The 55,086-nt window shown below is 43.4% G+C and carries 48 protein-coding genes, 2 tRNA genes and 1 riboswitch (1 of these 51 cut by a window edge); of the genes, 41 read left to right on the plus strand and 9 right to left on the minus strand.

Going from position 1 to position 55,086, the window contains the following annotated elements; all coding sequences use genetic code 11:
• From hydF to ACESPO_RS05865, 4 genes are all read right to left on the minus strand, one after another.
• Positions 1-928 carry the 5' portion of a [FeFe] hydrogenase H-cluster maturation GTPase HydF gene (gene hydF, locus ACESPO_RS05850; protein ID WP_009263051.1) on the minus strand. 290 nt of this gene lie to the left of the window's left edge, so only the first 928 of its 1,218 coding nucleotides appear in the window; the start codon lies at positions 926-928; its stop codon lies off the left edge, out of view.
• A gap of 86 nt (positions 929-1,014) precedes the next feature.
• Positions 1,015-2,436 (minus strand): [FeFe] hydrogenase H-cluster radical SAM maturase HydG, encoded by a 1,422-nt coding sequence (gene hydG / locus ACESPO_RS05855; RefSeq protein ID WP_009263050.1) that lies wholly within the window; start codon positions 2,434-2,436, stop codon positions 1,015-1,017.
• 50 nt (positions 2,437-2,486) lie between these two features.
• Complete coding sequence (gene hydE / locus ACESPO_RS05860; RefSeq protein ID WP_016439732.1) at positions 2,487-3,572, minus strand: [FeFe] hydrogenase H-cluster radical SAM maturase HydE; 1,086 nt, start codon at positions 3,570-3,572, stop codon at positions 2,487-2,489.
• Positions 3,573-3,589: 17 nt separating this feature from the next.
• Positions 3,590-3,859, minus strand: coding sequence for a TM1266 family iron-only hydrogenase system putative regulator (locus tag ACESPO_RS05865; RefSeq protein ID WP_008976632.1), 270 nt, complete (start codon positions 3,857-3,859; stop codon positions 3,590-3,592).
• Between the two features lie 397 nt (positions 3,860-4,256).
• On the opposite strand from ACESPO_RS05865, the gene ACESPO_RS05870 reads away from it, so the two are divergent.
• From ACESPO_RS05870 to nagA, 7 genes are all read left to right on the plus strand, one after another.
• Complete coding sequence (locus tag ACESPO_RS05870) at positions 4,257-4,775, plus strand: peptidylprolyl isomerase (RefSeq protein ID WP_008976631.1); 519 nt, start codon at positions 4,257-4,259, stop codon at positions 4,773-4,775.
• A gap of 135 nt (positions 4,776-4,910) precedes the next feature.
• A complete protein-coding gene (locus ACESPO_RS05875) occupies positions 4,911-5,762 on the plus strand; it encodes an energy-coupling factor transporter ATPase (RefSeq protein WP_016441615.1) in 852 nt (283 codons plus the stop codon).
• On the plus strand, positions 5,747-6,637 hold the full coding sequence (locus tag ACESPO_RS05880; RefSeq protein ID WP_009263047.1) for an energy-coupling factor transporter ATPase: 891 nt from the start codon (positions 5,747-5,749) through the stop codon (positions 6,635-6,637). Before ACESPO_RS05875 ends, ACESPO_RS05880 begins: the two co-directional genes overlap by 16 nt.
• Entirely contained in the window at positions 6,634-7,458 is an 825-nt protein-coding gene (locus tag ACESPO_RS05885) for an energy-coupling factor transporter transmembrane component T family protein (RefSeq protein WP_009263046.1), read from the plus strand. The genes ACESPO_RS05880 and ACESPO_RS05885 overlap by 4 nt, the downstream gene beginning before the upstream one ends.
• A gap of 10 nt (positions 7,459-7,468) precedes the next feature.
• Positions 7,469-8,218 (plus strand): tRNA pseudouridine(38-40) synthase TruA, encoded by a 750-nt coding sequence (gene truA, locus ACESPO_RS05890; RefSeq protein ID WP_009263045.1) that lies wholly within the window; start codon positions 7,469-7,471, stop codon positions 8,216-8,218.
• Between the two features lie 262 nt (positions 8,219-8,480).
• Positions 8,481-10,673 (plus strand): DNA topoisomerase III, encoded by a 2,193-nt coding sequence (locus tag ACESPO_RS05895; protein ID WP_336304660.1) that lies wholly within the window; start codon positions 8,481-8,483, stop codon positions 10,671-10,673.
• A 193-nt stretch (positions 10,674-10,866) separates the two neighbouring features.
• Positions 10,867-11,991: an N-acetylglucosamine-6-phosphate deacetylase gene (gene nagA / locus ACESPO_RS05900; RefSeq protein ID WP_270196363.1), complete on the plus strand. Its 1,125-nt coding sequence runs from the start codon at positions 10,867-10,869 to the stop codon at positions 11,989-11,991.
• Between the two features lie 123 nt (positions 11,992-12,114).
• Here the strand turns inward: nagA and ACESPO_RS05905 are convergent, their stop codons facing one another.
• The gene (locus tag ACESPO_RS05905) at positions 12,115-12,768 is read right to left on the minus strand and encodes a TetR/AcrR family transcriptional regulator (RefSeq protein WP_016441606.1); all 654 of its coding nucleotides are present in this window, start codon (positions 12,766-12,768) and stop codon (positions 12,115-12,117) included.
• A gap of 238 nt (positions 12,769-13,006) precedes the next feature.
• On the opposite strand from ACESPO_RS05905, the gene ACESPO_RS05910 reads away from it, so the two are divergent.
• The 7 genes from ACESPO_RS05910 (at position 13,007) to ACESPO_RS05940 (ending at position 21,642) form a co-directional block, all read left to right on the plus strand.
• The gene (locus ACESPO_RS05910; protein WP_009263041.1) at positions 13,007-14,332 is read left to right on the plus strand and encodes a glycine/sarcosine/betaine reductase component B subunit; all 1,326 of its coding nucleotides are present in this window, start codon (positions 13,007-13,009) and stop codon (positions 14,330-14,332) included.
• 14 nt (positions 14,333-14,346) lie between these two features.
• The gene (gene grdH / locus ACESPO_RS05915) at positions 14,347-15,651 is read left to right on the plus strand and encodes a betaine reductase selenoprotein B (RefSeq protein WP_117578029.1); all 1,305 of its coding nucleotides are present in this window, start codon (positions 14,347-14,349) and stop codon (positions 15,649-15,651) included.
• 14 nt (positions 15,652-15,665) lie between these two features.
• On the plus strand, positions 15,666-17,159 hold the full coding sequence (locus tag ACESPO_RS05920; protein ID WP_336304661.1) for a BCCT family transporter: 1,494 nt from the start codon (positions 15,666-15,668) through the stop codon (positions 17,157-17,159).
• 284 nt (positions 17,160-17,443) lie between these two features.
• The gene (locus ACESPO_RS05925; RefSeq protein WP_336304662.1) at positions 17,444-17,818 is read left to right on the plus strand and encodes a hypothetical protein; all 375 of its coding nucleotides are present in this window, start codon (positions 17,444-17,446) and stop codon (positions 17,816-17,818) included.
• Positions 17,818-18,228, plus strand: coding sequence for a YbaN family protein (locus ACESPO_RS05930; RefSeq protein ID WP_336304663.1), 411 nt, complete (start codon positions 17,818-17,820; stop codon positions 18,226-18,228). Before ACESPO_RS05925 ends, ACESPO_RS05930 begins: the two co-directional genes overlap by 1 nt.
• A complete protein-coding gene (locus ACESPO_RS05935) occupies positions 18,203-19,969 on the plus strand; it encodes an ABC transporter ATP-binding protein/permease (protein ID WP_117578025.1) in 1,767 nt (588 codons plus the stop codon). Before ACESPO_RS05930 ends, ACESPO_RS05935 begins: the two co-directional genes overlap by 26 nt.
• Positions 19,969-21,642 carry an amino acid ABC transporter ATP-binding/permease protein gene (locus tag ACESPO_RS05940; RefSeq protein WP_499788600.1) on the plus strand — a complete coding sequence of 558 codons (1,674 nt, stop codon included), beginning with the start codon at positions 19,969-19,971 and terminating at the stop codon, positions 21,640-21,642. Before ACESPO_RS05935 ends, ACESPO_RS05940 begins: the two co-directional genes overlap by 1 nt.
• A gap of 182 nt (positions 21,643-21,824) precedes the next feature.
• Here the strand turns inward: ACESPO_RS05940 and ACESPO_RS05945 are convergent, their stop codons facing one another.
• Both ACESPO_RS05945 and ACESPO_RS05950 read right to left on the minus strand, forming a co-directional pair.
• Positions 21,825-22,475, minus strand: a complete 651-nt coding sequence (locus ACESPO_RS05945; RefSeq protein ID WP_499788601.1) for a phosphatase PAP2 family protein — start codon at positions 22,473-22,475, stop codon at positions 21,825-21,827.
• 161 nt (positions 22,476-22,636) lie between these two features.
• Complete coding sequence (locus tag ACESPO_RS05950; RefSeq protein ID WP_499788602.1) at positions 22,637-23,584, minus strand: diacylglycerol/lipid kinase family protein; 948 nt, start codon at positions 23,582-23,584, stop codon at positions 22,637-22,639.
• A 159-nt stretch (positions 23,585-23,743) separates the two neighbouring features.
• On the opposite strand from ACESPO_RS05950, the gene ACESPO_RS05955 reads away from it, so the two are divergent.
• Positions 23,744-24,661 carry an ArsR/SmtB family transcription factor gene (locus ACESPO_RS05955; protein WP_008976600.1) on the plus strand — a complete coding sequence of 306 codons (918 nt, stop codon included), beginning with the start codon at positions 23,744-23,746 and terminating at the stop codon, positions 24,659-24,661.
• Positions 24,662-24,843: 182 nt separating this feature from the next.
• On the opposite strand, the gene ACESPO_RS05960 is transcribed toward ACESPO_RS05955, so the two are convergent.
• Both ACESPO_RS05960 and ACESPO_RS05965 read right to left on the minus strand, forming a co-directional pair.
• Positions 24,844-26,598: a [FeFe] hydrogenase, group A gene (locus ACESPO_RS05960; protein ID WP_009263032.1), complete on the minus strand. Its 1,755-nt coding sequence runs from the start codon at positions 26,596-26,598 to the stop codon at positions 24,844-24,846.
• Positions 26,592-28,424, minus strand: a complete 1,833-nt coding sequence (locus tag ACESPO_RS05965; protein WP_008976598.1) for an NAD(P)-binding protein — start codon at positions 28,422-28,424, stop codon at positions 26,592-26,594. The genes ACESPO_RS05960 and ACESPO_RS05965 overlap by 7 nt, the downstream gene beginning before the upstream one ends.
• Before the next feature lie 271 nt (positions 28,425-28,695).
• Between ACESPO_RS05965 and ACESPO_RS05970 the strand changes: the two genes are divergently transcribed.
• The 26 genes from ACESPO_RS05970 (at position 28,696) to ACESPO_RS06095 (ending at position 54,670) form a co-directional block, all read left to right on the plus strand.
• Positions 28,696-29,865, plus strand: coding sequence for a galactokinase (locus tag ACESPO_RS05970; protein ID WP_009263031.1), 1,170 nt, complete (start codon positions 28,696-28,698; stop codon positions 29,863-29,865).
• A gap of 50 nt (positions 29,866-29,915) precedes the next feature.
• Positions 29,916-31,403 (plus strand): UDP-glucose--hexose-1-phosphate uridylyltransferase, encoded by a 1,488-nt coding sequence (gene galT, locus ACESPO_RS05975; protein WP_016439751.1) that lies wholly within the window; start codon positions 29,916-29,918, stop codon positions 31,401-31,403.
• 119 nt (positions 31,404-31,522) lie between these two features.
• Positions 31,523-33,130, plus strand: coding sequence for a response regulator (locus ACESPO_RS05980; protein WP_016439752.1), 1,608 nt, complete (start codon positions 31,523-31,525; stop codon positions 33,128-33,130).
• Positions 33,130-34,914, plus strand: a complete 1,785-nt coding sequence (locus ACESPO_RS05985) for a sensor histidine kinase (protein WP_016439753.1) — start codon at positions 33,130-33,132, stop codon at positions 34,912-34,914. The genes ACESPO_RS05980 and ACESPO_RS05985 overlap by 1 nt, the downstream gene beginning before the upstream one ends.
• Positions 34,911-35,822, plus strand: a complete 912-nt coding sequence (locus ACESPO_RS05990; protein WP_009263027.1) for a substrate-binding domain-containing protein — start codon at positions 34,911-34,913, stop codon at positions 35,820-35,822. Before ACESPO_RS05985 ends, ACESPO_RS05990 begins: the two co-directional genes overlap by 4 nt.
• Before the next feature lie 20 nt (positions 35,823-35,842).
• Positions 35,843-36,886 carry a galactose ABC transporter substrate-binding protein gene (locus ACESPO_RS05995; RefSeq protein WP_499788603.1) on the plus strand — a complete coding sequence of 348 codons (1,044 nt, stop codon included), beginning with the start codon at positions 35,843-35,845 and terminating at the stop codon, positions 36,884-36,886.
• 177 nt (positions 36,887-37,063) lie between these two features.
• Positions 37,064-38,083 (plus strand): galactose ABC transporter substrate-binding protein, encoded by a 1,020-nt coding sequence (locus ACESPO_RS06000; RefSeq protein WP_009263025.1) that lies wholly within the window; start codon positions 37,064-37,066, stop codon positions 38,081-38,083.
• 181 nt (positions 38,084-38,264) lie between these two features.
• Positions 38,265-39,770, plus strand: a complete 1,506-nt coding sequence (locus ACESPO_RS06005; protein WP_009263024.1) for a sugar ABC transporter ATP-binding protein — start codon at positions 38,265-38,267, stop codon at positions 39,768-39,770.
• Between the two features lie 16 nt (positions 39,771-39,786).
• The gene (mglC, locus tag ACESPO_RS06010) at positions 39,787-40,803 is read left to right on the plus strand and encodes a galactose/methyl galactoside ABC transporter permease MglC (protein ID WP_016441586.1); all 1,017 of its coding nucleotides are present in this window, start codon (positions 39,787-39,789) and stop codon (positions 40,801-40,803) included.
• Positions 40,804-40,879: 76 nt separating this feature from the next.
• Positions 40,880-41,137 carry a hypothetical protein gene (locus ACESPO_RS06015; RefSeq protein ID WP_009263022.1) on the plus strand — a complete coding sequence of 86 codons (258 nt, stop codon included), beginning with the start codon at positions 40,880-40,882 and terminating at the stop codon, positions 41,135-41,137.
• A 181-nt stretch (positions 41,138-41,318) separates the two neighbouring features.
• Complete coding sequence (locus tag ACESPO_RS06020; protein WP_120106186.1) at positions 41,319-43,472, plus strand: Tex family protein; 2,154 nt, start codon at positions 41,319-41,321, stop codon at positions 43,470-43,472.
• 27 nt (positions 43,473-43,499) lie between these two features.
• Positions 43,500-44,996 (plus strand): glycerol kinase GlpK, encoded by a 1,497-nt coding sequence (gene glpK / locus ACESPO_RS06025; RefSeq protein WP_009263020.1) that lies wholly within the window; start codon positions 43,500-43,502, stop codon positions 44,994-44,996.
• Positions 44,997-45,048: 52 nt separating this feature from the next.
• Complete coding sequence (locus tag ACESPO_RS06030; protein WP_120092525.1) at positions 45,049-46,380, plus strand: DUF1958 domain-containing protein; 1,332 nt, start codon at positions 45,049-45,051, stop codon at positions 46,378-46,380.
• On the plus strand, positions 46,381-47,421 hold the full coding sequence (locus ACESPO_RS06035) for an acyltransferase family protein (protein WP_117577989.1): 1,041 nt from the start codon (positions 46,381-46,383) through the stop codon (positions 47,419-47,421).
• A gap of 23 nt (positions 47,422-47,444) precedes the next feature.
• Positions 47,445-47,568: riboswitch (FMN riboswitch) on the plus strand.
• 205 nt (positions 47,569-47,773) lie between these two features.
• Positions 47,774-48,382, plus strand: a complete 609-nt coding sequence (locus ACESPO_RS06040; protein WP_008976584.1) for an ECF transporter S component — start codon at positions 47,774-47,776, stop codon at positions 48,380-48,382.
• Between the two features lie 78 nt (positions 48,383-48,460).
• Positions 48,461-48,967, plus strand: a complete 507-nt coding sequence (locus ACESPO_RS06045) for a YcxB family protein (protein ID WP_009263017.1) — start codon at positions 48,461-48,463, stop codon at positions 48,965-48,967.
• Positions 48,968-48,988: 21 nt separating this feature from the next.
• A complete protein-coding gene (tsaE, locus tag ACESPO_RS06050; protein ID WP_499788607.1) occupies positions 48,989-49,420 on the plus strand; it encodes a tRNA (adenosine(37)-N6)-threonylcarbamoyltransferase complex ATPase subunit type 1 TsaE in 432 nt (143 codons plus the stop codon).
• Between the two features lie 96 nt (positions 49,421-49,516).
• The gene (gene tsaB / locus ACESPO_RS06055) at positions 49,517-50,233 is read left to right on the plus strand and encodes a tRNA (adenosine(37)-N6)-threonylcarbamoyltransferase complex dimerization subunit type 1 TsaB (protein WP_174704849.1); all 717 of its coding nucleotides are present in this window, start codon (positions 49,517-49,519) and stop codon (positions 50,231-50,233) included.
• A complete protein-coding gene (rimI, locus tag ACESPO_RS06060; protein WP_009263014.1) occupies positions 50,230-50,676 on the plus strand; it encodes a ribosomal protein S18-alanine N-acetyltransferase in 447 nt (148 codons plus the stop codon). The genes tsaB and rimI overlap by 4 nt, the downstream gene beginning before the upstream one ends.
• 125 nt (positions 50,677-50,801) lie before the next feature.
• Complete coding sequence (locus ACESPO_RS06065) at positions 50,802-51,017, plus strand: hypothetical protein (RefSeq protein ID WP_336304665.1); 216 nt, start codon at positions 50,802-50,804, stop codon at positions 51,015-51,017.
• Positions 51,018-51,032: 15 nt separating this feature from the next.
• Positions 51,033-51,947 (plus strand): ribonuclease Z, encoded by a 915-nt coding sequence (locus tag ACESPO_RS06070; protein ID WP_008976577.1) that lies wholly within the window; start codon positions 51,033-51,035, stop codon positions 51,945-51,947.
• Positions 51,948-51,951: 4 nt separating this feature from the next.
• Entirely contained in the window at positions 51,952-52,977 is a 1,026-nt protein-coding gene (gene tsaD, locus ACESPO_RS06075; protein WP_008976576.1) for a tRNA (adenosine(37)-N6)-threonylcarbamoyltransferase complex transferase subunit TsaD, read from the plus strand.
• Positions 52,978-53,029: 52 nt separating this feature from the next.
• Positions 53,030-53,749, plus strand: coding sequence for a 2-C-methyl-D-erythritol 4-phosphate cytidylyltransferase (ispD, locus tag ACESPO_RS06080; RefSeq protein WP_336304666.1), 720 nt, complete (start codon positions 53,030-53,032; stop codon positions 53,747-53,749).
• A gap of 204 nt (positions 53,750-53,953) precedes the next feature.
• Complete coding sequence (locus ACESPO_RS06085) at positions 53,954-54,097, plus strand: hypothetical protein (protein ID WP_165851565.1); 144 nt, start codon at positions 53,954-53,956, stop codon at positions 54,095-54,097.
• A 336-nt stretch (positions 54,098-54,433) separates the two neighbouring features.
• Positions 54,434-54,519: transfer RNA gene (locus ACESPO_RS06090), tRNA-Ser, on the plus strand.
• 62 nt (positions 54,520-54,581) lie between these two features.
• Positions 54,582-54,670, plus strand: a tRNA-Ser gene (locus ACESPO_RS06095).
• Positions 54,671-55,086 lie beyond the last annotated feature (416 nt).

Here is a 55,086-nt window from a genome sequence, read left to right on the forward strand (position 1 = left end):
GCGTGCATCCCTCGGAAATCAGTATTTTGTCTCCGTCAGAAATAGAATCCAAAGTGTGGGCGCCGTTTACGACAGTGGAAAGATTCCCTTTATGCCTTGCAAACAGGATTGAAAAGGAAGTAAGAGGGATATCTTTTGGCGTCTGTCGGTCTACCTGAGCAAAAGCCTGACTGTCGGTGATGACCATTCGTGGTTTGACAGACAGTTCGTCTAATGTCTGGCGAAGCTCCGTATCCTGTACGCAGAGCACACGCCCATGATGATCCAAAATATCCCGGATGGTCTGCTGCTGTGGAAGGATCAGACGTCCCTTTGGTGCAGAGGCATCGATCGGAATCACGAGGATCACAAGATCCATGGGGGAGAGCAGATCGCTGACGATCGGAAGTTTTGTTTCTTCGCTTGGCTGGATTGCGCCGAGCAGGTCTTTGAGTGCAGAAATCTGAAATCCGGAGGCAGCACTGATAGAAATAGCTGATCCGTTTTTCGAGGTGTCTGTAGTCGTATCTGGCATCTGGGATTCGCTAGCCGGGCAAAGATCACATTTATTGAATGCGATGACATAGGGAATCTGTTTTTTCTGGATCTGTTCCAGAAGAGCGAGATCTTCCTCCGTCATCCCGATGGTGCCATCCACAACAAGGATGGCAATATCGGTCTTATTTAACATTTGGTAGGTCTTCTGAACGCGCAGCTCTCCGAGTGGTCCGTGGTCATCAAGTCCCGGAGTGTCGATGAGTACGACAGGACCAAGCGGGAGAAGCTCCATGGATTTTAATACCGGATCCGTTGTTGTCCCTTTGATGTCGGAGACGATTGCGAGATTCTGACCGGTCAGTGCGTTGATCAGGCTGGATTTTCCGGCATTTCGTTTCCCGAAGATTCCGATATGTAGGCGTTCAGAGGAAGGGGTTGCATTTAAACTCATGTCAGTTATAGTCCTTTCCATGATAAGTAGAGTATCGTGTTACAAAGAAAAAGTATCAGGGACCAAAGCGGTACGTTTGAGAGATGCTAGAAACGGAAATCTCTCCGATTTTCTTCTTCAATCGCGCGTAGATGGTCAATAACGATTGCGCGTACGTTCTCATTTGGAATCTGCTCCAGTTCTTTTAAAATCAGTTTTTCTCCGACTTCTTTTGTCGCAGGAGAAGCATAGTCTGTCAGATATTCTTTCAGTGTCATCAGTGCATTTGGCTGGCAGCAGTTCTGGATCTGACCGGATTTGCAAAGAGACATGAAACGGTCGCCGGTGCGGCCTTCCCGGTAGCAGGCAGTACAGAAGCTTGGGATGTATCCCATTTCCATCAGCCACTTGACAATATCATCGAGTGATCTTGTATCACTGAGGTCAAACTGTGCAGAGTTTTCTTCTTCAGGTTCCGGCTCTGCATATCCGCCTACACTTGTCTTGGAGCCGCCACTGATCTGGGAGATTCCAAGGTGCAGAACACGCTCGCGGGATTTCTGACTCTCGCGGGTAGATACGATCATGCCGGTATAAGGCACTGCAATGCGGATGCATGCCACAAGTTTTGCAAAAATATCATCGTTGATCCCGTTGTCAAAATCATTTGTGTCAATATCGTCGGCTGGACATAAGCGCGGCACACTGATCGTATGAGGACCCACACCGTATGCAGCTTCCAGATGTTCTGCATGCATCAGAAGTCCTGCAAATTCATAGCGGTATTTGTCAAGACCGAACAGCACACCGATTCCGACATCATCAATACCTGCTTCCATTGCACGGTCCATCGCGGTAGTATGGTAGTCATAGTCGTGTTTTGGTCCGGTCGGATGCAGCTCCAGATAGCTTTTTTTATGATAGGTTTCCTGGAATAAAATGTAAGTTCCAATTCCTGCTGCCTTCAGTTTCCGATAATTTTCTACCGTTGTTGCCGCAATATTGACATTGACACGGCGGATTTCTCCGTTTTTATGTTTGATGCTGTAGATGGTGTCAATACATTCGAGGATATATTCGATCGGATTGTTCACAGGATCTTCCCCGGCCTCCAGCGCCAGACGTTTGTGACCGAGATCCTGGAGCGCGATCACTTCCTGACGGACTTCTTCCTGCGTCAGTTTCTTTCTTGCGATATGCTTGTTCTTTAAATGGTACGGACAGTAAGTACATCCGTTGACACAGTAGTTGGACAGATAGAGCGGCGCAAACATGACGATACGGTTTCCGTAGAAATCTTTTTTGATCTGTTCTGCAAGTGCATAAATTTCTTCATTTTTCTCTTCGATATCACAGTCAAGAAGAACGGCAGCTTCCCGGTGGGAGAGCCCTTTTCGTTCTTTGGCTTTTGCAATGATCTGGTCGATCAGTTCCACGTTATGTTTGTTTGCCTCTGCATAGGAGAGGGTTTCCAGAATTTCCTCGTGGTTGATAAATTCCTCTGGATTTTTTGATCTGACATCGTACATGGTGATGTTCCTCCTCTTGAATATGATAGTTTTGGCATGAGTTCATGCAATTAGTTTACTGGTGGGATTGTTTCGGTATTCAAAGAATCTCCGCGGGCTACGACAACATGGTAGCCGATTTTCTCCATCCGCTTTTCCATACAGTGCCGGCATTCAGCAGCTTCATCTCCCGTACAGATTTTGTTGTCGTAGAGCGCATAATCTTTTCGCACATCGGTTGGAGAAAGGTTTGGCATAACGACATTTGCTCCGGCAAGAATACCAAGCTCTCTTCCGTTTGGATCGATCGTTCCAAGCGCAGTTGTCGAAGGCAGCAGAAGCTTTGGAATCATCAGTCGCAGAAGTCCGAGCATAAATAAGGTCAGTTCCAGCGTGCCGGCCGGCTGTGCGGCAAATGGGGTATCATGGTGCGGAATAAAAGGTCCGATTCCGACCATATGTGGATTCAGTTGTTGGATAAATAACATATCTTCTGCGAGATGCTCGGCAGTCTGGTAAGGAGAGCCGACCATAAATCCGGTTCCGGTCTGATAGCCGATTTCCTTCAGATCATACAGACAGCGTTGCCGGTGGGCGGCGGTCAGTGCCGGTGGATGCAGTTTGCCATAGTGGGTGGAATTATATGTTTCGTGCCGCAGAAGATAACGATCCGCCCCAGCATCAAAAAATGCCTGATAACTTTCTCGTTCTTTTTCGCCGATGGAGAGTGTGATAGCACAGTCCGGAAAGTCTGTTTTAATCTTCTCGATCAGAGAGATAATTTTTTGATCTGTAAACCAGCCATCTTCTCCGCCTTGAAGGACAAAGGTGCGAAAGCCCAGTTCATATCCGGTACGGCAGCAGTTTTGGATATCTGTTTCACTCAGTCGGTAGCGACACGCATTTAGGTTGCTTTTCCGGATGCCGCAGTAGATGCAGTCATTTTTGCAATAGTTTGTAAATTCGATCAGACCGCGGATATACACATCATGTCCATAATGTTGGTGCCTGACTTCGCGTGCCTGTGAAAATAGATATTCGCTCACATCGCGGGTGCGGTTTTCAATCAGAAACATCCACTCTTCTTTCGAGAGGAGATGGGTGTCACGCAGTTGATCGATCAAGGTGATCAAAGTTTGTTCTGCTATTTTATTCATAGAAAATACTGCCTTTCTTAAAGTTCCGCGGAAGTTGTCTTTGCATAAATTGTCTTGCTGGAAATACCGGGAAGCATTCCGATTTTCCCAGATAAGGCGCTGATCACGTTGTTGGGTGCATCCATAGCAATGCTGATGATGGAGAGGCTTTTCTCACGGTAAGGGATTCCCATTCTTCCGATGATATAGTTGCCATACTGGCTGAGCAGGCTGTTGAGCTGTTCGACAGAATCGCTGTTTTCCACGACAATACCGATCAGAGCGATTCTGGTAGGTGTTTGTTCCATAAAGACCTCCTGTAATTCTTATGTGGTAATCGTATCATATCGGGATAGCTGAGGAAGAGTGATGTGATCTTTTTAGAAAAAAAGACTCTGCGAGAAGGCAAAGTCTGATGAGTGTTTTCCATATGGTATCATGCACAGTTTCAGGAAGGATACCGTATACGGTCAGTCATTTTGTTGTCCTCTTCGCCTTTTCACTCAGGAATTCCTTTATGATCAGTACGTTTTTTTCAGTATAACATGTGGAAGAGCGGACGGCAATAAAAGTTTATTGTTTGACGAACTTGTGTGAAAAGGGGTTTACGCGGGGAAAAGAATTCGTTACAATAAAGAAGAGTCGGAAAAAGACTGGAGAGCCGGGGAGAGGCCGGCAAAAATCAGAGAAAAGAGGAGACAGATTATGGCAAATCCAATCGTAACATTTGAGATGGAAAACGGAGATGTGATCAAGGCAGAATTATATCCGGAGATCGCACCAAATACAGTGAATAATTTTATTTCTTTAGTACAGAAAGGATTTTATGACGGACTGATCTTCCACAGAGTGATCCGTGGATTCATGATCCAGGGAGGATGTCCGGACGGAACAGGAATGGGCGGCCCGGGATATCAGATCAAGGGAGAATTTAAGCAGAATGGATTTACAAATAACTTAAAGCATGAGCCGGGAGTTCTCTCTATGGCAAGAGCAATGCATCCGGATTCTGCAGGATCACAGTTCTTTATTATGCACGAAACTTCTCCGCACTTAGACGGATCTTATGCTGCATTCGGAAAGGTAACAGATGGCATGGATGTCGTAAATAAGATCGCAGAGACAGCGACAGACTACAGTGACCGTCCGTTGGAGACACAGAGAATGAAGAAAGTGACTGTAGATACAATGGGAACAGAGTATCCGGAACCAGAGAAAAGATAACAAGTATCTTTGGAAATGAAGAAAAGAGCTGCACACCAAAACAACCGGTGGGCAGCTTTTTCTCTTGCAATACGACTTGGCTTCCAGTACAATAAAAGGCAGCTGGCAACAATGAGTAGAAAGCGAGGAACAGCCATGCGAATGATTCAGACAGAGAAACTTGTATATGAATATGAAAAAAGAGACGAAGAAGGAAATATAATCGGAAGTCATCGGGCAATCAATGCGGTCGATGTTCATGTGGAGCCGGGAGAGTTTGTTGCGATCCTTGGTCATAATGGTTCAGGAAAATCTACACTGGCAAAACATATGAATGCGATCCTGACACCGACAGAAGGTACGATGTGGGTAAATGGCAGAGATACGAAAGAACCAGATAATCTGTGGGAGGTCAGACAGTCTGCGGGGATGGTATTCCAGAATCCAGACAATCAGATCATCGGAACCGTGGTAGAGGAGGATGTCGGATTTGGTCCGGAGAACCTTGGAGTGCCCACAGAGGAGATCTGGAAACGTGTTGAGAAAAGTCTTGAGGCGGTTGGGATGATCGAGTATCGGCATCATTCCCCGAATAAATTATCTGGAGGGCAGAAACAGCGCGTTGCGATTGCAGGAGTTGTGGCAATGGAGCCAAAATGTATTGTACTGGATGAACCGACTGCGATGCTTGACCCAAATGGGCGTAAAGAAGTGCTGCGTGCCGTGGAAGAACTTAGACGTCGGGAGAAAGTGACAGTGATTCTGATCACACATTATATGGAAGAAGTAGTTGATGCTGACCGGGTAATCGTCATGGATCAGGGAAATGTTGTGATGGAAGGAACACCGAGGGAGATCTTTTCCCGGGTAGAGGAATTAAAGAAATATCGATTGGATGTGCCGCAGGTCACGCTGCTTGCCTATGAATTGCAGCAGAGAGGTCTGCCGCTTTCAAACGGCATTTTAAAGACAGAGGAATTGGTGAAAGAATTATGTCAATTACATTAGAACATATCAATTATACATATAGTGAAGGGACAGCCTATGAAAAAAAGGCGCTAAAAGATATCAATTTGGAGATTCCCCACGGGCAGTTTGTAGGGATCATCGGACATACAGGTTCCGGGAAGTCTACACTGATCCAGCATTTCAATGGATTGATCAAGGCCACGAGCGGGGTGTTGAAGTATAATGGGGAGAATATTTACGGGGAACAGTATGACTTGCGAAAGCTGAGAAGTCAGGTGGGGCTTGTGTTTCAGTATCCAGAACATCAGTTATTTGAGACAGATGTGATCACAGATGTCTGTTTCGGACCGAAAAATCAAGGATTGTCTCCCGAAGAGTGTAAGGAGCGGGCAAGAGAGGCATTAAAACTTGTCGGGTTTCCAGAAGAGTTGTATGAAGTATCTCCATTTGATCTGTCTGGCGGACAGAAACGAAGAGTTGCGATCGCAGGGGTACTTGCAATGCATCCACAGGTACTCGTACTTGATGAGCCAACCGCAGGGCTGGATCCGAAAGGGAGAGATGAGATCTTAGATCAGATTGCCCTTCTCCATGAAAAGAAAGATATGACGGTCATTCTTGTATCTCACAGTATGGAAGATATTGCGAAATATGTGGAGCGCATCATTGTGATGAATCGCGGAGAGAAGATGTATGATGGAACTCCGCGGGAGGTGTTTGCGCATTACAAGGAGCTGGAAGCAGTAGGGCTTGCGGCACCACAGGTTACTTATATTATGAATGCTTTGAGAGAAAATGGGATTTTGGTATCATCCGAGGCGACAACGGTGGAAGAGGCTGCAGACGAGATTCTGCGAGTGGTATCCGGGGAGAAGAAGGAAGCAGGCAGCAGAGATGGGCAGGTGAGAAAATGATTCGAGATATAACAATAGGACAGTATTATCCGGCGGACAGTATTTTGCACCGCCTGGATCCGAGAGTAAAGATATCTTGTACATTATTGTATTTGATTTCTTTGTTTCTATTTAAGAGTGTACTTGGATATGTGATTGCCGGGTGCTTTCTTGCCGGAGTGATCTGGTTATCAAAGGTTCCAGTCAAATTTATTGTAAAAGGATTAAAGCCGGTTGTAATGCTTTTGATGATCACAGTGATTTTTAACTTGTTTTTGACAAATGAAGGGGACGTATTAGTCAAAGTCTGGATTTTTAAAATCACGGAAGGAGGACTTCGCACAGCGGTATTTATGGCAATCCGTCTTGTATTTTTAATCGCAGGTTCTACGATCATGACATTGACAACAACGCCAAATGCGTTGACAGACGGGATTGAGAAGCTATTAAGACCGCTGAATAAGATTCATGTTCCAGTGCATGAGATTGCGATGATGATGTCGATCGCGCTGCGCTTTATTCCGATTCTGCTGGAAGAGACAGATAAGATTATGAAAGCACAGATCGCAAGGGGGGCAGATCTGGAGAGTGGAAATATTATTCAAAAGGCAAAGAATATGATTCCGATCCTTGTACCGCTGTTTGTCTCTGCTTTCCGTCGTGCCAATGACCTTGCAATGGCGATGGAGGCAAGATGTTACCGCGGTGGGGATGGAAGAACAAAGATGAAACCGCTTGTATATCATTCACGGGACTATCTGTCTTACACAGTGATGGCAGTCTATCTTGTCATCGTTGTTGGAATCGGAAGATATGTGCCGTTTCATCTGTGGATATTTTAGAGGGTGAGTTATGCAGAAAAAGAGAATCAAACTGACGATCGCGTATGACGGGACAAATTACTGTGGATGGCAGGTACAGCCAAATGGAATCACAGTGGAGGAAGTGATCAATAAGGCACTTTGTAAACTGACTGGGGAAGATATTGCAGTGATCGGCGCCAGCCGCACAGATTCTGGGGTACATGCCCTTGGAAATGTGGCAGTGTTTGACAGTGCGACAAGCATCCCGCCGGAGCGGATCGCGATGGCATTAAATCAGAGACTCCCAGATGATATTGTGATTGTAAAATCTGAGGAAGTAGCCACGGATTTCCATCCACGGTATTGCGATTGTGAGAAAACATACGAATACCATATTATCAATACGCGGACGCCAATTCCGACCAAGCGACTGACAAACTATTTTGTTTCCTACGATCTTGACGTAGAAAGGATGCAGCAGGCGGCAGATTATCTTGTCGGAGAGCATGACTTTGTCAGTTTCTGTAATGTGCGGACACAAGTGGAAGATACTGTGCGGACGGTGACCGAGCTGGAAGTCTTGAGAGAAGGGGAGGAGATTACGATCCGGATCAGCGGAAACGGATTCCTCTATAATATGGTTCGGATTATCGTGGGAACACTGGTTCGCGTAGGAAGAGGATTTTATACCCCTGAGAAAGTGAAAGAAATTTTGGAGGCAAAAGACAGAAAGGCTGCAGGAGTGACTGCTCCGGCACATGGTCTGATGCTGGTGGAGATCCGTTATCCGAAGAAATAGAATAGTGAAAAGAAGGAAGCTAAAGAAATGTATTTTGAGGTTGTGAAATTTTGAAAAATCAGAAAGAAACACCCTATGAAATCATAACTCTTTAGCTTTTTTTATTGAGAAAAGTCAACTTTGTGTCTCAGATTGCAGTAGGGGGCAGAGAAAGAAGCAAGAATTCCGTTTGATGATTTAAAAGAAATACGTTAGAATAGAGGGGGTTAAGTTAAAAAGTTCAAAAATATGATAGATAAAAATAAAGATAAAGGAGCAAAAAATGAAAGCATTAGTAATCGCGGAGAAACCTTCCGTTGCGAGAGATATTGCGCGTGTATTAAAGTGTACAAAAAATATTTCTGGTGCGATAGAGGGAGAGAAGTATGTAGTGACATGGGCGCTCGGTCATCTTGTGACGCTGGCAGATCCGGAGGAATACAGCAAAGAGTATAAAGAGTGGAAGATGGAAGTTCTTCCAATGATGCCAAAGCCGATGAAACTGATTGTGATCCAGAAGACGGCGAAACAATACCGTGCGGTAAAGGAGCAGCTGTTTCGGAAAGATATCGGGGAGATTGTCATTGCAACAGATGCAGGAAGAGAAGGGGAGCTTGTGGCGAGATGGATTCTTGAGAAAGCGGGATGCAAAAAGCCGATCAAGCGCCTTTGGATTTCTTCTGTGACAGATAAGGCAATCCGGGAGGGATTTGCAAAGCTTTGTGACGGCAGAAAATACAATGATCTTTATGCAGCAGCGGTATCCCGCGCAGAGGCAGATTGGCTTGTCGGGATCAATGCGACACGGGCGCTGACCTGCAAATATAATGCACAGCTTTCTTGTGGGCGTGTGCAGACACCGACATTGGCAATGATTGCAAAACGAGAAGAAGAAATCCGCGCATTTCGCCCGCAGGAATATTATGGTCTTCAGGTGCAGGCGGGAAAGATTCAGTGGACATGGCAGGATCAAAAGTCGGGAGGTTTCCGGTCGTTTTCAAAAGAGCGGATAGAAACTATCAGCAGTTTTGTTTCCAATGAGAAACTGTCTGTGAAAAAGGTGGAGAAAGCAGCGAAAAAGAAATATGCGCCGGGGCTTTATGATTTGACGGAACTGCAGCGAGACGCCAATCAAAAATTTGGATTTTCTGCAAAGGAAACGTTAAATATCATGCAGCGACTCTATGAGAATCACAAAGTGCTGACGTATCCTCGGACGGATTCCAGATACATTGGCACGGATATCGTAGATACGATCAAGGACAGACTGCGCGCAATTAGTGTTGGGCCATATAAGAAGCTGGCAGGAAGTCTTGTGATGAAGCCGCTTCGCACGAACAAGTCGTTTGTAGATGATAAAAAAGTAAGTGACCACCATGCGATCATTCCGACAGAACAGTATGTCCAGCTGGAACATATGACAAGTGAGGAGAGAAAGATTTACGATCTTGTTGTGAGAAGGTTTTTAAGTGTGCTCTATCCTCCGTTTGAGTATGAGCAGACCACACTGCATGCGGTGGTTTTAGGTGAACATGCAGGAAAAAACAGTGAGGAACATTTCGTTGCAAAAGGAAAGATCGTAAAGGAAGCAGGATGGAAAACCGTCTATGACTATGAGGAAGAAGAGGCGGAGGAAGGACTGAAAGAACAGTCTCTTCCAACGATAGAAGCCGGTGACAGATTGCCGGTGGAGCGGGCGGCTGTGACAAGAGGAAAGACAAAACCGCCGGCACATTTTACCGAGGCGACGCTGCTGTCTGCGATGGAAAATCCGGTCAGATATATGGAGAGCAGAGATCAAAAAGCTGCCAGAACACTAGGGGAGACCGGAGGGCTTGGAACGGTTGCCACGCGAGCGGATATTATTGATAAATTATTTTCTTCATTTTTGATGGAGCTAAAAGGAAAAGAAATCCATATTACGTCCAAAGGCAAGCAGCTTCTGGAGCTTGTACCGGAAGACTTAAAGAAGCCTGAGCTGACAGCAGATTGGGAAGGGAAGTTGTCAGCGATTGCAAAGGGGAGCCTAAGGAAAGAAAAATTTCTTGAGGAGATCAGGAACTATACGGAGGAGCTGATAGAGGAGATTAAAAAGGGAGACGGAAAATTCCGCCATGACAATGTGACAAATAAGAAGTGTCCGGAGTGTGGGAAACCGATGCTTGCGGTCAAAGGGAAAAATGCAAGAATGCTTGTATGCCAGGACAGAGCCTGTGGATACAAAGAAGTGATCGCCCGCATTTCCAATGCGAGATGCCCGAATTGTCACAAGAAGATGGAAATTATTAAAAAAGGTGATGAAGAGCAGTTTGTATGCGCGTGTGGACATAAGGAAAAGATGTCTGCATTCAAGGCACGGAGAGCCAAAGAGGGTGCAGGGGTAAGCAAGAAGGATGTCCAGCGGTATCTGAAGCAGCAGAAAGATGAGCCGGTCAATACAGCGTTTGCAGATGCATTTGCGAAGCTGAAATTGTAAGATGGAAGGATGATCGGAAAAGGGAAACGATGCACAAGAGGCTGAGCATTTTTATAGTGTTCCTATGTGAGAAAATGTTGTATAGATGTCTTTGCGTGTAGTATAATAACATACAGTAAAAAAGAAGGAGGCGCAGGGAAACCGACGCGCAAAGGTGTGAGTTGATGGCGCGCCGTACTCTGCAAGAAGGACAATGCAGATTAAAAATGTAAAAGTATTTACAGAAGAAAAACAGTTTCAACAAGGAGAGATTGCAATCGCAGACGGAGTTTTTGCAAAAGAGGCAGACGGAGAAGTGATCGATGGAGAAGGTTGTTATGCGATTCCAGGAATGATCGATGTTCATTTTCATGGCTGTGTAGGGTATGATTTCTGCGATGGGACAGAGGAGGCGATTGCCGAGATTGCTAAATACGAGGCAGCTCAGGGAGTGACTACGATCGTTCCTGCAACAATGACACTTCCGGAGGAGACACTGATGGAGATTTCAAAGATTGCTGGAAATTATAAGGCAACGGAAGGAGCTGACCTTGCAGGAATCAATATGGAGGGGCCGTTTATCAGCCCTGGAAAGAAAGGGGCACAGGCATCCACACATATTGTAAAACCGGATATTGCGATGTTTCGCAGACTGCAGGAGGCTGCAAATGGACTGTATCGTTTGGTAGATATTGCGCCGGAAGTAGATGGGGCAATGGAATTTATTGAGGAATTAAAAGAGGAAGTCAATATTTCTTTTGCACATACACTTGCAGATTATGATATTGCGAAGAAAGGATACGATCTGGGAGCAAATCATGCCACACATCTGTACAATGCAATGCCTCCATTTTCACATCGGGCACCAGGAGTGATCGGGGCGGCACATGACAGTGCACATTGTATGGTAGAATTAATCACAGATGGGGTACATATCCATCCATCGGTTGTGCGTACTACTTTCGATATGTTTGGAGATGACAGAGTTGTTTTGATCAGTGATAGTATGAGAGCGACTGGGATGCCAGATGGAGAGTATACACTTGGAGGACAGGCAGTACAGGTGAGAGGAAATCGAGCTACATTGGTAGAAGGAGGTGCGTTGGCAGGCTCCGTGACAAATCTGGCAGACTGTATGCGCGTGGCAGTGAAAGAGATGCAGATTCCGCTTGAAAGTGCAGTGGCAGCGGCAACGATGAATCCTGCAAAGAGTGTGGGACTTTATGATAAGTATGGTTCAATCACAGAAGGAAAAGTTGGAAATGTTGTGCTGCTTCGGGAAGATTTATCACTCAAGGCAGTAATCCAAAATGGAAGAGTGATTCGTTGGGAAGAATAAGTTTGATAGGAAAAAATTAATTATTTATAAAAGAAAAAAAGAGGAGACAACAGGAAATCCGAGAGGGGAACCTGTTGTCTTTTTCTAATTTTTATTTATTATAATCTTTTTGCACAAAGAAATTTAGAATTTATCGATGACGAAATGTAAGATTTCTGACATACGCTTCTGAAGGTCTTCAGAGCAAAGTTCTGGATGATTACATTTTTTTTCTAAAAGATCTTTTGTGAGACTCACAGTGATGTCTGTGATAATGTCAAGAGTTTTTTCCGTAACCCTTGTACGCGGATCATCAATTAGTGGAATCAGAATCTTTCTGCATCTCTCTGTATAGTTTTTTCCGAAATACATTGCCTCAATATCTGAACTGAATTTATTACGTTCTTCTGGAAATAAATCATAATAAATATTTAAAAAATCAGGAAGATTATCGCTGTGTTTTCCGAAGAAAAAGTTGTGGAAAATACAAGAATACTTTAAGGCAGATTCTGCGAAGCAATCCCAAATAGCATAGAATTTTTCATAAACATCAGAAGTGTAATTTAGAGCTTCTAATTTTTCGCTGTATTTTTGGAAACGAGAAATAGAAGCAAGCATAATCAGCTCATCTAAATCTTGAAAGTAAAAATAAATAGTAGAGTTATGAAAACCGGAGGCAGTGGCGATTTTTCGGATAGACAGATATTTCAAGCCATCCTCATCAAGAAGTTTTTGTGTTACTTTGATAAATTGAATCAAATTCTCGCGCTTAGAGTTATCTTTTGTATAGTCGATCATAGATGTTCAATTCTCCCACTCTTTATTTAGATAAGTTAAAACTTATGTGATTAGTATAGTACGAAAAAGAAAGGAATTCAAGAGAAAAGGTTTATAGAAAAAAATGATAAATGATATTGAAAAAAGCTATTGACAATAAGCGCGCTTAGTGATAGTTTAATAGTATAAATGACGTACTAAGCGCGATTAGTAAAAAATAAATTGTGCAGAATGCACATAAAACAAGGAGGAAAAAATCATGAGACTAGAAATAGGAAATTTCTATGTGAAAGACATTGTTTTTGGAAACGAGCTTTCATATGAAGATGGTATTCTTACAATCGAGAAAGAAGCCGCACTGAATTATATCAGACAGGATGAAAGAATTACAGAAGCAGAACTTTACATTGCAAAGCCAGGAGATCAAATTCGCATGTGTCCGGTAAAAGAAGCAATTGAACCGCGTGTACGTCCAGATGGGAGAAGTGCATTTCCGGGTTACACAGGGGATATGACAAGAGCAGGCGAGGGTGTGACATATGCTTTGAAAAATTGTAGTGTTCTTGTAGTCGGAAGACATTGGGGCGGATTTCAGGATGGAATCATCGATATGAGCGGAGAAGGTCAGAAATATACACTTTTTGGTCAATTGATGAATATTGTACTTGTTGCAGATACGAATGAAGAGTTTGAAAAGCATGAACAGCAGAAGAAAAATGATGCATTGAGAAGAGCGGGGCACAAACTGGCAGAATATATTGCAAACTGTGTCAAAGAATTAGAGCCGGAGGAGACAGAAGTATTTGATCTTGGAGCTATGATCAAACGAGGAGAAGAAGTAGAAAAACTTCCTTCAGTCGTATATGTGATGCAGCCGCAGTCTCAGATGGAAGAATTAGGATATAATGATCTTGCCTATGGATGGGATATGAATCGTATGCTTCCGACGGTGATGCATCCAAATGAGGTGTTGGATGGAGCAATTGTATCAGGAAGTTTCATGCCGGTTTCCTCTAAATGGTCTACATATGATTTCCAAAATTGCCCGAATATCAAGGCATTATATAAAGAGCATGGAAAAACAATCAATTTCCTTGGTGTAATTATGTCAAATTTAAATGTTGCTCTGGAACAGAAAGAAAGAGCGGCGCTCTATGTGGCCCAGATTGCAAATACATTAGGTGCGGATGGAGCAGTCGTGGCGGAAGAAGGATATGGAAATCCAGATGCGGATTTTGTTGGATGCATTGTAGCATTGGAAGATGCCGGGGTTAAGACAGTCGGAATTTCTAATGAATGTACAGGGCGCGATGGACAGTCACAGCCACTTGTAACATTGGATGAAAAGTGTGATGCAATTGTATCTTGTGGTAATGTTTCAGAATTGATTGAACTTCCTCCAATGGAAACCGTACTCGGTGAATTGCAGGCTCTTGGACGTGATGGATTGTCCGGAGGATGGGCAGCAGATGAGAAACTCGGACCATCTGTGCGAGAAGACGGATCTATTATTATGGAAAACAATTCTATGTTCTGTGGAGATCAGGTATGTGGCTGGTCACCAAAGACCATGAAAGAATTTTAAGGAGGGAATTTATAATGAAGAAAGCGATTTTATATATCAATCAATTTTTTGGTCAGATTGGTGGAGAAGATAAGGCGGATGTTGCTCCTGAGATTCATGAGGGAAAAATCGGACCGGCATTAGAATTTGCAAAAGATCTGGATGCAGAAATCACACATACCATTATTTGCGGCGATAACTTTATGGGATCCAAAACAGAGCAAGCTGTCAGCACGATTTTGGATATGTTGTCAGACAAAGAGTTTGATCTGTTTCTTGCAGGACCTGCATTTCAGGCGGGAAGATATGGAGTAGCATGCGGAACAATCTGCAAAGCTGTCAAAGAAAAATACAATGTACCGGTAATCACATCGATTAATGAGGAAAATCCGGGTGCAGAGATGTTCAAAAAAGATATGTACATCTTAAAAGGTGGCAACATTGCTTCCAGAATGCGTGCAGATGTCAAAGCAATGGTAAATCTTGCAAATAAGATTTTAAATGGAGAAGAAGTAGGAAGCGCGGACGAAGAGGGTTATTTCCCGCGTGGAGTACGCAGGCAGGTGTGGAGAAGAGATGGAAAGCCAGCTTCAGAAAGAATGGTAGAGATGCTGGTGAAAAAATTAAATGGGCAACCATTTGAGACGGAACTTCCAATGCCAAAGCTGGACAGAGTACCGATTGCACCGGCAATCAAAGATCTCGGGCATGCTAAAATTGCTCTGTTAAATACAGGCGGTATTGTTCCAGTAGAAAATCCGGATCATATTCAGTCAGCATCGGCAACAAGGTGGGGAAGATACGATATTTCCGGAGATGCAGTATTAAAAGGAGGAGAATACAAAACAATTCATGCAGGCTTTGACCCGGCGGCAGCAGATGCAGATCCGAATGTCATTACTCCGGTAGATGCATTGAAAGAGCTTGAGAAAGAAGGTGTTTTTGGAAGCCTTCATCCTTACTTTTATACGACGGTGGGAACCGGAACAACACAGGCGGAAGCAGAGAGAATGGCAAAAGAGATTATTCCATATCTGAAAGAAGACGGAGTAGACGGTGTCATTATGGTTTCTACATGAGGTACTTGTACACGTTGCGGTGCAACGATGGTAAAAGAAGTAGAAAAAGCAGGATTTCCAATCGTGCAGATGTGTAATTTGATACCGGTAGCAAAAACAGTTGGTTCTAATAGAATTGTTCCGACAATCTCTATTCCATATCCGTTGGGAGATCCAGCAACAACGAAAGAGGAACAGTGGAAGTTAAGATACCATAGAACGAAAGTGGCGGTGGAATCTCTTGCAGCAGATATCACAGAGCAGACAGTATTCAAAGTATAAAGGGGGAACCTTGAATGAAAAAATCAAAAGCAGGAAGTGCAGTATTTGTTGTTTCACTTGTTTTGATTGCAATTATGGCTATATGGTCAGTGGCGTTAAATGAGAGTTTTACAAAAGTTTCTAATGCAGCATTTACGTTTTTGACAACAGATTTTGGATGGCTGTATCTGCTCGCAATGACGATCTTTTTAGTATTTGTTATCTACATGGCTTTTGGAAAGTATGGAAAGATTCGTCTTGGAGGGGATGACTCTAAACCGGAATACAGTAATCTTACGTGGTTTGGACTTCTTTTTGGATGTGGGATGGGCGTAGGTCTTGTATTTTGGGGTGTTGCAGAGCCGTTGACACATTACTTAAATCCGGTGGGCGTAGAAAGCGCCACACCGGAAGCAGCAGACTTCGCAATGAAATCCTTTTTTATGCATTGGGGGATCCTTCCATGGGCAAACTATGCGGTGATTGGACTCGCACTGGCATACTTTATGTTCCGAAAAAATAAAAAAGGTCTTGTAAGTAGCATATTAGAACCGTTGATCGGAGAAAAATTAGCAAATGGTTGGCTCGGCAAATTGGTAGATATCCTGGCAGTATTTGCGACAGTAGCAGGAGTTGTTACTTCTCTGGGACTTGGAACATTACAGATTAATGCAGGTTTCAATCGTTTGTTTGGTCTTCCGACAACTTTAGCGGTTCAGATTGGGATTATTGTAGTAGTATCAATACTGTATATTGGTTCGGCGGTATCTGGTATTGACAAGGGGATTAAGATCATTTCGGATACAAATTTATATGTTGCAGTCGGTCTCCTTGTTGTATGTTTTTTAGTGGGACCTAAAATTGAAATTTTGGATAGTTTTGTAAATGGAATGGGGCAATATATTGGAAGCTTTGTTCCGGATGCGCTTGCTGTCAATGCATATGGGGATAATAGTTGGCTCGGAAGTTGGAGATTATTTTATTGGGCATGGTTTATTGCATGGGCTCCTTTTGTCGGTGTATTTATTGCCCGCATCTCCAAAGGAAGAACGATTCGGGAATTTTTGCTTGGAGTAGTTCTTGTACCTGCGATTGCTTCTTGTATCTGGGGAGCAGTATTTGGAAGTCTGGGGATCAATCTTGGGGAAACAGGCGCTATGGCGATTGAAACCTTGAAAGAAGTTGTGGCAACACCGGAAGTTGGGCTATTTATGGTTCTTGAGGAATATCCGCTTGGATCAATCTTAGCAATTGTTGCAATTATTTCTTTGTGTGCATTCTTTGTTACATCAGCCAATTCTGGTGTATACGTGCTATCTATGTTAACAACAGACGGTGCAATCAATCCTCCAAACAGTAAAAAGGTTTTATGGGGAATTATTCAATCCATAATGGCAATAGGTCTTTTGATGGCAGGTGGATTGAAACCACTGCAAACGATATCGTTAGCTGCCGCATTTCCATTTATATTTATTATGTTTGGCGCATGTGCGGCCTTTATCAAATCGGTGAAAAAAGAAAAGATATAAACAACTCTGATTTTCTTAGCTAGGGATAGGCAATGGAAAAGCGGAAGAAGGTTACTAAATATTTATCTGCAGAAGACGGAGCTGTCGCTTTAACGATGATCAATCGTGAAGCGACAGCTCTTTTTTGATTTTATAACAGTTCTTCGTATTTTAACAAAATGGAAAGTGATAAATGATAATAAATATCAAAATCATATTGAAAACAGGAAAAACATATGGTAATATAAACGATATTGAAAATTATATTCAAAATTGCTTTTAGGTTATAGAAAAAGGAGCTTATTATGTTAAATATATTGCTTTCAGTAACAGCTACAGTATTATTTGTACTGCTCTGTGTTATTTATCCGCTTGGAATTCTTAGATTTTCAGAAAAATCCAAGGAAAAGCAAAGAAAGAGTGTGGATTGTTTTTTGCGGAAAATACATAAAAAAATGGGAGTATGGATAATCGTAGTCTCGCTGCTTCACGGAATTGTAGAAATCAAAGCCGGAAATTTGGATGGAATGTTCAGTGGAAAAATCTGTTTTCTACTTCTGATCTTATTATGGTTGAGTTATGGATTGAAACGGGTTCTTAAGGAAAAATGGATGATCGTGCATCGGATACTTGCAGTGCTCACAGTGATTGCAGTCATCGTTCATATAGGAGGTATGTGATGAAATTTATTTATTTGACAATCGGATTTTTTGCATTTGTGCTTGGTTGTGCAGGAATCGTGCTTCCGGTACTCCCGACGACACCGTTTCTGCTTTTGGCGGCAGTGTGTTTTACCCGGGGAAGCAGACGGGTAGATCAGTGGTTCAGACAGACAAAGGTATATAAGAATCATTTGGAAGGATTTGTGAATAACCGGGAGATGGAAGGAAAGACCAAAGTGGTGATACTGACATTTGCATCAATCTTTCTTCTGATTGCATTTTTTATGATGGAAAATGTATATGGGCGGACCTTCATTTTGTGTCTGATACTATTGAAATATTACTATTTTACATGCAGGATCAAGACGGTAAAGAAAAGAGAAAAGAAAGGGATAATATACCATGATGATCAACAAGCGATTAATTAAAGAGATGGGGGAGACAAAGCAGTACATCGGAATGCAGGTACTGCTTCAATGGGCAGCGCTCCTTTGCAATATTTGTCTCATATTTTACATTTCCAATGTTCTTTGGCAAGTGGTAAAAGGAAATGCCGGAAATATTTCCTTGATTTTGAGCATAGGAGTATTTGCCGGTGTCATTGCAGCACGTCGTCTGTTTTTGAGGCTGGAGGCAGCGTATTCCCATCGTTCCAGTGAGTATGTAAAGAAGAAACTGCGTCACCGGATTTACGAACATCTTTTGAAAGTTGGCGAGAAGTATGAGAAAACATTTTCTACTTCTGAAATTCTTCAGGTGGCAGCTGAGGGCGTAGAACAGCTCGAAATATATTTCGGGAAATATCTTCCGCAGTTATTTTACAGTCTGCTGGCCCCGATCACGCTTTTTATTCTTGTTTCCTTTATGAGTGTAAAAGTTGCACTGATCCTATTTTTATGTGTACCTCTCATCCCGGCTTCCATCATTGCCATACAGAAATTTGCAAAAAAATTACTGGCAAAATATTGGGGCAGTTATGTGCAGTTGGGAGATCATTTTCTTGACAATATTCAGGGACTGACCACATTGAAGGTTTATCAAAGTGATGGCTATAAAAGTGAAGAGATGAACAAAGATGCAGAACATTTCCGGAAAATTACAATGAAGGTTTTGACGATGCAGCTAAACTCAGTGACTTTGATGGATTTGATCGCTTATGGGGGAAGTGCGCTTGGAGTTATTTTTTCCTGTATGGAACTGCGGGCAGGAAACTTAAATATGATGCAGGCGTTGGCAATCATTTTGCTTGCGGCAGAATTTTTCATTCCACTACGGCTGCTCGGTTCATTTTTCCACATTGCGATGAATGGAATGGCGGCAAGCGATAAGATGTTTCGGCTACTGGATATGGAAGCAGAGGAAGTGGATATGGACGATAAGCAGGAGAGAGAGAAGGCTGGAGAAAAAAATGACCGTGTGCCGTATGCAGTTTCGGCAAGGCAGGTTACATTTGCCTATGAGGAAGAACAGCCGATTTTGAAAGAGGTGACAGTGGACATCCCTTCTCGTTCGCTCGTGTCAGTTGTCGGTGCATCTGGTTGTGGAAAGAGTACACTGGCATCACTGTTTATGGGGTATCAGACTGCGCAGAGTGGAAAGGTGCTGATCTGTGGCAAGGATATTCGGATGATCCCGGTAAAGGAGCGCATGAAACAGATGACGCTTGTATCTTTCCAAAATTATCTGTTTAAGGGGAGTGTTAGAGAAAATCTGTTGATGGGAGATCCATCTGCAACAGAGGAAAAACTTCTTGCGGTACTTAAAAAAGTTAATCTGTATGAGTTTTTCCAAACGCAGAACGGACTGGATACAATGCTCGATGAGCAGGCGGCAAATTTGTCTGGTGGACAGAAACAGAGACTTTGTATCGCGAGAGCGCTTCTTCATGACAGTGCACTCTATATTTTTGATGAGGCGACAAGTAATATTGATGTAGAGAGTGAAGAAATTATTTTGAAGTTGATTAGAAATCTTGCGCGGGAGAAGACGGTAATTCAGATCACACACCGCCTTGCCAATGTGGCAGACAGTGACCAGATTTATATGATGGAAAAAGGCTGTGTGATCGAGAAAGGAACGCAGGAAGAACTTCTTGAAAAGCAAGGCGCATATGCAGACATGTATGAACTGCAGAAAGCGTTAGAACAATATCGGGAGGAGGCAATATAATGAAGAGGAGAAGTGGAATCAAAATCGTCATGCAGTTGATCGGACTTGTAAAACCGATGTGGCTGATTATGACAGGGGCGGTCATTCTTGGAGTGATTGGGTATCTCTGTGCAACATTTATTACGATCCTGGGAGGATACGGTCTTCTCGGAGTGCTGGGAGTCCAGACAAAAATGTCCTTACATACCGTTTTTATCGTTGTGGCAGCGCTTGCGGTTCTTCGAGGAGCGCTCCGCTATGGGGAACAGGCGGGTAACCATTACATTGCATTTCGTCTCCTGGCTCTGATTCGGGATAAAGTATTTCAGAAACTTCGTAAACTGGCTCCGGCGAAACTGGAAGGAAAAGACAAGGGAAACCTGATTGCAATACTGACAAGTGATATTGAACTTTTGGAAGTATTTTACGCACATACGATTTCGCCGGTCTGTATTGCTGTGTTGACTTGTGCGGTGATGATTGCCTTTTTTGCCAGCTATCATCCAGCACTTGCGCTAATTGCCTTGGCAGGATATGTGACAGTCGGAGTTATTCTTCCGATGATCACAAGTAAGATGGGAAAAGAGGATGGAAATCGCTATCGCAATCAGTTCGGGGAGATCAACACTTATTTTCTCGACAGTATCCGAGGTCTTCGAGAGGTCATTCAATACGATTGTGGAGAAGAGCGATTGGCAAATATAGATCAGCAAAGTGAAGCGCTGACAAAACTGCAGGGCAGATTAAAGAACTGCGAAGGCAAAGCAAGAGCAAACTGCGATTGTGCGATTCTTGCTTTCTCGTTTCTGATGTTAATGACATCTGTATATCTCTTCCAGAAAGGGATGTTAAATACAGAGGGGGTTGTGATCAGTACGATTTCGATGCTTGGCTCTTTCGGACCAGTGACAGCACTCAACAATCTCGCAAATAACCTGCTTCACACATTTGCGAGTGGCAACCGGGTATTGGAACTGCTAGAAGAAGAGCCGCTGATCCAGGAGGTAGAAGAAAAAGGAGCAGAACCTTCTTTTGATGGCTTCCACATAAAGGAGCTTACGTTCTCTTACAAACAGGGTGAGGAGGAAGAACAGATCCTGTCGGATGTCTCTCTGGAAATTCCAAAGAACGGGATACTTGGAATCGTAGGAAAGAGTGGTTCTGGAAAATCAACTTTGATCAAATTGCTGATGAGATTCTGGGATGCAGAGAAAGGAGAGATAAGCATTTCCGGCAAACCGATCAAAGAGTGGAGTACAAACGGTCTTCGCGCACTGGAGAGCTACGTGATTCAGGATACATATTTATTTGAAGATACCATTGAAAATAATGTAAAGTTGGCACGACTTGGAAGTACTCATGAGCAAGTGGTGGAAGCATGTAAGAAGGCAAATATCCATGAATGGATCGAAAGTCTTCCAAATGGTTATGACACAGTGATCGGAGAAGGAAACCATCAGCTTTCCGGCGGAGAGCGGCAGAGAATTGGAATTGCAAGAGCATTTCTGCATAATAGTGAGGTTATTCTTCTTGATGAACCAACAAGTAACCTAGACAGCTTAAATGAAGCAGAGATTTTAAAAGTGCTTAAAGAACAACAGAAAGATAAGACCATTATTCTCGTATCCCACAGACAGTCTACAATGAAGATTGCAGATTGTGTCATCCGGATGAAAGAAGGACGCGCTTCTTAAAAGAAGGGGGAAATTCATCAAAGAGTCATTGACGCATTTCTTTCTAATAGTGTAGAATGAAGAAAGAAATATAAGAAAAAATATAAAAAATAAAGTGTCGCAGGATGTGGGCTGCGGCACTTTTTGATTTTAATAGTATAAAAATTTAAGAAAAGATTTAAAAAGGTATCTTCTAGTAGAAGTTATACGGTCTGTTCCGCTACTTTTGTTACTTTACTGGGTTCCCTCATATATACGAGAACATACATCACAGCGCCCATCGCACCGGCGAGAAGTACATCGATAACAGAGTGCTGTTTTAAGAACATTGTTGATAAAATGATCAGTACAGTCAATGCGAGAGAGCCGTAGTGGATCAGCGTGTTCTCCCGGAGCTTTTGATTGTGGGAGATGGCGATGTAGGCACCAAGGGAATTGTACACATGAATACTCGGCAGAATATTCGTCGGCGTGTCTGTAGCATAGAGGGTACGAACCATATCTACAAATATATTCTCTCTGGCAAAGGTATCCGGTCTTAATAACTGACCATTTGGATATAGCGTGGATACAATCAAAAAGATAGTCATTCCTGTGAAAAGGAAGAGACAGAGTCTGTAAAATTCGTTCGTATTACGGAAGAAAAAGTATCCGATCGTCACAGTGATAAAAGCGAACCAGAGCATATATGGAACTATAAAGTATTCGATAAAAGGAATCTTATCATCCAACGGGGTGTGGATAACATGAAATTTTGTAGTCACATGCTGCTCTAAGTAAAAAAACCATGGCAGATAGATCAGTCCATAGAGAAATACCCACGCATGCTTATATTTTTTCAAAAATGTTTTCATAGTTTTTACAACTCTCTTTCGTCATTGTCGGATCACTGCCTGACAGAGCCTGTAACAACAGGGGAAAGGCAGTTTAAGTTATAGGAGATTATAACATGAATGAAATGGAACAACAACTAAGTTCATAGTATCTTAATAATTTTCCGGAAAAATTTTATAAATTACTTTTGTATTGTCTGTGGTGCGATTATGAGCAGGCGTTCTTGTTCACAGGTGACGGAGATGGCATTCTGAAGAAAGGCAGACTCACCGTCTGCATGTACCGGCATAGGAGCGCTGGTATGGATCTGGACCTGTTTGCATCGGAATGTGTCGACGCCTTTTAGAGAGGTATGCCAGCCAAATAATCCGATTGCCATCAAAAATAATAGTTTTATCTTAGAGACATCGTGGATCATACAGAGATCTAACTTGCCGTCATTGTTCTGAGCATTCGGACAGAAGCGAAATCCTCCGCCTTCGAAAGGTTGGTTCATCACGGCGGCAAAGTGAAGCTTCTCGAAAGTGACTTCTGTTCCGTTGTCAAACGAAATGCGGCAGCGGCAAGGTTTGTGCAGCGCAAGTTCGCGCAGTGAAATAAATGCGTAGGAAAGCTTACCTAAGTGGATACGGTTCAGTAAGACTTTCAGTCTGGACACCAGAGCCTGGTGACAGATTGCGGCGTCAAAACCAATTCCGGTGCTGACGGCGAACTTCCGTATTTTTTCCGTGTCTTTTTCAGAATATTTGAGAACTCCAATGTCAACGGTTCGGTAACTGTTTGGAGACAGTATCAGTTCCAATGCTTTTTGTGGATCCGATGGGAGAGCCATTCCCTTTGCAAAATCATTTCCGGAACCGGTTGGGATATATCCCAGGATAATATGCTCCGGATGTTCTATGCCATTTAATACTTCGTTGACCGTTCCGTCACCGCCTACAACAATCAGTGTTGTGCGGGAAGAGAGGTCTTTCGTAAGCTGTTGTGCAAGTTTTGTGCCATGTCCTCGGTGAGAAGTGAAATATACGCGATATAAAATGTTCCGTTCTTTCAGGAGTGTTTCTATTTCTGTCCAGATCTGGCTCGCATGTCCGGAGCGGGAAGCTGGATTTACAATAAATATGTACATGAGTCTATACTCTCCTCGTATCTGCTGTTTTTTCTCAAGTATACAACAAAAAAAGAGGAAATACTACTTTTGTTTGCTAAGATAAAGTTGACGAATAGAAGATCGAGGGATAAAATATTTATAACAGAAATATTGGTATAAAACAGAAAAGAGGAAACTATGGAACGGACAGAAAATTTGAACTTTAATCAGACAGACAGGGTGGCGGCAATCGGAAAGGCGCTTTCATCCGAAATTCGGATACAGATTTTAGAGGCACTCGAAGAACAGGAACACAATGTCAATGAGCTGGCAGAACTTCTGGAACTTCCGGCTTCTTCGACGGCAATGCATGTCCGGGTGCTGGAGGAGGCAGGATTGATCGAGACGGAACTTCGAGCGGCAGTGCGTGGTTCTATGAAGATGTGCAGGAAAAGTGTCGACAGCCTTATGATTCAGCTTCGGAAGGAAAAGGATGAAAAGGTGGAGAAGATCAGTATGCCGATCGGAAATTATGTGGATTACCATGTGGAACCGACCTGTGGAATTGTATCGGGAGATGGACATATTGATATGGAAGATGAGCCGGCAGTATTTTATAACCCAAGAAGAGTAGAAGCAAAGCTTCTATGGTTTGGGAATGGGTATCTGGAATATCGCTTTTCCAATGCTTCACTCAAGAAAAATACACTCCGTAAACTGGAAATTTCAGCGGAAGTATGTGCGGAGGATCATGAATATAATATGGACTATCCGTCCGATATCACTGTATGGGTCAATGAGATCGAAGCAGGCACTTACGAATGTCCAAGCGATTTTGGCGGAAGAAAGGGAAGACTGACACCGAACTGGTGGCCAGAGCAGAACACGCAGTATGGAGAACTCAAGACATGGTGTTTGAAAAAAGATGGAACATACCTCGATGGAAAGAAAGTGACGGAACATGGGCTGGCAGAATTTAAGCTGGAAGAGCAGGAATATATTTCAGTCAGGATTGGAGTCAAAGAAGATGCGGTACACAAAGGAGGCATGAACCTGTTTGGCAATGGATTTGGAGATTATCCGCAGGACATTGTCATGAAGATGTGGTTCTCGTAATTGCGGCAGAATAGATTTTACAAAATATGGAAAAAGAAATCCGAGAATAAAAAAACAGATATATCACAGAGAAAAAAATTTCCTGTGGATATATCTGTTTTTTGTTGGTCTTTGCTGAGACTGTTATACGGATTTTATCTAGCTTTTCTTTGCATCAATATCTCAGAAGCAAAGAAAGTTTTCTAGCGAGGTCGTTTTGGCATCTCCCACGCATTATGATCGGTATGAAGCAACAGATGTGCCTTGTGTGAGAGTGGTTTGCCCATAAAGTCTTCGTACAGTTTTAATACATCTTTGTTCTCGTGTGAGAATCGGATATTTGCATTTTTATCGAGGAAGTACAGATTCTTTCCACGTTCAAGGGCGAGCTCCTGACCATCGTGGATCGGTTGTCCGCCACCGCCGACACATCCGCCCGGACAGGCCATGACTTCTACAAAGTCATAGTGGACATCACCGCGCTCGATCATTTCAATCAGTTGTCTGGCATTGCCAAGTCCGCTGACAACAGCTGCTCTTACAACTGTATCACCGATTGGAATCTCTGCACAGACAGCACCGTGATTTAAGTTGTTGCTTCTGACAACAGAGAATGCATCGGCATCCGGGTTCTTTCCGGTTACGAGGAAGTATGCGGAGCGAAGCGCCGCTTCCATAACACCTCCGGTTGCCCCAAAAATGACTCCGGCGCCGGAACCATCCTGCATCAGCGTATCACAAGGGGCATCTACCAGAGTAGATGGTGCGATGTGAGCGGAGCGGATCATGCGAACTAGTTCACGGGTTGTCAAAACGATGTCAACATCATGGCCGGCATATTCTTCATAGAAGAGTTCCATATTGCGTTCGCCTTTCTTTGCAAGACAAGGCATGATCGATACCGTACAAATATTTTCCGGATCTACACCAATTGATTTCGCAAAGTATGTTTTCATGACCGCACCGAACATCTGCTGTGGAGATTTTGCGCTTGATAATTGCGGCACAAGGTGCGGATATTGGGATTTAATGAAACGGATCCATCCTGGGCAGCAGGAGGTGAACATCGGGCGGTCTTTGAGTTCGCCGTTCTGGAGCCGTTCTAAAAATTCTGCTCCTTCTTCCATGATCGTAAGGTCAGCAGAGAATGCTGTGTCAAATACATAGTCAAAACCGATCTTTCGAAGAGCGTCGACGATCTTTCCGACCGTTGCCTCTTCTCGTTTCATGCCGAGTGCTTCCCCCCAGGCTGCACGAACAGCAGGTGCGATCTGTACGACAGTGATTTTTTTCTTGTTGGCAAGTGCAGACCAGACTTTTTCAGTGTCGTCGCGTTCGCGAAGTGCACCTACCGGACAGTGGGTAATGCACTGACCACAGAGCGAACAGTCAGCATCTTCAATCTTACGATTCTTTGATACGTGTACAGTTGTGCGGGATCCGGTGCTTTCTACATCCCAGATATTCAAACTCTGGATCTTGTCACAGACTTGAATACAGCGCATACATTTGATGCATTTAGAAGAATCGCGGATCAATGGGAAATCTTTGTTCCACGGAGTCTGTTCCAATTCTTGTTGAAACGGCACTTCAAGAATGTTCAGGTCATTTGCGATTTTCTGGAGAGTACAGTTTCCGCTCTTTACGCAGGTTGCACAGCGGCAGTCATGCTGAGAGAGGATCAACTCTACTGTTTTTCGCCGGTTCATGCGAACTTTCGGACTGTTAGTGTAGATGACCATGCCCTCTTCTACTTTATTATTGCAGGAGATGATCAGTTTATCTTTGCCCTCCAGTTCGACCACGCATACACGGCAGGCGCCGATCTCGTTGATATCTTTTAAATAACATAATTTTGGAATCGGGATTCCATTATGTTCGGCTGCTTCCAGGATCGTTGTGCCGGCTGGCACAGTGATCGGTTTATTGTCGATTGTAAGATGTACAAGATTTACCATAATGTTTCTCGACCTCCTTTAAATATGCCGAAGCCGAAGTGATCACAGCGAAGGCAGCGAGATGCCTCCTGCTTTGCTTCTTGTTCGGTCATACAGATTTCTACCCCGTCAAAGTCGTGGATACGTTTACAGACTTCACGTTCTGTCATATTTACTCTTCCGCAAGGGGTTCTGTCATCCAGTCTTGGTTCCGGAATTTCTACATCAGCAGAAATGATATGGTGGAATCCAAGATATTCATCAATATTAGCTGCAACAACCTTTGCTGCTGCAATCGCTTTGATGACGGAGGCAGGACCAGTTGCACAGTCTCCACCGGCAAAAACGCCAGGGATGTTTTCGAATCCGGCATTTTTCTCGGACATGATCCGTCCACGCTGTACCGGGACACCAGCCTCTTCAAAGTGCTGGAATTCAATATCCTGACCAATCGCAACGATCAGTGTTGTACAAGGGATAAACTGATCTTCCTCGCCAGTCGGACGTACACTTGCACGACCATCTTTGATCTTACTGATCATCTGTGGTGTGACATAAAGTCCCTGTACATGACCATTTTCATCCGTGACAATGCGGGAAGGAGATTTCAGTGTCTGCACTTCGATTCCTTCTGCAACAGCGCCTTCGATCTCTTCCGGAAGGGCAGTCATATCGGCCACACGTCTCCGGTAGACGATGCTAACTTTTTTTGCGCCGAGACGGACAGCAGTGCGAACTGCATCCATGGATACATTTCCGCCTCCGATGACAGCTACTTCCTGACCGGTTAAGTCAGTAGGATTACCGTTTCCGACATCTCTTAAGAATTTTACAGCGGAGAGAACTCCTTCTGATTGTTCTCCGTCGATTCCAAGCTTCTTGTCTGTACTTGCACCGATTGTGATCAGGACAGCATCATATTGTTCGCGAAGGCTTTGTACAGTAATATCTTCGCCGATTCTAAGTCCGTGTTTCACTTCCACGCCTGTTTCCAGGATTGCCTCAATATCCTTATCAAGCTGCTCTTTCGGAAGACGGTAATTTGGGATTCCATAGCGGAGCATACCGCCAAGTTTTGGAAGCATCTCATAAACAGTCACCTGATGTCCCATCAGCTGAAGGAAGTAAGCACTGCTAAGTCCTCCAGGTCCGCCTCCTACGACAGCAACTTTCTTGCCGGTAGATTTGGCGCATTTCGGAGGTGGAACCTTCCCGGAAAAATCTGCGGCAACGCGCTTCAGTCCGCGGATATTGATGGAGTCGTCTACCATGTTGCGACGGCATCTGGCTTCGCAAGGATGTTCACAGATATATCCGCATGTAGTGGGAAATGGGTTGTCTTTGCGGATCAGTCGTACTGCATCTGCATAGCGGCCTTCTCCTACAAGTGCGATGTATCCAGGGATATCAACCTTTGCCGGACAGAGCGAAACACAAGGTACTGGTTGGTGGAACGTGCAGGTACAGCGTCCCTGACGGATATGTTCTTCGTAGTCTTCCCGGTAGCCGATAAGGCCTTTGTATACCATATGTGCGGCTTCATAGCCGATTGCACAGTCAGCAGAATCCATGATGGAAAGCGCAAGATCTTCCATCAGATCAAGTGTTTTCAGAGTTGCCTTTCCGTCAAGAACATCTGTGATCAGATTTTTAAGCTGTCCAAGTCCGATACGGCAAGGGACACACTTTCCACAAGTCTGTGCATGACAAAGTTCCAGAAATGCTCTGGATATGTCGACCGGACATAAGCCCGGAGGACTGGATTCGATCCTTCTCTCGAGGTCTTTGTAGAGACCTTCCACAACAAGCTGGGCCTTATCCGGAGTCGAAATCTCAAGTCTGCTCATAATATCACCTCTCATAAATATTTGTCGTTTTGAGTTTATAGAATGCTTCTTCCATCGAAAAGAAAATTTATATAAAGCAAAAAAGACTCTCTTACAGCGATTGTAACTTATGCTGAATAAAAAAGCAATAAAAGTTAAAAGATAGTCAAAATTGTTAATAAACAGACAAGAGCAACAAAAAATCCTTTGACACGCCTGCGATCTATGATATAATAAACAGAGAAAGTGTTTTAAAACAAGAATATTAAAATAAAAGAAAGGAAAAAGAAGAATGACGGCAAAATTAGTGGAGAAATTTCAGGAACTTTTTGGCGCGGAAGGAGATATCCGCACTTACTTTGCACCTGGGCGCGTGAATTTGATCGGAGAACATACAGATTACAATGGGGGACACGTGTTTCCATGTGCACTGACACTTGGAACATATGGGATTGCAAGGAAGAGAGAAGATAATAAGCTTCGGTTTTACTCAGTAAATTTTGAACGGCTTGGAGTGATCGAATCATCTCTGGAGGATCTGAAACCATACAAAGCTGCAGAGTGGACGAACTATCCAAAGGGAGTGATGTGGGCATTTGAGGAGAGAGGATACAAATTGCCGAATGGACTGGATATTTTATTATATGGAAATATTCCAAACGGTTCCGGATTGTCTTCTTCTGCTTCCTTAGAAGTGTTGACGGGCGTGATTTTAAAAGATATGTTTGGATTTGATGTCTCTATGACAGATATTGCTCTGATCGGACAGTTTTCAGAGAATAATTTTAATGGATGCAATTGCGGAATCATGGATCAGTTTGCGAGTGCGATGGGAAAGAAGGACAATGCGATTTTCCTTGATACGAATACACTTCAGTATGAATATGCACCGGTTGTTCTGGAAGATGCGAAGATTGTTATCATCAACAGCAAAGTAAAACATAGTCTTGTAGATTCTGCTTACAATGACAGAAGAAACGAGTGCGAGACGGCGTTGAAGGAATTGCAGGAAGTGGTTGCTGTGCAGACATTGGGAGATTTGACAGAGGAAGCATTTGAGAAGCATAAAGATGCAATCAAGAGCGAAATCAGACAGAAGAGAGCAAGACATGCTGTTTATGAAAATCAGAGAACGATCCGTGCGGTGGAAGCTCTGAAAGAAAATCGAATTGAAGAATTTGGAAAACTGATGAACGAGTCACACAGATCACTGAGAGATGACTATGAAGTTTCTTGTAAAGAGATCGATATTCTCGTGGATCTTGCATGGGAAACAGAAGGTGTGATCGGATCTCGTATTACAGGAGGCGGATTCGGCGGATGTACGGTCAGCATTGTGAAAAACGATGCAGTAGATGGATTTATTAAAAACATCGGAGAGCAGTATCTTGCAAAAGTCGGACATGAGGCAGAATTTTATGTAGTAGACATCGGAGACGGTGCAAGAGTGCTGAATGGATAAGCCTGATTGAAAAGCGGACAGGAAATAGGATGAGTTTTAGGAGAGAAAATATGTTATCAGAAAATATTAAAAGATTAGTACAGTATGGGATCGATGCAGGATTGACACCGGAGTGCGAGCGAATCTACACAACAAATCTTCTGCTGGAATTATTTCATGAAGATGACTATGAAGAAGTAGAAGTAAACGGGGAAAAAGAGTTAGAAGAGATCTTAGGGGAACTGTTGGATGAGGCGTGCAGTCGTGGAATCATCGAGAACAGTGTAGTATATAGGGATCTGTTCGATACGAAGATGATGAACTGCCTGATGCCTCGTCCGGCGCAGGTGCAGGAGACTTTCTGGAAGAAATATGAGGAATCTCCGGAAGCTGCCACAGATTATTACTATAAGCTGAGCCAGGACAGCGATTACATCCGTCGTTACCGGGTAAAGAAAGACTGGAAATGGACGGTGGACAGCCCATATGGTGAGATTGATATTACGATCAACTTGTCAAAACCGGAGAAAGATCCAAAGGCGATCGCAGCGGCAAAAAATGCGAAAGCAAGCAGTTATCCAAAATGTCTGCTCTGTGTGGAAAATGAAGGATATGCAGGAAGAGTCAATCATCCGGCAAGGGAAAATCATAGAATCATGCCGATCACAGTCAATGACAGTGCATGGGGATTCCAGTATTCTCCATACGTATACTACAACGAACACTGCATCGTATTTAATGGAAAACATACACCGATGAAGATCGAGAAGGAAACATTTATGAAATTATTTGATTTCGTAAAATTATTCCCACACTATTTCCTTGGATCCAATGCAGATCTTCCAATCGTAGGAGGATCGATTTTAAGCCACGATCATTTTCAGGGAGGACATTACACATTTGCGATGGCGAAAGCTCCAATCGAAAAACATTTTGAAGTAAAAGGATTTGAAGATGTGGAGAGTGGAATCGTAAAATGGCCACTGTCAGTGATCCGTTTAAGAAGCAAGGATGAGAAGCGGCTGATCGAACTGGGAACACATATCCTTAATGCATGGAGAGGCTATACAGACGAAGAAGCGTTCGTATTTGCAGAGACAGACGGAGAACCACATAATACGATCACACCGATCGCAAGAAAGGTCGGGGAGATCTATGAACTGGATCTGACGCTCCGCAACAATATTACTACAGAGGAACATCCGCTTGGGCTGTATCATCCACATGCCGAGTATCATAATATTAAAAAAGAAAATATCGGATTGATCGAAGTAATGGGACTGGCAGTATTGCCGTCCAGATTGAAACAAGAACTGGAGACACTTGCAGAGTACATTGTAGAGGGCAAGGACATTTCTGAAAATGAAATGATCGAGAAACATACAAAATGGGTAGAGAAATTCCTGCCGAAGTATGATACAATTACAAAAGAGAATGTAATGGACATTTTAAAAGAAGAAGTCGGAATTGTCTTTACAAAAGTATTAGAAGATGCAGGTGTTTACAAGTGTACAGAAGAAGGAAGAACAGCGTTTGCAAGATTCCTGAACACATTATAAGAAATAGAAGGCAGGCTGCATGTCAAAGATGCAGTCTGTTTTTTTCTGGAAAAAATCATTGAAAGCACCAGGCAGAGAACCTATGCAAAATGTGAATGGCAGACAGAAGGAGAGGAAATATGCCGTATAAAATTATGCTGGTAGATGATGAGGAAGAAGTCCGCACAAGCATTATCCGTAAGATGGATTGGGAAGCACTGGGATTTCATGTAGTGGGAGATGCAGAGAATGGGGAAGACGCACTTGAGAAGATCCATATTCTTGATCCGGATGTGATTATCACGGATATTCACATGCCATATATGGATGGACTTCAGCTTGCAGAGACAGTGAAAGAAAAATATCCGGGGAAGGAGGTTGTCATCTTTTCTGGATACAATGATTTTGAATATGCGAAGCAGGCGATGAAGTGCGGAGTGACAGAGTACATTTTAAAACCGGTAAACAGTGAGGAATTAGGGGAGATTCTTCAGCGGATCCGCGAGAAAAGAGACAAGTATCTTGAGCAGCAGAGAGACATCCGGATTTTAAGAGAGAATTATCGGAAGAATTTTCCGATTTTAAAAGAAAAGTTTTTAAATGACTGGATGGAAGAAAAAATCGTCAAGGAAGAGTTCTATGAGAAGCTGGAGGAATATGTTCCGGAGATTCGGGATTCTGATAGGTGGATCGTTGCGATGTTTTGTATTGAACGGGAAGAAACCGTAGAGGGAGGTGCAGTGGTAGAGGAAAAAGAATTGCACCAGGTGTCAGTGGAAAAAGTAATCGATGAATATTTGACAGAAAAGTACCCATTTGCACGATTTATCTGTGAGAAGGAGATTGGAGTAGTGATTGCGCTTTCGCAGGAGCAGACGGTTAACGAACTGCTCGGCGTGTTTGACCAGATTCAAAAAGTATGCAGACAAGTGTTTGGGCTTCAGATTTCCATCGGAGTCGGAAGCAGGAAACAGTGGATCAGACAGGTGCCGCAATCGTTTATGGAAGCAAAAGAGGCAAGTGGATACCGGGCAGTTCCGGATATGGGAAGTGTGATCTATATTCGAGATGTGGAGCCAAAGAAGACAGAGACACTGCTTTTTGAGGAGCAGGAGAAAAATGCACTGATCCATGCAGTCAAATTTGAACAGGAAGAGGAGATTGCGTGTGAACTTACGAAGATTATCGGCCGGATTGCAGATGGGAAGATTTACTCCAGGCAATGTAAGAGCTATGTCATCAGTGTATTGAATAGTATTTTGCAGGTTGTATGGAGCAATGAACTGGAAGAACAGAGGATTTTTGGATATGGCACAGACTGCTATGAACAGGTGCTGCATATGAAGACGACAGAGGAAGTAGAGCAGTTTCTTCTGAAACTTTGCTGTGAGATCCATACGCAGCTCGTGCAGAGAAGAGAAAATATGACGATTGATATCATTAAGGAGGCAAAAGAGTACATCCAGGAGAATTATGCCAATCCAGAACTGTCTGTTGAGATGTTGTGCAGCAGTCTGCATCTGAGTCCATCTTATTTTTCTACTGTATTTAAGAAGGAAACCGGACAAAATTATGTTGCTTATCTGACGGATGTACGGTTAAATAAAGCGGTGGAATTGTTGAATCATACAGATGACAAGACGTATATCATTGCTGCGAAAGTCGGATATCCGGAGCCCAATTATTTCAGTTATGTCTTTAAAAAGAAATTTGGTGTATCACCAAGCAAATACAAAGGAAAATCATAATGAATAGAAAATTTTATCAGAAGTGGAACGCATTTTATTCAAAAGTCAGCCTGCGCTATGTGATCTGGGGGGCATTTACACTCACAGCGCTTCTCGGTGCGGTGCTGATGGGGACTTCTTTTTATAACCGATTTTCGCTTCAGCTTCAAGGAATTGTCGAAAAGCAGAATCGGGCGCTGATTGAACAGGTCAATAATACGTTGACATCAGAACTGCGGAATATTATGAGAATTTCAGATTCTCTTTACTTTTCGGTTTTGAAGTCTGAGGAAAATGTTCCGGTGGAAGAGGGCTTTGCGCTTTTGTACGATACGAACAAGTCGTCTATCCAGAACATTGCCCTGTTTTCCAAAGAAGGGGACTTACTTGTTTCCGCACCGGCAGCAAAATTAAAGCCTGGGGTAGATGTGACGAAGGAAGCGTGGTTTCAGAATGCAGTGACACAGACAGAAAATCAGCATTTTTCTAGGCCGCATGTACAGAATTTGTTTGTCAACAGCAAGGGGAATTATGCACATGTACTGACGTTGAGCAGGATGGTGCAGGTGCCTGATGCCTATGAGGTGCAGGATGGTGTACTTTTGATCGATTTGAAATACGAACAGCTGGAGAGTATTTTCAAAAATATTTCCCTTGGGGAAGAAGGGTATATTTATCTGGTAGACGGAGCGGGGAATTTAATTTATCATCCGCAGCAGCAGTTGATCCTAGATGGGATTGAGCAGGAAAATCATGAGAAAGCATCTGCATACAAAGACGGGGTTCATGATGAGGTGTTTGAGGGACAGCATCGGAAGGTGACGATCAAGTCTGTCGGATATACAGGATGGAAAATTGTTGGGGTGGTTTCTGATAAGGCGGCACAGCTTTCCACAGTGAAAAATATTATTTTCCTGATCGCGCTTGTCATGTCTTTTATGTTAATCTTGTCAATTATCAACTCTTATATATCAAAGAAAGTGACAATCCCGATCGAGCATCTGGAAGGCGCTGTGAAGCGGATTGCGGAGGGGGATCTGGAAACAACGATCGAGGAGCGCGGAGCATATGAAATCAGTCATCTGGGACGTTCGATTTGCAAGATGAAAGTGCGGATCAAGAAATTGATGGAAGATATTGTGAGGGAGCAGGAGATTCAGAGAAAGAACGAACTGGATACGCTTCAGTCACAGATCAATCCACATTTTCTTTATAACACACTGGATATTGTCGTGTGGATGGTCGAGAATGAGAAACCACAGGATGCAGTACGCGCACTGACGGCTCTTGCACGTTTTTTTCGAATTGGATTGAGCAAAGGGAAGACGATCATTACAGTCAGAGATGAGATCGAACATGTAAAAAATTACCTGACGATTCAGAAGATGCGTTATAAAAATAAGTTTGAATATTATTTTGAGGTGGAGGAGGAAGTCCTTGAGCTATCTACGCTGAAGTTGATCCTGCAGCCGATTGTAGAAAATGCAGTTGCTTATGGAATGGAGTTTCAAGATGGGGATGGAGAAGTTTTTATCAAAGCATATTTGAAAGAAGAAAAGTTGATTTTTCAAGTTGTGGATAATGGTCCGGGAATTATGCCGGAGCGTCTGGAAGAGATTCGCGCGGGGAAAGTTGTCTCTTCGAAGAAAGGTTCGGGGATCGGTATGCGAAATGTCGGAGAGCGGATCCAGCTTGCATATGGAAAAGAATATGGAATCCAAATTGAGTCGGAGCCGGACGAAGGCACTTGTATTACATTGACGCAGCCTAAAATAGCGTATAGGCAGGAGGGAGAATTGCTGTGAAGAAAGCAGAAAAAATAGGAATTATCGCGGCGCTCTGTGGAATTATCCTTCTATTTTTAATTGCATCCACAGATTTTGTGTTGGAAGAGAACCGAAAAGAGGTGTATACCATCGCATTTGTGACTGACGGAAGTGCAGATGACCGCTTTCAATCCCTACGGAAGGGTATGGAGAAGGCTGCGAAGAAGTGGAATGTAGATCTAGTTGTGGATGCACCATATCTCAGTGGAAATGCTGCAGAGCAGGAGGCTGCGATCGAAGAGGCGGTGGAAAATGGCGCGCAGGCGGTGATCACAGTGCCGGCAGACCAGGTACAGATGGAAAAATTTCTGGATCAGAGCAAGCTTCAGGTTCCGGTGATCACGCTGGAAAAGGAGCTTCATTCGGAAAAAAAATTTGGAGCCTATATTTGTGACAGTGAAAAGTCAGCAAAAAAGCTGGCGAGAGCTGTACTGGAAGAAAAGAAAGACGCAAGCGTTGCTCTTTATGCATCAGATGTCTCGGCAAAAGAGACTGCAAATTGTCTGGATATATTAGAAAAAGAATTGGAAGACGGAGGCTGCACTGTGATCCGCAGACAGTACCGTCAAGGATTTGAGATCGAAGGAGAAGTTGTCGTTGCAGCAGATCCATACACGTTTTCGCAAATCGTCAATTTACAGAAAATTCCCGACAGGCTTTACGGAATTGGCTGTTCGAACAAGATGTTGACTTTGCTTGAAGAAGGAAAAGTGTGTGCGGCAGTGATCTGCAACGAATATGACAAAGGATATCTGAGTGTGGAGGCGGCGATGAAAAGTATCCAGAATGGGACGAGACAGCGGACAGTAAAGATGGAGCAGGTGCTTGTAAGACAGGAAAATCTCTACGACAAAGAATATGAGGCATTGTTGTTTCCAATTTCATAGTGGAAGGTCAGGGATAAGTGATGAGAGAGTACAAAAAGTGGAAAACACAGATGGGGCTTTTGGCGGTGGCAGTGGCAGTGATCTGTGTGGCAGCAGCGGGCATTTCAAGAAGAAAAGAAAAACAGAAAGAAGAGGACACACTCAAAGTCGGGATCTCGATTTATCAAAGTGATGATACGTATGTAAATTTGTTGACAAAAAAAATAGAGCGGCAGTTGAAAGCATGCGAGAAGCAGCAGGGGATCAAGATTCATTGCAAGATTGTATCCGCAGAAAATGATCAGAATGAACAAAATGAGCAGGTGGAACATTTCGCAGCGCTTGCGTATGATGTCATCTGTGTCAATGCAGTGGATCGGACAAATGTGTCGACGATGATCGATCGTGTGGAGGAATCAGAGATTCCTCTGATTTTCTTTAACCGCCAGCCGGTACAGGATGATCTGAGAAAAGGGCAGCATATTTATTATGTAGGATCAGATGCACAGGAGTCCGGGAGATTGCAGGGAGAGCTTGTGGCATCAGTATATCGAAAGGATCCTGCGGTGTTGGATAAGAACGGAGACGGGGTTGTAGGGTATGCCGTTTTAGAGGGGGAGACCGGGCATCAGGATGCCATTATCCGTTCCGAGTGGTCGGTAAAGACAATGACATCTTCTGGAGTTCCTGCAAAAAGGATCACAGGAGGGGTTGCAAACTGGATGAAAGAGCAGGCGGCAGCAATCGTTGGACGGTGGCTGAAGGAAGAAGAGGGGGAGCTGGAACTGATTTTATGTAACAATGATGATATGGCACTTGGCGCGATCGAGACACTTCGCCAGGAGGGCAGGACAGATATCAGTGTGGTAGGCATCGATGGCACGGAGGAAGGGCTTATGGCAGTCAGAGACGGGAAGATGCTTGGAACCGTGAAGGCAGACTCTGACATTTATGCGGAATATATTGCACGCATGGTATGCGGGCTAAAAAAAGAAGGAACGGTGCCAAAGGAAATCTTGGAAGGGCATGACCGGGAAGTATGGATTCCATGGGAAATTAAGATCTGGCCAGAATTGGGAGAATAGAGAGTGTAAATCTGCACAAATATGTCGAACAAAAATTATATAAAATGTTTAAAATGATGATAAAATCAAAGAAAATTCATAGAATACCATAGAAATCTGTATGGAATCCTATGAATTTTTTGCTTATAATATAGTCATCAAGAACAAGAGTCGTGTTTTTAAAGGAGGAAAAAAACTATGAAAAAGAAAATCGTATGTGGAATGTTATGTGCAGCAATGTCACTTTCATTACTTGCAGGCTGCGGCGGAGGCAGTGAGGAAGGTGGAAAAGATGCAAAGAAAGACGGAGACGCAATCAAATTAGGTGTTCTCGTATACAAATATGATGATACATACATTTCTACAGTACGTTCTGCAATCGAAAAATATGCAAAAGAAGCAGATGTTGAGATTAAACTGGATATGCAGGATGGACAGGGAGACCAGTCAAAGCAGAATGACCAGTTAGACGTTCTGATTTCTAAAGGAGTAGATGCACTTCTGATCAATGCAGTTGATACAGGTTCTGCACAGGGACTTGCAGATAAGGCGAAAGCAGCAGACATTCCGGCAGTATTCTTTAACAGAGAGCCTGCAAAAGAAGTTGTAGAATCTTGTGAAGGTATCTTCGTTGGAACAACAGCTTCAGAAGCTGGTGTAATGCAGGGAGATATGCTTGCTGATATGTATGAGGCAGACAAAGAAGCAATCGACAAAAATGGAGATGGAAAAATTCAGTATATCGTATTCAAAGGAGAACCAGGTAACCCAGAAGCTGAGGCACGTACAGAATATGCTGTAAAACAGGCAGAGGAACGTGGACTTGTGATGGACAATATGGGAATCGAGCCACTTGTTGCAAACTGGATGACAGACCAGGCTCAGACACAGATGGAAGCTCAGATGTCTGCAAACGGAGATAAGATTGAAGCTGTATTCTGTAACAACGATGACATGGCACTTGGAGCAATCGCTGGTATCAATGGAAAATCAGATGCTCCGGTATTCGGTGTGGATGCAACAGAAGCTGGTATGGAAGCAATCAAATCAGGAAAAATGGCTGGTACTGTAAAACAGGATGGAGATGCAATGGGTAAGGCACTTGTTGCAATCGGTGCAAATGCAGCTCAGGGTAAAGACTTTATTGAAGGAACAGATTACGAAATGGCAGAAGACGGATTCTCAGTTCGTATTCCATATGCACCTATTACAAAATAGTTTTAAGATTCATTTGTAACATGTAACAAATAACTGAGGTGGTGCAGGAGGCAATGATTCTTGTACCACCTCTCATAGAGTGTATCAAAGGAAAGAGATATGCTCTGGAGTGTATTTGAAAGTTCTTTTCCGCAATTTTCAAACGCACTTCGCAGTATGAGGAAGAGTGGTGAGCGAAAAAATGTCAGAATATATTCTGGAAATGACGAACATTGAAAAGCAGTTCCCAGGTGTCAAAGCACTCGATAAAGCAAATTTAATGCTGAAAAAGGGAAGCGTCCACGCTCTTATGGGAGAGAATGGAGCAGGAAAAAGTACATTAATGAAATGTCTGTTCGGTGTCTATGTAGAGGATGCCGGGGAGATCAAAATTGATGGAAAACCAGTGCGTTTTACAAATCCGAAGCAAGCGCTTGACAATGGGGTGGCAATGGTACATCAGGAGCTGAACCAGGTATTGCGGCGCAGCGTAATGGAGAACCTGTGGCTTGGAAGATTCATTAAAAAGGGCGGCTTTATTGACGATAAGAAATGCTACGAGGAGACAAAGAAAATTTTTGAGGATCTTGATATTGATGTAGATCCCAAAACAATCATCGGTGAGTTGTCTGTCTCACAGAGGCAGATGGTAGAGATTGCGAAAGCAGTATCTTACGATGCCAAGATCCTTGTACTTGATGAGCCTACATCTTCCCTGACTAAGGAAGAAGTTGGACATTTATTTAGGATCATCAACCGTCTGCGCGATCGTGGAGTTGGTATGGTATATATTTCCCATAAGATGGAAGAGATTCTGGAGATTTCGGATGACGTTACGATCATGCGTGATGGAAAATGGATCGCAACAAAGTCTGCAAAAGATATCACAATGGATGAAATCATCAAGTTGATGGTAGGTCGAGATCTGACGGAACGTTTCCCGGAGAAGACTAATAAGCCGGGAGAAGTGTTGATGAAAGTAGAAGGGCTGACTGGAAAATATATGCCAAGCTGTATGGATGCTTCTTTTGAACTGAGAAAAGGAGAAGTGCTTGGCGTCGCAGGGCTTGTAGGTTCCAGAAGAACAGAGTTGCTTGAGACGATTTTCGGAATTGCACACAGAGAAAGCGGAAAGATCGAACTGCATGGAAAGGAAATCTACAATAAGGATTCCCGTCAGGCGATTAAAAATGGATTTGCACTTCTGACAGAAGAACGGCGTGCAACTGGTATCATTCCGCTTCAGAGTATTACGTTTAATGCAGTACTTGCAAACATGAAGTCTTATCTGAAATGTGGTCTTCTCTCTACAAAGAAGATGGAGAAAGATGCCAAATGGGTGATTGACAGTATGCATGTGAAGACACCTTCGTCTAAGACACATATCAAATCTCTCTCAGGAGGAAATCAGCAGAAAGTCATTATTGGACGCTGGCTTCTGACAGAGCCGGAAGTGCTGCTTCTGGATGAACCGACAAGAGGTATCGATGTCGGTGCAAAATTTGAGATTTATCAGCTGATCAATGATCTTGCCGCAAAAGGCAAAGGAGTCATGGTAGTTTCTTCAGAAATGCCGGAGCTGATCGGTATCTGTGACCGTATCCTTGTTATGAGCAATGGTCGTGTGGCAGGTATCTTAGATATGAAGAAGGATTATCACGGACAGGAGCAGGAAGAAATCATGCGACTGGCTGCAAAATACATTTAACACAGGGGGTGTCGACGTGGAAAAGAAAAAATTTAATCTCAACGAATTTTTATTAAACTATGCGTTATACATAATTTTAGGATTGATGATCATCGTAGTAATCATCATTGAACCGGGATTTTTACATCCGTCAAACTTTATTAAGATTTTAACCCAGGCGTCTACAAGAGGTATTCTTGCACTCGGTGTTGCAGGTATGATCGTACTTGCCGGAACCGACCTCTCTGCAGGACGTATCCTTGGATGTTGTGCTGCTGTATCAGCTTCTCTTGTACAGGCAACAACATATGCTTCCAGAATGTATCCGGAGATTACAAAAGATCTTCCGTTAATCTTACCACTGGCAGCAAGTATTCTGATCGGTGTTGCGTTCTGTGCGCTCAACGGATTTGGTGTTGCAAAATTAAACTTGCATGCATTTATCGTCAGCTTAGGTACACAGACAATCGCATTTGGTGCAACATGTATTTATATTGACAGCCAGGAAGGCGGAGCACAGGCATTGTCTTCTTTTAATGAAAAATTCTTGAACTTTGTCAACGGATCTTTCAAGATCGGAAGCTTCGAACTTCCATACCTGATCATTTATTTTGCACTTTCTGCAACAGTTATGTGGGTGATCTGGAATAAGACAACACTTGGAAAAAATATGTTTGCAATCGGTGGAAATAAAGAAGCTGCCGCAGTATCCGGTGTAAATATTACAAAAAACATTATGGGTGTGTATCTTGTAGCCGGTGTGCTTTACGGACTTGCAGCTTTCTTAGAGGCAGGACGTATCCAGTCTGTCAATACAGGTACAGGTTTAAACTATGACCTGGATGCGATTTCAGGTTGTGTAATCGGTGGTGTATCATTCAACGGTGGTGTTGGTACAATCCCGGGAGTTGTTCTTGGTGTAGTTCTCCTCCAGGTAATCAACTACAGCTTTAATTTCCTTGGAATCAACCCATACTTGCAATATATCATCAAAGGTATTATCATTATCCTTGCAGTATCCATCGACGTAAGAAAGTATCTTGCAAAGAAATAAAAGATAGAAGGACAATAGCAATTCCTCATGTAAATCTCGTGATCTGCATGAGGAATTTTTTAGAAAGGGGCAGGCTATGAGCGAAGAACAGATGAGAAGCGCAGAAGAGGAAATAGAAGAAAAGGAAATCACAGAGAGCAAAACAGAGGAAATAGCGGAACAAGATGGGGAGAATATGCAGGAAGAAAAGCCGGAAGAAGAGAAGAAGACCGGATTTTTAAGCAGAGAAACACTTTATTCCAAAATCAATATTTCACTGAAATCTATGGACCGTTTCATTGCGATACTCATTATTCTTCTGATCGTACTGCTCGGTGTGGGGATTTTCAGTTAAAAGTTTTGGGGACGATCTAAGAAAGCTACAACAAGAAATACAGAACAAGCAAAAAAGGAAAGGCAGGGTCTTCATAGGAGGAAAGCCTTTCCTTTTCTGATAGGAATTTGATTTTGCGTTTGAACTGGGAATAAGCTATAATAAAGCGTAACAGTATAAAAAGCAGAGAGGAAAGAACAGTATGGATATGATTCAGAAACTCACAGAAGAGCTGGAAGTAAAGAAATGGCAGGTAGAGGCAGCAGTCAGACTGATCGATGAGGGAAATACGATTCCGTTTATTGCGCGGTACCGGAAAGAGGCAACCGGCTCTCTGAATGATGAGCAGCTTAGAAGTTTACATGAGCGGCTGATATATTTACGCAATCTTGAGGAGAAGAAGGAGCAGGTACTCGCTTCAATCGAGGAGCAGGGGAAATTGACAGAAGAACTGAGAGTGCAGATTATAAATGCCCAGACGCTTGTTGCTGTGGAAGATCTGTACCGACCATATCGGCCAAAAAGGCGGACAAGGGCGACCATTGCAAAGGAGAAAGGACTGGAATCGCTGGCGACACTTCTGATGCTGCAAAAGATACAAAAGCCTTTGGAAGAAGAGGCGCAAAAATATATTTCTGCAGAAAAAGAAGTACATACAGTGGAAGAGGCCATTGCAGGTGCAAAAGACATCCTTGCGGAGACAGTTTCTGACGAGGCAGATTACCGGAGTTTTATTCGGAATCTTACGGTGAAAGAAGGAAAGATGACTTCTTCGGCAAAAGATGATAGTGTGCAGTCTGTCTACGAAATGTACTATTCTTTTGAAGAACCAGTCAGCAGGCTGGCAGGACACCGGATCCTTGCACTGAATCGTGGAGAGAAGGAAAAGATTCTGAACGTGAAGATTGAAGCGCCGGAGGAGAAGATTCTGCGGTATCTTGAGAAGAAAATCATTGTTTCCGAAAATCCATATACGTCAGAATATTTAAAAGAAGTGGCAGAAGACAGCTACAAACGACTGATTGCTCCGGCAATTGAGCGGGAGATCCGGAGCAGCCTGACAGAAAAGGCAGAGGATAGTGCCATCATAGTATTTGGAAAAAATCTGGAACAACTTCTAATGCAGCCGCCGATCGTTGGACAGGTTGTGCTTGGATGGGATCCGGCATTTCGGACCGGATGTAAGTTGGCTGTTGTAGATGAGACTGGAAAGGTACTCGATACGACGGTAATCTATCCGACTGCCCCGACGACACCACAGAAGATCCAGGCGGCGAAGGATACGTTAAAGAAGCTGATCCGCAAGTACCATATTACGCTGATCTCTGTCGGAAATGGTACGGCATCGCGGGAATCGGAGATGATCCTTGTCGAACTGTTAAAGGAGATCCCGGAGAAAGTACAGTATGTGATCGTCAATGAGGCGGGCGCTTCTGTCTATTCTGCAAGCAAGCTGGCGACAGAGGAATTTCCGAATTTTGATGTGGGACAGAGAAGTGCGGCATCCATCGCTAGAAGGCTGCAGGATCCGCTTGCAGAACTTGTGAAGATTGATCCAAAGTCAATCGGTGTCGGACAATATCAGCATGATATGAACCAGAAGAAATTGAGCGAGGCGCTTTCTGGAGTGGTAGAATCCTGTGTCAACCGGGTAGGAGTAGATTTAAATACTGCATCGGCACCGCTTCTCTCTTATATTTCCGGAATCAGCAGTGCGATCGCAAAAAACATTGTGGCGTACAGAGAGGAACATGGGAAATTCCAGTCAAGAAAGGAACTGCTAAAAGTTGCAAAGCTTGGACCGAAAGCATTCGAACAGTGTGCCGGATTTCTCAAGATTACAGATGGGAAAAATCCGCTGGATGCGACAAGCGTTCACCCGGAGTCTTATGAGGCGGCGGAAAAACTTTTAAAACAGCAGGGATTTTCAACGGAAGAGATCCGCAGAGGAGGACTTCAGGGACTTTCTAAAACAATCAGAAATGAAAAGAAGCTGGCAGAAGAGCTTGGAATCGGAGAGATCACCCTTCAGGATATTGTAAAAGAACTGGAGAAACCGGGCAGAGATCCTCGTGAGGAGATGCCAAAACCAATTCTTAGAACGGATGTGCTGGAAATGAAAGATCTGACGGAGGGGATGGTCTTAAAAGGAACCGTACGAAATGTGATTGATTTCGGCGTGTTTGTGGATATCGGAGTACATCAGGATGGACTTGTGCATATTTCGCAGATTACCGATAAGAAATTTATCAAACATCCACTGGAGGCAGTGAGTGTCGGTGACATTGTCGATGTCAAAGTCATGAGTGTCGATGTACAGAAAAAGCGGATCCAGTTAACGATGAAAGGGATTTAGAAGAAAAAGGAACAAGGAGGAAGCGGCATGGCGAAATATGTAATGGCGCTGGATGCTGGGACAACAAGCAATCGCTGTATTCTTTTTAACGAAAAAGGACAGATATGCAGTATGGCACAGAAGGAGTTTACACAGTATTTTCCGAAGCCGGGATGGGTGGAGCATGATGCCAATGAGATCTGGTCCTCCCAATTGGGAGTGGCAGTGGAAGCAATGACAAAGATTGGAGCAACTGCGGAAGATATTGCAGCGATTGGAATTACCAATCAAAGGGAAACTGCGATTGTGTGGGACAAAAAGACTGGGGAACCGATCGGACATGCAATCGTCTGGCAGTGCAGAAGAACATCCAAGTACTGTGATAAGTTGAAAGAAAAGGGACTTACAGAATCATTCCGGGAGAAGACGGGACTGATGATCGATGCTTATTTTTCGGGGACAAAGGTAAAGTGGATGTTGGATCACATCGAAGGGGCCCGAGAGCGGGCAGAGCAAGGAGAATTGCTGTTTGGGACAGTGGAGACATGGCTGATTTGGAAACTTACGAAAGGGCGTGTGCATGTCAGCGATTATTCGAATGCTTCCCGTACTATGCTGTTTAACATCAAAGAGCTGAAATGGGATGATGATATATTAGAAGAGCTTCAGATTCCAAAAAGTATGCTTCCAAAGGTGTGTCCATCCAGTGAAATCTACGGCTATGCAGATGCAAGCTATTTTGGAGGGAAAATCCCAATCAGCGGAGCGGCAGGCGATCAACAGGCAGCGCTTTTTGGGCAGACCTGTTTCCATGCAGGGGAAGCGAAAAATACGTATGGAACCGGGTGTTTCCTTCTGATGAATACAGGGACAGAACCGGTGTATTCTGACCACGGTCTTGTGACGACGATCGCATGGGGACTGGATGGTAAGGTGACGTATGCACTGGAAGGTTCTATCTTTGTGGCAGGCGCTGCGATCCAGTGGCTGCGGGATGAGATGAAGCTGATAGATTCTGCGAAAGATTCGGAATATCTTGCTCAGAGAGTGGAAGACACGAACGGCTGTTACGTCGTGCCGGCATTTACCGGGCTGGGAGCTCCACACTGGGATCAGTATGCCAGAGGTGCGATCGTAGGATTGACAAGGGGTGTGAATCGATATCATATTATCCGGGCGACATTAGAGTCTATTGCGTATCAGGTAAATGACGTTGTGCATGCAATGCAGGCAGATTCGGGAATTTCGCTGAGTACACTCAATGTTGACGGAGGTGCCAGTGCAAATGATTTTCTGATGCAGGTACAGGCGGATATCTGCAATGCCCCGGTCAATCGACCGGAATGCGTAGAGACAACGGCAATGGGAGCGGCATATCTTGCCGGGCTGGCCGTTGGATACTGGAAGGACAAAGAAGACGTCGGAAAGAATTGGGCGATTGATAAGGTGTTCTATCCAAAATTAAAGGAAAATGAACGGGAAGAAAAAATTCATGGCTGGGAGAAGGCTGTAAAACGCTCTTTTGGATGGGAAGAAGAGGAGTAAAACAGTAAAGATACACGCAGATGTGGGACTGAGAAAAGAGAGGGAAGAACAGATGAAAAAAAGGAGTTGGGTAATCGCGCTGTGTATAGCGCTTTTGACAGTGCTGCTTCCTGCAGGGCAGGTGGAAGCGCAGCAGGTGGAGGAAGAAGAAAAGAAAAAATCCGGAAAACGTGCGATCGATGTAGCGAGGGAAAGTGGCTATCAGTTGGACGATCGTTATCAGCCGGCAGGTTCTATCATTACAGAGATCCATACCGGGCAGATTTTGTGGGAGGAGAATAAAGATGTTTCCTGGGCTCCGGCCAGTATGACAAAATTGATGACAATTTTGCTCGCATATGATGCGATGGAGGAAGGAAAATTTGAAAAGGACATGCAGGTAGCGGTGAATGAAAAGTATGTAGATATCGCCGGAAGGTATGCGCTCAGCAACAATGTGATGCAGATGGGAGCAACCTATACGGTGGGAGAATTGATCGATCTGATCATTGTCCCATCTTCGGCGGCAGCCACGTATATGCTTGCAGATTTAGTGGAGCCGGATCCGGATAAATTTGTAGCGCTGATGAATCAGAAAGCAAAAGAGATTGGGATGACGCATACTACTTATTACAATTGTGTTGGTGTCACAAATGACCTGCTGTATCCGTATGCTCCGAAAAATCTACCGGCAGATGCAGATAATGTGACTTCCCCACAAGATTACGCACTGCTGTGCAGTTATTTTGTAAAGACTTACCCGGATATATTGACACATACGAGTTCTCCAGAAATTGTAGTGAAAGAAGGTACCCCGTATGAAGAACATTTTAAGTCGTATCAGATTTCTCTGGAAGGGGCAAAGTATGGTCTGAAAGGGACAGATGGGTTGAAAACTGGTTCCAGCGGAAGAGCAGGGTTTAATTATTCCTCTACTGCAAAACGTCAGGATACGAGGCTTGTGGAAATTGTGATGGGGGTTTCGGACTGGACAGACCAGACCGGAGAAGAACTTCGTCATCTTGTTGGGAATGCAATTATGGAACAGGCATTTGAGAAATACGAGTATCGAAAGGTTCTGCCAAAAGGAACACATCAGATTGGAAAAGAGAAAATTGTAACAAAGAAAGACCTGTGGGACTGTGTGCCAAAAGAAGAAAAAATAAAGTTTAAGATGGAAGATGGCAAAGTATTTGTTGATCTTGAACGGCAGTATCTTCCGGGATACGCAGCGCCTTCCGTTACCTATCAGCAGAAACAGGTAGTTTCGGAAGCGAAAAGCGGACTGGGCGCGATCGGAAAAGGAATACTCGCAGTATTGCTTGCCGGAGGTGCTGCACTTGTAGGAAGAATCGCATATGTGGATGCGGTCAGAAAGAAGAGACGAAGACGGAGAAGAAAATAGATGAATACTAGAAAAGAAAGATTATTCTACTTGGATTTTATTCGAGCAATCGCGGCAGTTTCAATTGTGATCACTCATTTCAATGCTAGATATTCCGCACATATCCCAGAAATTAAGGGGAGAATGATAGGGCTGGAAAAAATAGGAAATATAGGAAGTGGAGAATGGGGAGTCTCATTATTTTTTATAATTTCAGGGGCAGCATTGATGTATGTCTATGAAAAGGAGAATGATTGGAAAAGGTTTTATCAAAAGCGATTTATGTCCATTTATCCGATGTTTTGGATGGCATACAGTGCTGTTTTAGCAGTGTATGTGTTGAAGAACCGCACGATGATTGGAGATGGAATTCCAAAATGGAGATTTCTTTTTACTATATTAGGATTTGATGGGTTACTCAGTGTAAATGGATATGCGACATTTTATTTACTTGGAGAGTGGTTTTTAGGAGCGATTATTTTATTGTATATTATTTTTCCGGTTTTAAAGAAAGCAATAAATACAAATTTATGGGGAGCAGTTGCTTTGGCCGTGGCTGGATATATAATCGGACTTGTTATTTGCAGTAAGATAGCGCTTGTACCGGCAACTATTTTGCTTGTTCGATTGCCGGAATTTGTATTTGGTATGATTTTTGTAAAGTTAAACTGGAGGGCAGACTGGAAAATATCGATATTAGCATTGATACTTATTATTGCCAATATGATTTTCAAGCCGGAAATCCCAGCAAGTATACAGACAACATATATTGGAATTTCCTCTTTTCTTGTATTAGTTTTTGTGTCTGCTTTGGTGAAAAATAAAGGAATTAAAAAAATTTGTGAAGGAATCAGCAAATATTCTTATGCAGTTTTTTTAGTACATCATATCATTATTATTAATGTTATGAATTTTGTAGATCTTACCAAAGTAACTTTGTTGCAAAGTTATCTTTTATTTGTAGTCATCGGTTGTATGATAGCAGTTGTTGCAGGGGGATTGTATAAGATTAATAGAATCCTTGTGAGAAAGGCTTGCACAATTTTTAAAACCGTCGTATAATAGGCGATATGAAAAAGAATAGGAAAATTCTTCGGGGTAGGGTGCAAGTCCCAACCGGCGGTAAAGTCCGCGACCTGCCTGGGAACAGGTGGCTGAACTGGTGAGATTCCAGTACCGACAGTATAGTCTGGATGAGAGAAGAATCATTTGATCGCAAATCAGATCGTGTGATAGCGGATAGATTTTTGCGCGAGAATCAAAGTTCCCCAGGAAGTTATTTCGGGGGAATTTTTACTTTGCAGGAAATGTAGGTGCAATTCTTTCACCTTTTGGGGTATGGAGGAAAGCTGATCAAAGATTTCCGGAAGATTTTCTTTCTTTTAAATTTTAGAAAAAGAAGGAGAGAAGAAAAATGAGTACAAATGTAGCAGAGAAGACAAAGGTGAACACAAGGACGCTTGTTCAGATTGGGATGTTATCGGCACTTGCAATTATTTTGATGCAGTTTGAGATTCCGCTCCCATTCGCACCGGCGTTCTATAAGATTGATTTCAGTGAGGTTCCAGTGTTGATCGGATGTTTTTCGATGGGACCGTTTGCGGGGGTTTTAATCGAATTGATCAAGGTGATCCTAAATGTTGCAATCAAAGGAACGATGACGATGGGAATCGGAGATGCAGCAAATTTCCTGATTGGATGTGCATTCTGCGTTCCAGCGGCGCTGATCTATCAGAAAAAGCGTACGAAGAGTGGAGCGGTGACGGGGATGGTAGTTGGAACTGTGATCATGACTATTCTCGGATGTGTTCTGAATGCTTATATTTTGCTTCCGGTGTATGCAAAAGCATTTGAGATGCCCTTGGATGCTCTGGTATCGATGGGCACAGAGGTAAATGGTGCGATCACTGGTCTGATGACCTTTGTCCTTTTTGCAGTGGCACCGTTTAATTTGCTGAAAGGGATTTTGGTATCTTTGATCGTATTTTTTGTCTATAAGAAAATCCGGCAAGTGTTATTGTAAGGAAAAGGGTGGTATGTTATAATTTTATAACATACCATTTTGCGTATGAGACAGAAAAAGTAATGGAGGGATTAAGCAATGTCAGTGAAAATGGATGTTCAGATGACACCGAGAGCAATGTATGATTTTTTGCTGTATCACACATACAGCCATCTCAGTGGGCTGATCGGAGCGATTTTTGGAGTTGTTGTACTTGGACTTGGAATCCGGGCGATGGCACAGGGAGATTATACCGCAGGTATGATGTTTTTCTTTTTTGCCGCAGTTTTTCTTGTTATGACACCTCTCACACTGAAGTCAAAGGCGAAGGCGCAGGTAAAGACAACGCCGATGTTCCAAAAGCCAATCACATATGAGTTGACCGAAGAAGGAATCACCATTTCCCAGGAAGATCAGCAGACAGAGGTGAAATGGGAAGAATTTCAGAAGGCAGTTTCTACGAACCGGACATTGATTCTTTATATCACGCGGGTACGTGCGCTTGTTTTTCCGAAGGAAGCGCTAGGAGAGCAGTATACAGCAGCTGTGCAGATGATCTCAACACATATGGCGCCGGCGAAAGTGAAGATCCGTCAGGTACGGTAAGAGGGAAAAGGAAGGAAAACTATGGTAATAGAGACAAGAAGTCCGAAGGAGACGTTTGAGTTTGGGAAAAAAATCGGAGAACTGGCAAAAGCAGGAGAGATCTATACACTGATTGGCAATCTGGGCGTGGGGAAGACTGTATTTACGCAGGGATTGGCAAGAGGGCTTCAGATTGAAGAGGCGATTAGCAGCCCGACATTCACAATCGTACAGGTATATGAGGAGGGAAGGCTTCCGTTTTATCATTTTGACGTATATCGGATTGGGGATATTGAGGAAATGGAAGAGATCGGATATGAAGATTACTTCTATGGTCAGGGAGTATCTCTGATTGAGTGGTCAAATCTGATTGAAGAGATCTTGCCACAGAGACGGACAGAGATTACTATTGAGAAAGATCTGGATCAAGGGTTTGATTTCCGACGGATTACGGTAAGAGAACTTGGAGTATAGGAACGAGAGAAAAAAGAAGTTGGAAAAGAGGTTGCGTTAGAAATAGTGACCTTTCTAAAACAGATGATAGACAATGAAAAAGAAAGAAGTGAAACTATGCGGATATTGGCATTAGACAGTTCTGGTTTGGTGGCGTCAGTGGCAGTTGTAGAGGAAGAACAGACAATTGCGGAATATACAGTGAATTATAAGAAGACTCATTCACAGACGCTGCTTCCAATGCTGGATGAAATCGTAAAAATGACAGAGATGAACCTTGGTGAGATTGATGCAATCGCAGTGGCGGGAGGACCTGGGTCCTTTACCGGGCTGCGAATTGGATCGGCGACGGCGAAAGGACTTGGACTCGCGTTAAAAAAGCCGTTGATCCATATTCCTACGGTGGATGGACTTGCTTATAACTTATATGGAAATGAAGGGGTGATCTGCCCAATCATGGATGCAAGGAGAAATCAGGTTTATACCGGAATTTATCGTTTCCGGGAGGAATTTGTAGTAGAAGAGCCGCAGATGGCGATAGAAATATCAGCTCTTGCAGAGAAATTGAATGAACGAGGAGAGCAGGTGACATTTTTAGGGGACGGTGTTCCGGTATACAAAGAACAGTTAGAGCAACTTTTGCATGTTCCGGTAAGATTTGCCCCATCTCATATGAATCGGCAGCGGGCAGCAGCTGTTGGGACACTTGCAGTTCAGTATTGGAAAGAAGGAAAGATAGAACGTGCGGAGGATCATCAGCCGGATTATCTTAGAATGTCACAGGCAGAACGCGAGCGTTTAGAGCGAGAAGAGAAGGAGCAGCAGGGAAAATGATCATTCGAGGAATGAAAGAATCCGACATCATGCCGCTATATGCGCTGGAGGAGCAATGTTTTTGCCCATCCGATCGGTGGAGTATGGCGGACATTAGAAAGGCATATGAGCTGGAGCATTTTTTTGTCCTTGTGGCAGAAGAAGCAGAGGAGATCTGCGGATATTGCATTGTCTATGCGGTGATGGATAGTGCGGATATTGGGAAAATAGCGGTGGCTCCCAAAGCGCGTGGAAAAGGAATTGCAGGAAATTTGTTGGAACATTTATGGAAAGTTTGTGCTGAGAGAGGAATCAAGGATGTGATTCTTGAAGTGCGGGCAAGCAATGATGCTGCGAGGTGCCTGTATACAAAGTATGGATTCGAGACGATTTCCCTGCGGAAGGATTATTATAAAGAACCTATGGAACATGGATTGACTATGCAAAAGAACCTATCTGAATAGGGGTTGGGGCATTGTAAGAACATGGAAAAAAAGGAAACAGTTCCCGCTAGGAATCTGTTTTAAAAATCAATATAATAAAGGCGTGACAACAAGAAAAAAGAAGGATTTTTCATAGGAGGAATTGTATGCGCCAATATAAAAAAGTTGAGACGACGGAATTAGATAAAGTATTTTGCAACAGATGTGGAAAAGAAATTCTCAGAGAGGCAGATTTCCTCCATGTAGAGAAGCGCTGGGGATATTTCTCGGGAAAAGATAACGAAGTACACGAGTTTGATCTCTGCGAAGAGTGTTACGATGCATGGATTTCAGACTTTTCGATTCCGGTAGAGAAGAAATAATAGAAGGAGAATCACATGTTAGATGTTTGTCTTCTCGGAACGGGCGGGATGATGCCACTGCCTTATCGGTGGCTGACTGCTCTGATGACGAGATTTAATGGAAGTAGTCTGCTGATCGACTGTGGAGAAGGGACGCAGATTGCGATCAAAGAGAAAGGCTGGAGCTTTAAGCCGATTGATGTGATTTGTTTTACTCATTATCACGGAGATCACATCAGTGGACTGCCGGGGCTTTTGCTTACAATGGGAAATGCAGACAGAAGAGAACCGTTGACGTTAATAGGACCGAAAGGGCTTGAGCGTGTTGTGAGCGCTCTTCGCGTCATTGCGCCGGAACTTCCATTTCCGATCATATACAAAGAAATTGAAGGACCAGAGCAGACTTTTGAATTAAATGGATATCGTCTGAAAGCGTTTCGTGTCAATCATAATGTGCTTTGTTACGGGTATACACTGGAGATTGACCGTGCTGGAAAATTTGATGTAACAAGAGCGATGGGTCATGCGATTCCAAAGCAATATTGGAAGCATTTGCAAAAAGGTGAGACGATTGAGCATGAAGGAAATGTATTTACCCCGGATATGGTGCTGGGTGCTCCGCGCCGTGGAATCAAACTTACCTATACGACAGATACAAGGCCGACAGACTCGATTCGTGTGAATGCGAAACATTCCGATCTGTTTATTTGTGAAGGAATGTACGGGGAGAAAGAAAAGGCATGCAAGGCGGTAGAATATAAGCATATGACATTTTACGAAGCGGCGCAGCTTGCAAAAGAGGCCGAGGTAAAGGAAATGTGGCTGACACATTACAGTCCGTCTCTGACGCGCCCGGAATTTTTTATAGAGGAAGTGCAAAAAATTTTTCCGCAGGCAAAAGCCGGCAGCGACAGTATGTCTGTGGAACTGGATTTTCCAGAAGAGGAGTAAGAAGATGAAAGAAAAAGAAATCACAATACTGGCAATAGAAAGTTCTTGTGATGAGACAGCGGCAGCAGTCGTGCGGGGAGGAAGAGAGATCCTCTCCAACGTCATTTCATCACAGATTGAATTACATAAATTATATGGAGGGGTTGTTCCGGAGATTGCCTCCAGAAAGCATATTGAGAAGATCAATCAGGTGATTGAGGAAGCGTTGAAAGAAGCAGGGGTAACATTGGATGAAATCGATGCAATCGGAGTCACTTATGGACCGGGGCTTGTAGGAGCGTTGCTTGTCGGGGTTGCAGAGGCTAAGGCGATTGCATATGCAAAAGGACTTCCTTTGGTGGGAGTACATCATATCGAGGGACATATTTCTGCAAATTATATTGAAAATAAAGACTTAGAGCCTCCATTTGTATGTCTTGTAGTATCGGGAGGACATACACATCTGGTTCGTGTGAAAGATTATGGAACTTATGAAATTATCGGAAGAACAAGAGACGATGCCGCGGGCGAAGCATTTGATAAAGTGGCGCGGGCAATTGGGCTTGGATATCCGGGTGGACCGAAGATAGATAAGTTGTCTAAGGAGGGAAATCCGGAAGCGATTGTCTTTCCGAAAGCACATATGAGTGATTCGCCGTATGATTTTAGTTTCAGTGGTGTGAAATCGGCGGTATTGAATTATATCAATGGCTGTCAGATGAAAGGGGAAAGTTATTCTCAGGCGGACATCGCAGCATCTTTCCAGAAAGCGGTGACAGATGTACTTGTAGAAAATGCGATGAAAGCAGTGGATGAGTTTGGATTAAAAAAATTTGCGATTGCTGGTGGGGTAGCATCGAATAGCGCCCTCAGAGCTGCGATGCAGGAAGCGTGTGATAAGAAAGGAGTCAAATTCTATCATCCATCACCAATTTACTGCACGGACAATGCAGCAATGATAGGAGTTGCAGCTTATTATGAGTATCTGGCGGGAACAAGACATGGATGGGATCTAAATGCTGTGCCGAATTTGAAACTGGGAGAACGGTAGACTCTGGTTGTCAGTAGGGAAAAGAGATTCGGGAAAGGATGTGCAATGCCAGATGAAGCAGAAAAAGGACAAACGAGAAAAAAAATGTACGGCGATCGTGTTGGCAGCCGGGAGTGGAAGCCGGATGGGGACGGCGATTCAGAAGCAGTATTTAGAATTAGAAGGAAAGCCGGTGTTGTATTATTGCTTGCATGTATTCCAGGAGTCCAGATATATTGATGAGATCGTTCTTGTCACAGGAGAACGTGAAATAGACTATTGCAGAGAAAAGATTGTACAACAATATGGTTTTGACAAGGTGGTACAGATAGTGGCGGGAGGGAAAGAACGCTATGAGTCTGTGTACTATGGATTAAAATATGTGGAAGATGGAATTGTGTTCATCCATGATGGGGCAAGACCGTTTGTGGATGAAGAAATGTTAGAGCGGGCATACGAATGTGTTTTGAGAGATCAGGCGTGTGTCGTAGGTATGCCTGTGAAAGATACAATTAAAATTGCAGATCAGAATCAGTATGCTGTTCAGACGCCGGACAGGGCATATGTCTGGCAAGTGCAGACACCTCAGGTATTTGATGCAAAACTGGTGCGTGCTGCTTATGAAAAATTAATCCAGAGTGGATGGGAGAAGGCGACAGATGATGCGATGGTTGTTGAAAGAATGACAGAACATCCAGTCAAGCTTGTTTTCGGTTCTTATGAAAATATAAAAATTACAACGCCAGAAGATCTGGAAATTGCAGGTCTTTTTATCAGGAGGCACCGTGCATAGAGAGAATCTTTCGCTGGCAGTAGTATTTTCATAATTTTAAAACCTTTCGTTTGTCATAGGCTCCTCCCACTACCTTTAGGTGGTGGGAGGAGCCTTGTTGATTGTTGTTAAATATGCTACACTGACTGTAGCAGTTCTTAAAGGGAAAACCGTTCGATGTGCTGCTCATTAAGGCACTCTTTTGTACATTGACAAGATATGAGGTTGCAATACGAAATTCGTGTACTGCGTAAAATCTTAATCGTAAAGACATTATTACTGTATGGCATGGGAAGTTTAGTACCTGATACAGTTACAGATGAGCATATCTTATCCGTAAAGGGTGTTGTCAACCACCCTATGATGTAACGCCACTTTAGATAGCAATATCTTTTGGGGTTAAAAGTCGGAGACGTATGTCGTTCGTACGACTGGGCAGTTGCAAGCCCATGACCTTTAGGTCGTGGGTAGTTGACATAGCGAGGATCCGGTTGGACAATGGTTTATTACTTACTTCCAAGCGATTTTTAGATATAAAAATGATACCTGAAATCGCCGGAAGAGCAGCGAGATTAAAGGTTCATGTTAGCAGAAAAATTCCCGAAAAATAAAAAAATAAAAAAAGTTTAGAAAAAGTGTTGACAGTTGGAAATATCCGTGATAGAATACATCTTGTCTTCAAGAGATGACAAAAACTTAATAGATGCAGAGGTATCGAAGTGGTCATAACGAGGCGGTCTTGAAAACCGTTTGTCCGAAAGGGCGCGTGGGTTCGAATCCCACCCTCTGCGTTAGGAAAACCACCAATCAATCATCGGTGGTTTTCTTATGCCAAAAGAACGAAAGGCGTTTTGGAGAAATACCCAAGTGGCTGAAGGGGCTCCCCTGGAAAGGGAGTAGATCGTTAATAGCGGTGCGAGGGTTCAAATCCCTCTTTCTCCGTTTACCATAAAGTATCAACAGATAGATGACATGGTGAAAAATTGACAAGTGAAGACGGTATGAAGTTGAAATGTTGAAAATAAAAACAGTTGACAAGTACTGTTGGAAATGTTAATATAAAAAGCACTCAATAGTGTGACAGGAAAACAACAAAAAGCATCGGAGATATGGAATCGAAAAAAGGCTATGAAAGTAGAAAAGAAAAGAATTCAAAAAAAGATGAAAAAAGTTGTTGACAAAGATAAAAAGATGTGATAATCTAATATAGCTGTCGCAAGAGAGCGAAACAAACAGAACATTGATAATTAAACAATAGACAACACAACCCTGAAAATTTCGAACAATTGAGAAAATTTCAGAACAGACAGAAATGTCAACCTAAAAACAGTAAAAGGGATAGGATTGCTAGTAGTGAT

It is taken from the genome of Coprococcus sp. HPP0074, assembly GCF_964238105.1.
Taxonomy (GTDB): Bacteria; Bacillota; Clostridia; order Lachnospirales; family Lachnospiraceae; genus Faecalimonas; species Faecalimonas umbilicata.

Coding starts and splice junctions, on each gene's coding strand:
- hydG (WP_009263050.1), bottom strand. CDS start 2,436: ATGTACGATGTCAGATCAAAAAATCCAGAGGAATTTATCAACCACGAG.
- hydE (WP_016439732.1), bottom strand. CDS start 3,572: ATGAATAAAATAGCAGAACAAACTTTGATCACCTTGATCGATCAACTG.
- ACESPO_RS05865 (WP_008976632.1), bottom strand. CDS start 3,859: ATGGAACAAACACCTACCAGAATCGCTCTGATCGGTATTGTCGTGGAA.
- ACESPO_RS05870 (WP_008976631.1), top strand. CDS start 4,257: ATGGCAAATCCAATCGTAACATTTGAGATGGAAAACGGAGATGTGATC.
- ACESPO_RS05875 (WP_016441615.1), top strand. CDS start 4,911: ATGCGAATGATTCAGACAGAGAAACTTGTATATGAATATGAAAAAAGA.
- ACESPO_RS05880 (WP_009263047.1), top strand. CDS start 5,747: ATGTCAATTACATTAGAACATATCAATTATACATATAGTGAAGGGACA.
- ACESPO_RS05885 (WP_009263046.1), top strand. CDS start 6,634: ATGATTCGAGATATAACAATAGGACAGTATTATCCGGCGGACAGTATT.
- truA (WP_009263045.1), top strand. CDS start 7,469: ATGCAGAAAAAGAGAATCAAACTGACGATCGCGTATGACGGGACAAAT.
- ACESPO_RS05895 (WP_336304660.1), top strand. CDS start 8,481: ATGAAAGCATTAGTAATCGCGGAGAAACCTTCCGTTGCGAGAGATATT.
- nagA (WP_270196363.1), top strand. CDS start 10,867: ATGCAGATTAAAAATGTAAAAGTATTTACAGAAGAAAAACAGTTTCAA.
- ACESPO_RS05905 (WP_016441606.1), bottom strand. CDS start 12,768: ATGATCGACTATACAAAAGATAACTCTAAGCGCGAGAATTTGATTCAA.
- ACESPO_RS05910 (WP_009263041.1), top strand. CDS start 13,007: ATGAGACTAGAAATAGGAAATTTCTATGTGAAAGACATTGTTTTTGGA.
- ACESPO_RS05920 (WP_336304661.1), top strand. CDS start 15,666: ATGAAAAAATCAAAAGCAGGAAGTGCAGTATTTGTTGTTTCACTTGTT.
- ACESPO_RS05925 (WP_336304662.1), top strand. CDS start 17,444: ATGTTAAATATATTGCTTTCAGTAACAGCTACAGTATTATTTGTACTG.
- ACESPO_RS05930 (WP_336304663.1), top strand. CDS start 17,818: ATGAAATTTATTTATTTGACAATCGGATTTTTTGCATTTGTGCTTGGT.
- ACESPO_RS05935 (WP_117578025.1), top strand. CDS start 18,203: ATGATGATCAACAAGCGATTAATTAAAGAGATGGGGGAGACAAAGCAG.
- ACESPO_RS05940 (WP_499788600.1), top strand. CDS start 19,969: ATGAAGAGGAGAAGTGGAATCAAAATCGTCATGCAGTTGATCGGACTT.
- ACESPO_RS05945 (WP_499788601.1), bottom strand. CDS start 22,475: ATGAAAACATTTTTGAAAAAATATAAGCATGCGTGGGTATTTCTCTAT.
- ACESPO_RS05950 (WP_499788602.1), bottom strand. CDS start 23,584: ATGTACATATTTATTGTAAATCCAGCTTCCCGCTCCGGACATGCGAGC.
- ACESPO_RS05955 (WP_008976600.1), top strand. CDS start 23,744: ATGGAACGGACAGAAAATTTGAACTTTAATCAGACAGACAGGGTGGCG.
- ACESPO_RS05960 (WP_009263032.1), bottom strand. CDS start 26,598: ATGGTAAATCTTGTACATCTTACAATCGACAATAAACCGATCACTGTG.
- ACESPO_RS05965 (WP_008976598.1), bottom strand. CDS start 28,424: ATGAGCAGACTTGAGATTTCGACTCCGGATAAGGCCCAGCTTGTTGTG.
- ACESPO_RS05970 (WP_009263031.1), top strand. CDS start 28,696: ATGACGGCAAAATTAGTGGAGAAATTTCAGGAACTTTTTGGCGCGGAA.
- galT (WP_016439751.1), top strand. CDS start 29,916: ATGTTATCAGAAAATATTAAAAGATTAGTACAGTATGGGATCGATGCA.
- ACESPO_RS05980 (WP_016439752.1), top strand. CDS start 31,523: ATGCCGTATAAAATTATGCTGGTAGATGATGAGGAAGAAGTCCGCACA.
- ACESPO_RS05985 (WP_016439753.1), top strand. CDS start 33,130: ATGAATAGAAAATTTTATCAGAAGTGGAACGCATTTTATTCAAAAGTC.
- ACESPO_RS05995 (WP_499788603.1), top strand. CDS start 35,843: ATGAGAGAGTACAAAAAGTGGAAAACACAGATGGGGCTTTTGGCGGTG.
- ACESPO_RS06000 (WP_009263025.1), top strand. CDS start 37,064: ATGAAAAAGAAAATCGTATGTGGAATGTTATGTGCAGCAATGTCACTT.
- ACESPO_RS06005 (WP_009263024.1), top strand. CDS start 38,265: ATGTCAGAATATATTCTGGAAATGACGAACATTGAAAAGCAGTTCCCA.
- ACESPO_RS06015 (WP_009263022.1), top strand. CDS start 40,880: ATGAGCGAAGAACAGATGAGAAGCGCAGAAGAGGAAATAGAAGAAAAG.
- ACESPO_RS06020 (WP_120106186.1), top strand. CDS start 41,319: ATGGATATGATTCAGAAACTCACAGAAGAGCTGGAAGTAAAGAAATGG.
- glpK (WP_009263020.1), top strand. CDS start 43,500: ATGGCGAAATATGTAATGGCGCTGGATGCTGGGACAACAAGCAATCGC.
- ACESPO_RS06030 (WP_120092525.1), top strand. CDS start 45,049: ATGAAAAAAAGGAGTTGGGTAATCGCGCTGTGTATAGCGCTTTTGACA.
- ACESPO_RS06035 (WP_117577989.1), top strand. CDS start 46,381: ATGAATACTAGAAAAGAAAGATTATTCTACTTGGATTTTATTCGAGCA.
- ACESPO_RS06040 (WP_008976584.1), top strand. CDS start 47,774: ATGAGTACAAATGTAGCAGAGAAGACAAAGGTGAACACAAGGACGCTT.
- ACESPO_RS06045 (WP_009263017.1), top strand. CDS start 48,461: ATGTCAGTGAAAATGGATGTTCAGATGACACCGAGAGCAATGTATGAT.
- tsaE (WP_499788607.1), top strand. CDS start 48,989: ATGGTAATAGAGACAAGAAGTCCGAAGGAGACGTTTGAGTTTGGGAAA.
- tsaB (WP_174704849.1), top strand. CDS start 49,517: ATGCGGATATTGGCATTAGACAGTTCTGGTTTGGTGGCGTCAGTGGCA.
- rimI (WP_009263014.1), top strand. CDS start 50,230: ATGATCATTCGAGGAATGAAAGAATCCGACATCATGCCGCTATATGCG.
- ACESPO_RS06065 (WP_336304665.1), top strand. CDS start 50,802: ATGCGCCAATATAAAAAAGTTGAGACGACGGAATTAGATAAAGTATTT.
- ACESPO_RS06070 (WP_008976577.1), top strand. CDS start 51,033: ATGTTAGATGTTTGTCTTCTCGGAACGGGCGGGATGATGCCACTGCCT.
- tsaD (WP_008976576.1), top strand. CDS start 51,952: ATGAAAGAAAAAGAAATCACAATACTGGCAATAGAAAGTTCTTGTGAT.
- ispD (WP_336304666.1), top strand. CDS start 53,030: ATGAAGCAGAAAAAGGACAAACGAGAAAAAAAATGTACGGCGATCGTG.